This is a genomic window from Prochlorococcus marinus str. GP2 (assembly GCF_000759885.1).
GTDB classification, from domain to species: domain Bacteria; phylum Cyanobacteriota; class Cyanobacteriia; order PCC-6307; family Cyanobiaceae; genus Prochlorococcus_A; species Prochlorococcus_A marinus_J.
The window spans coordinates 57,672-106,241 of record NZ_JNAH01000005.1; the positions used below are offsets into that span (position 1 = coordinate 57,672).

Below are 48,570 nucleotides of genomic sequence, written 5' to 3' on the forward strand. Positions count from 1 at the left end.
AATTTCAGTCTTAAATTAGCAAGAAGTATGAATGGGCAATACCAAAAAAATATTTTAGGCCAGTTAGCGATAGTTCTACATGCTCATCTTCCTTATGTCAGAAAAAATGAAAAAAATTCATTAGAAGAGGACTGGTTATTTCAGGCCATATTGGAATGTTATATACCATTACTTCAATCAATAGAAACTTCTAAAAATGAAAATCCTTTAAATACAAAACTTACCATTAGTTTGTCTCCAACCTTATTATCACTTCTAGATAATAAACAAATTCAAGAAACTTTCCCTAGCTGGATTAAAACAAGGATTGATTTTTTAAATGAACTGCCACATGAAGAAAAAAATTTCTCTGCATTTTTATTGAAAAATCTTAATGAAACAAACATATATTGGGAAAAATGTTCTGGAAATTTAATTGAGAAGTTTAGAGTTTTGAATAACTCTGGAAATTTGGATATTCTTACTTGTGCAGCTACACATGGGTATTTGCCAATTCTCAGGGAGAATCCTGAAACTGTTAAAGGTCAAATTAATACAGCCATAAGGAGTCATGAAAATATTTTTGGAACTAAGCCTTTAGGTATTTGGTTACCTGAATGTGCATATTATGAAAATTTAGATGAAATACTATTTAATTCTGGTATTAGATACGCAATATTAGATGGTCATGGAATTTTAAATTCCACACCAAGGCCTAGGTACGGTGTATACGCACCAATCTGCTCAAAAAAAGGAGTTGCATTCTTCGGAAGAGATAGTGAGTCAACCTTGCCCGTTTGGTCTGCCAAAGATGGATTCCCTGGCGACAAAGTTTATAGGGAATTTCATAAAGATTTAGGCTGGGAACTACCTATTTCTGAGCTCCAAAAGAAAGGTATTTCAACCAAAAGACCCCTGGGTTTAAAGTTTCATAAGATTACTGACAATAAATTGCCATTAGGGGAAAAGGATTTTTACTTAGAAAATGAAGCCAAAAAAAAGGCTTTAGAACATGCTGACGCATATCTTCTTGCGAGATTAAAACAATTAGAAAAAATAACTTTATCCTCTTCCTTTAAGCCTTTATTGGTAGCTCCATTTGATGCGGAGTTATTTGGTCATTGGTGGTATGAAGGACCTTTTTTTATTGAAAATATTTTAAAGAATTCAAGTAAATATTCAATTAAGCTTACAAGCTTAAAAGAATTCTTACTCCAAAAGCCAAGTCTTCAAATTTGTGATCCATCTCCATCAAGTTGGGGTCAAGGAGGTTTCCATAATTACTGGATTAATGATTCAAATGCATGGATCGTTCCAGAAATCACAAAAGCAGGCGCAACTTTTATTGATTTATGCTCTAAAAATTTTAATAATGATTTATCTCCAAGACTTTTAAAGCAGGCAGCAAGAGAATTACTTCTCTCTGAATCCTCTGATTGGAGTTTTATCCTAAGAGCTGGAACGACAACCGAACTAGCAAAAGAGAGAATAGAAAGACACTTGTTTAGATTCTGGAAATTGGTTGATATGATTAAAAAACGTTCTAATATTAATTTAAAATTTCTTGAAGATATTGAGGAAGAAGATAACCTTTTCCCAGATATTAATATTGATGATTGGCGAAAATAAAAATACTAATTTAACTTAAGCATTCCAAGTTTTACTTTTAGAGGTGAATTTATAAACATTTTACTCATCACGTAAATTAGTTTTGGAAGTGGAAGTGTATTAGTAAGAAAACCTACCCATTCATTGGTTGATAATTTAAAGAAATTTGAGAAAAAGCTTCTTAATCTACTCTCATCAAAACTCATCAATCTTCTTAGACCGTATTGGTAAAGTTTATGCCTTTGTGTTAATTCGTAAGGCCATAGGATTTCCCAACCTTTTGAAGCTAACTCTAGTGAACTTAGATGAGGTTCTTTTAAAAAGATTGCTAATTTTTCTGCAAGGAGTGGAGCCCTTCTTAATAAAGATCCAACCATGTATCCTGATGCAGGATGAACCATACTTGCAGCTCCTCCGAAACCAAGTACAAATTGTTTTTTAAATGGGAGGGGTAAATTCATGGGGAAAAGGCAATTCTCTTCATGAAAAATTTCACTTACCTCAATACCCTTACTATTAAGTCTTTTAAAAAGTCTTTTTTTAAGATTTTCCTGGGATAATGCAGGATAACTAGCTAATGAAGTTTCTTCAACAAAAAAAGTCTCATTGCCTAGATCCATTGCATAAAGAAAGGAAGGAGATGATAACTTTTCTTCATTGTTTAAATGATTTGGACGAAAATCCATAAGAACAAATTGTTCTTTATTAACAGGAGGTGATGTAAATTTACCTACAATTCCGTAAGCAGCTTGTTGAGCGATTTCATTTTGAACTGGTCTTTTTACAAAATTACTTTTATGACCACTTGCGTCAATAACTAATCTCGCCTTTATTTTGAGACCTGAAAAACAAATTACCTCAGATAGTTTATTTTTTTCTTTAATGTCTTTTGCTGTTTCATTCAACCATTCAATCCCTTTACATTTTTTTAAAAGCTCATTTTGAAAGGCTTCTTGATTTATTAAACCATAATCATAGTTGTGTTTTGTCGGAGTATCCCCTTTTTTATTTTCCCCATCTCCAAAAAAACTAACTGTTTTACACCATCGGTGAGATAACAAGGACTCTAACCCTAATTCTTCTAATTCAGATGCCCAGATACCATATGTATTCTCCCATTTTTCATTTGGAGATTTTGTAGATATTCCCTTAATATTTAGATCCTGCTTGGCTAATTCTGAAGCTAAACATAATGCGGCAGGACCTGAACCTAAAATTAAAATATCAAGTATTTCCATGTTATTTAGCTAACCATAAGCCTTTTAATTTTCTTCAACTGAGCTAGGTTGGTCTTTTTCCTCTATTTGTTCACGAGGTACCAATACCACTTCAGATAAATGATCACCGTCATCTAATCTTTGTAATTTTACTCCTGTAGCTGCCCTCGATTGCTGAGAGATTTTATCTGCGTTTGTTCTTACTATTACGCCTTTTTCTGTCACAAGTAGTAATTCTTCTCCCTCGCCAAGGACCTTCAAACAAACTAGCTGATCATCTTTAATTCTAAATTTTATTGCTCTCAAACCCATGCCTGCTCTTTTTTGTAATCTAAACTGAGCTACAGGTACTCTCTTTCCCAGTCCGAATGCACTGGCTATCAATACCCATGGACCATCTGAAGAGTTTTCTTCAACATTATCATCAAGATCTTCTGTGAGTTCCTCGATTTTGGCCAATTGATCAACCAAATTAGATGTTAAAACATCCATAGAAACTAGATTGTCTCCTTCTCTTAAGTTCATTGATTTAACTCCTCTTGCTGTTCTACCAAGTGGTCTTAATTCATTGATATCTAGTCTGAAATGAATCGCCATTCCTGTTTTAGATCCAATTAAAACACTATCGTCTTCTTTTGATAATCTTACCCAGGTTAGGGCATCTCCATCCTCAAGATTAATTGCTATTAGTCCATTTGAGCGAATTTTTGAAAAAGCAGAAAGTGCAGTTCTTTTTATAAAACCAGCTTTTGTTAGCATTAATAAATAACGATCGTCAACAAAAGAATCCACAGCAACTAGAGAAGTTATTTTTTCTTCTCTTGGAATTGGGAGAAGTTGAACTGATGGAGTCCCTTTTGCTGTTCTGCTACTCATAGGAACCCTATATGCTGGGAGAGCATAAGCTACTCCTCTATCACTGAAAAGCAAAAGAGTATCATGATCATTACAGCTTATAAATAATTTCACGTCATCATCTTCTTTGGTTTTTGTGCCAGCTTTACCCCTTGAACCACGACTGGTAGATTCAAAATCATTAACAGGCATTCTTTTTAAATAACCTGCTTCAGTTAATAGAACTACGGATCTGTCATTAGCTATAAGATCAATATCATCTAATCCTCCGCCTAAATCTAGTATTTCTGTTTTCCTTGGAGAAGAAAATCTTTCATCAATTTTATTAAGTTCTTCAAGAATAATTTCAAAAATTCTTTCTTTACTATTTAATATTTGCTGATAAAGGTTGATTTTTCGGGTTAACTCATTATGTTCACCTTTGATTTTATCTGCTTCAAGTGCTGTTAATCTTCTTAACTGCATCTGTAGAATTGCATCTGCCTGTATGGAAGATAATTTGTGGTCTTTTTGTAATTTTTCTCGAGCTGATATTGAATCTTTCGCTGATCTTATTAGATTTATAATTTGATCCATAGCATCTAAGGCTAATAAAAGACCCTTTACAATATGATCTCTTTCTTCTGCTTTTTTTAATAAAAATGTTGTTCTTCGTCTTATTGTCTCAACCCTAAAATTTAGAAATACGTCTAACATTTTCCTGAGAGAAAGTGTTGTGGGCTCTCCTTTTACTAAAGCGAGGATATTTGCACTAAAGTTATTTTGTAGAGGTGTTAACTTAAATAAATTATTTAAAACTACTTGTGGGTAGGCATCTCTTTTTAGTTCAATAACAATCCTCATCCCATCTCGATCACTTTCATCTCTAATATCAGAAATACCTTCTAATTTTTTTTCATTAACTAAGTCAGCAATTCTTTCTATCAAAGCCGCTTTATTGGTTTGAAATGGAAGCTCTGTAATTATTACTGCATCTTTCTCTGCTCTACCAATGGATTTAATTTGCTCAATATTTGCTACCCCTCTCATGGTTATTGACCCTCTTCCTGTTTTGAAAGTTTCTTTAATACCGTCTCTGCCTAAGATTTGACCACCTGTGGGGAAATCAGGACCCTTAATTATCTCAAAAAGTTTACTATCTTCAATTGAAGAGTTATTGATTATTGATTTAAGACCATTAATTAATTCCCCTAAGTTATGAGGTGGAATATTAGTTGCCATTCCTACTGCTATTCCAGATGATCCATTTAGAAGTAGTTGAGGGATCCTAGCAGGTAAAACTGTTGGCTCTTGCTGAGAACCGTCAAAGTTATCGGCGAAATCTACAGTTTCAGATTCAATATCCTCTAATAAACTTTCATCCGTAAGAGACTGTAAACGAGATTCTGTATATCTCATTGCTGCTGGAGGGTCGTTATCAACAGAACCAAAGTTTCCATGGCCATCTATGAGTGGCATCCTCATAGAGAAATCCTGAGCCATCCTAACCAAAGCATCATAAACAGCAGTATCGCCATGAGGATGGTATTTACCGAGTACTTCTCCTACGACTCTTGCACATTTTCTGTATGGTCTACCGCTAGTCAAGCCAAGTTCATACATTGCATAAAGAATTCTTCTGTGAACAGGTTTTAATCCATCTCTTGCATCTGGAAGAGCACGACCAACTATAACGCTCATTGCATACTCAAGATATGAACGAGACATCTCATTTCTTAGGTCAGTCTGAATAATTCGGTCGTTATTTTCGCTTAATCCTGAGTTGTCGGAATCTAAAATATCAGACATACAAAAATCCTTTCTTTAATAATAATCGCTGATTGTCATAATGAATAAAAAAAAAGATTTATTTAATTCCCAAATACTTACATTTACACACAAATCAAAATAAAACCTGTTGTTTTTGAATAAACCTTGGCTTATTACCCCTTTAGTTGTTAATTTAATCAGAATAAAAGAAAACTACCGTGAATATTGAACTTGGTTTAAATAAAAAAGTCAGACGGGCTTATGGCATCGATGAAATAGCTTTAGTCCCTGGTAATAGAACACTTGATTACGATTTGACTGATCCTTCTTGGTCAATAGGTGATTTCAAAAGAGAAGTTCCGATCGTCGCTAGTGCCATGGATAGTGTTGTCGATGTCAATACGTCTGTAGAGCTCACAAAATTAGGTGCCCTTGGGGTTATTAATATGGAGGGAGTACAAACACGATATGAAAACCCTGATGAAATATTGAATCAAATAGCATCAGTAGGGAAGAATGATTTTGTTCCATTAATGCAGAAAATATATAGTGAACCGGTCAAGGAGGGATTGATTGTACAAAGAATAAATGAGGTTAAAGAAAGAGGAGGTATAGCAGCTTTTAGTGGGACTCCTCAAGCTGCCATTAAGTTTAAAGAAACACTTAACGATTCCAAAATAGATCTATTTTTTCTTCAAGGAACAGTTGTTTCCACTGAACATCTTGGTATGGAAGGTAAGGAAACCTTAGATATTAAAGATCTCTGTCAATCTATGAATGTCCCAGTTGTAGCAGGTAATTGTGTTACTTACGAAGTTGCAAAACTTCTCATGGATGCTGGAGTTGCAGGATTGATGGTTGGGATAGGACCCGGAGCGGCATGTACATCAAGAGGAGTATTGGGAATTGGAATCCCTCAAGCAACTGCAATTGCTGATTGTAGTGCGGCAAGAAATGATTACTTTAAAGAAAGTGGTCGTTATATCCCTATTATTGGTGATGGAGGAATTGTTACTGGCGGAGATATCTGTAAATGTTTAGCATGTGGGGCAGATGCTGTAATGATTGGATCCCCAATAGCTAAATCCTCCAACGCTCCAGGTAAAGGATTTCACTGGGGGATGGCTACTCCAAGTCCAGTTTTGCCAAGAGGCACAAGAATTGAAGTTGGTTCTACAGGATCCTTAGAAAGAATAATTAAAGGTCCTGCCTTACTTGATGATGGAACACATAACTTATTAGGAGCCATTAGAACCTCAATGAGTACTCTTGGGGCAAAAAATATTAAAGAAATGCAAGAAGTTGAAATAGTTATCGCACCATCGCTTCTTACAGAAGGTAAGGTTTATCAAAAAGCTCAGCAGCTTGGGATGGGTAAGTAGTTCACCTAGAGCAAAATTATAAATCCTTAGTGAATTAAGTATTTATTTGAAAAATTTTCTAATTAGGAGTTATTATGAAATGATGGGGGAAACCCCATACTCCTCACACACTAAATCGCCCGTTTAATCGGGCTTTTTTTAGACATTTTGTTACTTATATTATTTAATCTGTAATGAAATCATCACTTAAAAGAATTGCCTGCTAAATTTTCAAAAAGGAATACTTAAATTATGTCATCAGCTCCAGCCGTAACTGATTCTTCATTTGACAAGGATGTACTGCAAAGTGATCTACCAGTATTGGTTGATTTTTGGGCCCCATGGTGCGGTCCATGTAGGATGGTCGCTCCAGTTGTAGAAGAAATCTCAAAAGACTTTGAAGGAAAAATTAAAGTTTTTAAATTAAACACAGATGAGAATCCAAATGTAGCCAGTCAGTACGGAATTAGAAGTATTCCTACATTAATGATCTTTAAAGGAGGTCAAAAGGTTGATACCGTTGTTGGAGCTGTGCCAAAAGCAACTCTTTCTAGCACTTTAACTAAGCATTTATAAATTTAAAAGCTTTGCATAAAATTGGACTAATAGACTATGGAATGGGTAATATACATTCTGTAACAAAATCTCTAGAAAGTCTTGGAGAAGAAATTATATTAATTAAAAACTTTAATGATTCCAAGCTTTGTAAGGCGCTAATACTTCCTGGGGTTGGAGCATTTGACCCCGCGATGAATAATCTCATAAATACTGACTTGATAACTGATTTGAAAAATTGGATTAAAAGTGGGAAATCCTTTTTTGGGATATGTTTAGGTCTCCAACTCCTTTTTGAATCTAGTGATGAAGGAAAAGTTCAAGGGTTGGGAATTTTAAAAGGAAAAATACAAAAATTACCCAATATAGTTAACCAAAGAATCCCACACATGGGTTGGTGCCAACTTTTACCTACAAAAAAAAATACTTTATTTGGGATTGAAGAATTAAATAATTGGGTTTATTTTGTACATTCCTATCATGCAATCCCAGATGACTTAAATATTATTGCAGCTCAGGTTGATTATGGCTCTGAAAAATTAACTGCAATGATTGAGAATGATAATTTATTGGCCTGTCAATTTCATCCGGAAAAATCTGGAAAAACTGGTGAAAAACTTTTGAGAAGATGGCTGAGTAATATTCAATAACATATGCTTAGGGATGAAGACTAATTTAAGATTAATAGGTGGTAAAAAACTCCAAAGTCCAAATAATTCTTATACCAGACCTACAACTTTGAGAGTGAGAGAGGCCATATTTAATATATTGAACAAAAGAGTTGAAAATAGTAACTGGTTAGATTTATTTAGTGGAACAGGGGCCATATCTTGTGAAGCCTATAATCACGGGGCAAGCAAAATAATCGCAATTGAAAAAAACAAAATTAACTCAAAAATTTGCTTAGAAAATTTACTCTCGTTGGAGAATATAGAGAATAGGAGAAAAGATATAGAAGTTATTTGCAAAGACGTTTTGAAATGGACAAAACCTAATTATGAAAGAAACTTATCATCTAGAAATATGGATTTAAACAAATTAAAATTTGATTTTGTTTATCTAGATCCTCCATACGATGCTGATTCCCATGAATTAGTTTTAAATCAATTATTTAATTGTAATCTTTTAAAAAAAGATTCAACAGTTATTTGTGAACATTCTCCAAATCTATTTATTAAAAAAAGTACTCTGTGGGAAACTATAGATATAAGGAATTATGGGCAGTCAAGATTAACATTTTTAATCAATGTCCAGCATCCCTGAACCTCTTCTGTATTGATTCCATGCACTTACGAATAATCCAAGAAGAGTTATTGGAACTAAACCTAAAACAATTCCACATAGAAGAGGCTCGATCATTTTTTTGCCTTTTTTGAATTTCTTATTCACAATTGTTACATAGAGATTATTTTTTGTGTCAACATCTTCATCAACTGCAGCAGAAAGAGATTTTAAGAGAGAATTCTTAAAAATTGTTTTTGTTGTATTTGGAGTTTTATTGATTTGTTTCTCAATATTTTTCGTTAATCATCATGAAAATAACAAATATATTATTGAAACTCTTGAGCTTAATGGCTCTGCTGAGGAAGGAGATGCTCTTTTTAAGATAAATTGTGTTGGATGTCATGGAATTACAGCAAGAGGTTTAGTGGGCCCAGACTTACACTCAATAACACAACGTTTGAATGATAAAGAGATAATAAAACAGGTTACTGGAGGCCTGACACCTCCTATGCCAAGTTTTGAAATTGATCCTGTAAATATGTCCAATTTATTAAAATATCTGCATAGCCTTGAATGATTTTGGGAAAAAATTTTTCTAATTTAAAAGTAATTTTAGTTGAACCAAATGGCCCTTTAAATGTAGGAAGCGTTGCTAGATTATGCAGTAATTTTGAAGTTGATGAATTAAGAATTGTTTCGCCTAAATGCGACATATTTTCTTTAGAAGCAAAGAAAATGGCTCTTAAAGGTCAAAAATTCCTTAAACATTGTAAGGTTTTTAATGATCTTCAAAAAGCAATTTTTGATTGTGATTTGGTTCTAGCATCTTGTGGAAGGATTGATGTGAATAAAGATTCATTTTTTGTATCTTCTGAAGATATATTTGATTGGACATTATCATTTAAGAAGATAAATAATTTAGCAATTATATTTGGAAGAGAAGATAGAGGTTTAACTAACAGTGAATTGCTTCTAGCAAATAAAACTTTTAATATTCCAACTTCTAAGAATAATCCTTCATTAAATCTTTCTCACGCTGTTTCAATAGTTTTGTATGAATTAAATAAATCTTCTAAAAAGAATTTAAATAATGAATTAAAAGTTTTTAAATTGGCATCATCGAAAGAAGTGCATAATACATTTATAGAGATAGAGGAAATGCTTTTGCAAGTTGGATATCTCTTGAAACATACCTCCAAGGCAAAAATCAGTAAATTTAAGAATTTTATTTTGAGGGCAAATACATCTACGCATGAAATAAATGTTTTAAGAGGAATTGTCCATCAAATAAACTGGTTTTTGAACAGTTCAAAAAAAAATAAGTAAGTATAAATTTGATTAGTTATTATTCACTTCTTGTTTTAATTTGATAGGGATATTTACTAAAAACATTTTCTGAAGTAGCATCTATTGATTATTTGAATATTTAAGAAAACTAAAACTGTGCCTACAACAAAGAAAAGAAGAGTTTTTCCTTTTACAGCAGTAATTGGTCAAGAAGAAATGAAATTGGCTCTCTTGTTAAATGTTATTGATCCAAGAATTGGAGGTGTGATGATAATGGGTGATAGAGGCACTGGAAAGTCTACTACAATCAGAGCCTTAGCTGATTTGTTGCCAGCAATCGATGTTGTTAAAGACGATCCATATAATAGTTCACTAGTCGATCCTGATTTACAAAGTAAAGAAGTTTTGGAAAAAATTACTCAAGGAGAAAATCTAGAGAGTATTCAAAAACAAGTACCTATGGTTGACTTGCCTTTAGGAGCTACTGAAGACAGGCTTTGCGGAACCATTGATATAGAGAAGGCTTTGAGCGAAGGTGTCAAGGCTTTCGAACCAGGTCTATTAGCAAAAGCTAATAGGGGTTTGCTATATGTTGATGAAGTGAATTTACTTGATGATCATTTAGTTGATGTACTTTTAGATTCGGCCGCTTCTGGATGGAATACAGTTGAAAGGGAGGGGGTCTCAGTTCGACATCCTGCGAGGTTTGTCCTAATTGGTTCAGGAAATCCAGAAGAAGGTGAATTAAGGCCTCAACTATTGGACAGGTTTGGAATGAGCGTTGAAGTTAAGACAGTTAGAGATGCTGAATTAAGAGTTCAAGTAGTTGATCAAAGAACTTCTTTTGATGATAATCCTGATGAGTTTTCATTGAGTGTTGAAAAACAACAGGATGAACTTCAACAAAAAGTTATTAAAGCACAAGAAATATTAAATTCTGTTCAAATGGATGATGACTTAAGATTAAATATTTCTGCAATCTGCGGGGAACTAGATGTGGATGGTTTACGTGGAGATATTGTTACAAATAGGTCTGCAAGGGCAATTGCAGCATTTGAGGGCAGAACTGAAGTGCAAGAAGATGACATAGCAAGGGTTATTTCTTGTTCCTTAAGACATAGACTTAGAAAAGATCCCTTAGAACAAGTTGATTCAGGTGAAAGAGTTATTCAAGCTTTTTGTAAAGTATTTGATTTAGATGTAAAAGATAATCTTTCAAAATTTCAATTGTCTGCTGAAGCTTAATAACAGTGAGAATAATTGGGATTGACCCTGGATTAGCTAGAGTTGGTTATGGAATAATAGAGATAGAAAATGAAAGAAAGATATTATTAGATTGCGGCGTTATTGAGACAGGTAAAGATAAAAAAGAAGAAGATAGACTTTATGAGATATTCCAAGATCTAAATGAATTAATAAATCATTGGAACCCAACTGCAGCGGCAGTAGAAAAATTTTTCTTTTACAGGTCAAGCACTACCATTAGTGTGGTGCAGGCTAGAGGCGTGATTATGATGGTATTGGCCTCTAAAAAAATTCATGTTAGTGAGTATTCACCTGCTCAGATAAAATTAACAATTGCTGGGTCTGGAAAGGCATCTAAGAAAGATATTCTTGATGCTGTTATGTATAACTTAGATCTTAAAAATCCTCCAAAACCTGATGATTCAGCAGATGCATTGGCTATAGCACTCACAAAACTAAATGAGGATGGCTTTAACTGAAAATTTAATATGACAATCTTTGAAAATAAGAAATTGGAGAGGGATATGTTTAGAAAACTAAGAGATGGAATTTCTCTTAATCAAAGAGAAAATGTAGAAAAAAATGTAAAATTATATATTGATTCATTTGTTAAGGGATATAAAAATGTTGGTTATATAGGCATATATTGGCCTCTAAAAAATGAAGTTGATATAAGAAGTCTCAAGAAAAAATTTACTTTAGCTTTGCCTAGATGTAAAGATAAAAAAGAGTTGTTATTTTATCCATGGGACGAAAAACCTCTTACCAAAGATTATGAGGGTATACTTAGTCCAAATAACTCTTCCCCATTAAGTCATTTGCAGATAAGCTTGATATTTGTACCATGTCTTTCCGTCGATAAAAATTTAACAAGATTAGGTTATGGAGGAGGTTATTTTGATAAATTAAGGAGAAATAATGATTGGAGAAATGTTCCATGCATTGGAGTATTAACTTCTAATTGTGTAAGTACGATGCCATTAACCAGAGCTGAGTGGGATATTCCTTTATCTGGCTTTATCACAGAAAAAGAAATATTTGTATAATAGAAGATTCATAAAGTGATTAATTAATAGTTTTAAAAAATGGAAAATCAGGAAAAATACAATAAATTATCAAAATTAGTAGAAAAGTTGAAGAAATCAGAAGATCCAAAAAGAAAATATGAATACATTTTGTGGTTAGGCAAAAAAATGAAAGAACCAGATAGTGAAATCCTTGTTGAAGAAAATAAAGTTGAGGGATGCGTTTCAGAAGTTTTTGTTAAGGCAACTATTAAGGCTGGTAAATTATTTTGGGAAGGATATTCTGATGCACTCATAACAAAGGGTTTGTTGGCCTTTCTAATAAGTGGATTAAATGAGTTAACACCAAATGAAGTTGTTGAAATAGATAAGAAATTTATAGAAGATACTGGTTTGAAAGCAAGCTTAACACCTTCACGATCAAATGGTTTTTTAAACATTTTATTGAAAATGCAGTCTCAAGCCAATGAATTTTTGTAGGCCTAATAATATAAAATTAAACTCAAAGTTAAAAGAAATAAAAAATGAGAAAATGCAAAATTGGGATTGTAGGTTTTGGAACTGTAGGTTCAGGGATTTATAAAATATTAAGTTCTGAGGTCGATTCACATCCAATACTAAAAGAAATAGAAATTGCAAAAATAGCAGTTAAAGATCTTAATAAAAAAAGGGATATTGAGCTAGATAATAATTTATTAACTGATGATCCATTTAAATTAGTTAATGACCCCTCTATAGATGTAATTGTTGAAGTAATGGGCGGGGTTGATTTAGCGAAAGATATTATTCTGGAATCATTAAAATTACGTAAATCTGTAGTAACAGCAAATAAAGCAGTTATTGCAAGATATGGAGAAGAAATATATAAAACTGCATCTAAAGAGGGAGTTTATGTATTGTCAGAGGCGGCAGTTTGCGGGGGGATTCCCATAATTGAACCCTTAAAAAGATCATTAAAGAGTAATAGCATAAAAAAAATGGTTGGGATAATAAATGGCACAACAAATTTTATTCTTTCAAAGATGACGAATGAAAAAGCTGATTATAAGGAGACTTTAAAACTGGCCCAAAGCCTTGGGTATGCAGAATTTGATCCAACTGCAGATGTTGAGGGCCATGATGCTGCTGATAAGATTTCAATTCTTAGTGAACTTGCATTTGGAGGGAAAATCAAAAGAGAGGAGATTCATACTGAGGGCATTAGTAAAATTAATCTAAAGGATATCGAATATGCCAATAAATTAGGGTTTGAAATAAAACTTTTAGCATTCTCCGAAAGGGGAGGAATTAATTGTAATGATTCACTCGCTTTGAATATTTGGGTAGGACCTTCTTTGATTCCAAAATCTCATCCATTGGCAACAGTTAAGGGAGTTAATAATGCCTTATTGATAGAGGCTGATCCTCTTGGAGAGATAATGTTATATGGGCCAGGAGCAGGGAGTGGCCCAACTGCTGCATCAGTAGTATCAGATATATTAAATCTGCATGCCGCCTCATTAAAAAATAATAATTCAATCGATCCATTATTATCTTTTTATTTCTGGAGAAACTGTCATATCATCGAATCTCTACAAATAAATAAAAAAAATTACCTTAGAATTATTTGTCTTGATAGTCCAGGTGTTATAGGAAAGATTGGAGATATTTTTGGAAAGAATAATGTATCAATAGAATCAATTGTTCAACTTGATGCAAGTGAGGACAACGCTGAAATTGTCGTTATTACTCATGAGGTCAATAATGGAGATTTTGAGAGATCGAAAGATGAAATAAATTCCCTAAATGAAGTCAAAATTATTGCAAGTCAATTAAGTTGTATTTAAAAAAATAGTTTGCAAATTTCTTTATAGCTTGGTAAACCGAAGAGAGTAAGTGTTTGGTTTAAGCGCCTTAATGATTCATTCAAAACTATTAGATAATAATGAAAATAATAATTTAAATTTTTCTCAAAACCTTTATAAAGGTGCTTGTGTAAAAATTAAAAATAGCAATAAGACTTTTCAAGTAATTGGTTTAAATATAGGTAAAGAAATTTGTTGGGTGAGAGAGTGGCCTTTTGCTTGTAATTCTAAAAAAACATTTGCTTTAGAAATAAGTCAAATAACCTTGCAAACTTTCTGCTCAAATAATTCTTCAGAAAAATTAAGTAATTTTAAAATATGAAAAAAAAAGTTTTTTTATCAATATTTATTATTTTAATTTCTTTTTTACAGAGTTCTTGCGGTTCAAAAAAAATATCTAAAAAAATCACAGTAGCAAGTTCTGGAAAAATTGAATCTTTAGATCCAGCTAGAGCAAATACTCTTAAAGCAATTCAATTAATTAGTTCTCTAGGAGACACATTATATGAATTAAATTCTGATGGAGAATTAATCCCTGAATTGGCTTCAGGGATGCCAATTATTTCAAAGGATAGACTTCAAATAACTATTAATTTAAGAAATAATGTTTTTTTTCACGATGGAACAGCATTTAACTCAAATGCTATAAAGTTTACCTTTGATAGATTCAAAAGAATAGGAACGATGAATTATATTCTAGGAAATAAGATTAAATCAATTGAAACGCCAAGTGAATATACTGTCATAATAAATTTGAATAAACCATCAAGTTCTTTAAATGGGTTACTTACCTCAGTAAATTTAACTCCAATATCTCCTACATTTTATAAAGAATATTCTGATAAGTTTCTAAATGAAAAATTCGTTGGTGCCGGAAAGTATGTGCTGACCAGTTTTTCTAATGAAGTTCAATCAATTGATCCATATTTGAATTATTGGGGTGAAAAGCCCTTAAATAATGGCGTTAATTTTGTGGGATATTCAAATTCATCTTCTCTTTTTGGGGCTTTAAAAAGTAAACAAATTGACGTGCTTTTATCAAATTCAATTGATGATAGTCAGATAAAGAGTTTAAATAATTTAAGCAGAAATAAACAATTTAATGAAGGTAATAGCCCTTTTACTGAATTAAGTTTTATAAGCCTTAAAACTAGTTCTTATCCATTAAATAATCTTAATTTAAGAATGGCTTTGGCAAAAAGTCTTAATAGAAAATTGATTAGTGAGAAAGTAAGTTATGGATTAAGGAAGCCATCCAGATCAATTATTCCTCCGATATTAAAAAAGAATAATCAAGAACTGTGGCCTAAATATGATTATTTAGAAGCGAGAAGGCTATTGCAAAAAGAAAATTTTTGTAATGGAAATATTTTAAAAATACCTCTTACTTATAGATCGAATGTACCAGCTGACAAGCTTATTGCTCTGACATGGCAAGAAGAAATTAAAAGTTATTTGAAAGATTGTATTGACATTGAACTCAATGGGGTTGAATCTACAACAGTTTATAAGAATCTAAGTTTAGGAATTTATACGGCAGTTCTTCTCGATTGGACTGGGGCTTATTCAGATCCAGAGGCCTATCTTACCCCTCTATTAAGTTGTAATGAAATAGTTGATAGCATATGTAAAAATGGGGAGTCAGTTTATAGCGGTAGTTTTTGGGGATCTAATAGAGTGGAAAGTTTATTCCTTGAGAGTGAAAAAATAAGTGGAATTAAAAGATTAGAAAAACTTGTTGAAATTGAAAAAATAGCAGCAAGTTCAATACCTTATATTCCTATTTGGTTATCTTCTCAAAAAGCATGGTCACAAAATAAAATATCAAAACCTATTTTTAATGGTGCAGGAATAATTTCATTGAGTGATCTTGAGTTAATTAATGAGTAGAAATTTAAATAAACTTATAAATTATTCCTTATTAAAAATTTCATTAATACCGATAATGTTATGGGTAATTTCTTCATTAGTTTTTATTTTATTAAGAGTTGCGCCTGGCGATCCTGTAGATGCCATACTTGGATCTGGTGCAGATGAGGTTTCTAGGGAATTTCTAAGAAATAAATTGGGGCTAAATGAACCTTTAATAAATCAATATTTTTCATATATTAAAAATATATTGCACTTAGATTTTGGCCAATCTCTTAGTACCCAAGAGCCAGTCCTAAATATTATTATTAAGTCATTGCCTGCAAGTCTTGAGCTTGGATTCTTTTCAATATTAAGTGCAATATTAATAGGATTCCCATTGGGATTAATTGGCTTAAGAAATAGAGGGAAAAAGACTGATTATATTGCGAGAATATTAGGGATTGCTACATATGCGATCCCTCCATTTTGGGGAGCAATGTTAGCGCAATTATTATTTTCTGTATTTTTTAATATTTCCCCTATTGGAGGAAGATTTCCAATATTTCAGCAACAACCTCAAATTACAGGTTTTCTAGTTCTAGATAGTATTCTTTCAAATAATATTATTGCTTTGAAAGATAGTCTTTATCATCTCGCACTTCCCTCTTTTACCCTTGGCTTTTTATTAAGTGGTATATTCAGCCGTTCATTAAGAGTCAATTTGGATAAGACATTAAAAAGCGATTATGTTAATGCCGCCATATGTAGAGGAATATCTAGGAAAAGAATATTTTTAAATCATGCTTTACCTAATGCTCTATTACCAATCATCACTATTTCTGGATTAACAATAGCTTCATTAGCTGGGGGTGCTCTATTGTTTGAAGTAACTTTTTCATGGCCAGGGATTGCTTTAAGATTACATGAAGCAATTTCTCAAAGGGACTATACCTTGGTTCAAGGCATTGTAATTTTTACCTCTATGCTTATAGTCTCTTTGAATCTCTTTGTTGATATTCTAATTGCCTATTTAGATCCAAGAATAGAGTACTAATTTTTAGAAACTTTTTTTATATTTTCAAGATCTAAAAGATGGAAATCAAGTCCCAAATCTCTTTGGTTTTTAATTACTGTAGGGACCTCTTGGATTTTAATACTTTCTAAAAATTTGACTATAAATTTTGCAGATAAATCTTGTACTAGTATTGGATTTGTACCAATAAAAGATTCTCTTATTTTGAAGACGTCATTATTTTCTTTAAAATTTTTATTTATTCTTATTGGAGAGAAATGACTTGCTCCTTCAATAATTAGAAACCTATTTGATGGGTTATTTAAGGCAGTAAAAACACTAAATTGTTCATTCATCAAAGGGGTAATAAGATCATATGTCCCACCTATAAGGAGAGTTGGTATCTTAATGTCAGCACTATTTTCTTTTTGCCATATTAAACTTCCAAACGCATTAAAAGCTATTATTGCACTTGCTTTATTATCATTATTTTTCTCTGGGAATGGTATATCGCTCAATTGACATTGAAGTAATTTTGATAAATTTGTTATTGCAAAGTCTTTTAATGCCGTATTACATATTTCATAAAGTTGGTCGTTTGGTTTTTTGCCCTCATATAACAGCGCAATTAAAGCACCTAGTGAATGTCCCATTAAAATATAAGAATTATTAAGTAAACCAAATTCCCCATTTTCATGAGCTTTTAAAACAGCATCTAAGTCTTTAATTCTATATAAGAAAAAGTCTACACCCCCTGGAATTGAAGCTCCTCTCTCTAGTACTTCAGTAATTGCTTTTAAATTACTTCCTCTATGTTCTATGAATGCTATTGGCCAACCCCTTCTAGCCAATTCGTTGCCTAGCCATTTGAAATTATTAATTTCGCCTCCAAGTCCCGGCATAAAAATTATCAGTTCTTTATCGTCATTTACTTTATTGCCTTTCCAGAATTCAACTTCAAAAGGAAATTCTCGGTGAGAAGCATAAATTTTTTTATTAATCTTTATAAGATCTTGATTTAAATTTTTTTCAGTATTTTTAAATATCTTTTGGTTTGTACTTTCGAAATTATTTAATTTAGATATAAGGTCTTGTTGAATTGATAATTCTTTTTTCCAAGATGAAATTATTAATATTAAATTATCAATATCTAGTGAAATTTCTTTTGATGGTAATGCCTTAATAATGTCTAAAGTAGAAATTTCTTTTTTTTCATCTAATAAATTTTCTATGGTGTTAAAAATTTCTATCCCATCATTGTCATTTGGAACTCTAATGGTTTTGCTCAATTCTGTAAGAATTTTACGCCCTATCCAACTTCTTAAAACCTCTCTATTTAGTCCTTCTTCCTTGAAAACTGGAAATTTTAAAAATTTTGATAATTCAAAAAATCTTATTAATCCATTTTTTTTTAACCAATCTGTTAATTCTGTTGAATCATCATTGTATTTTTCTATTTTTGATAATTGTTCTATAGTAAAAGGGATTTTCATCTCTTCAAACTTAATATTTATTTTTTCTGCTGCCTTTAAACCATTATTAAAAAATAAACCATAAAAACCAAAAAAAATTATAAAAAAGTTTTTCACTTGTGATTATTCCAAATATTTTTCAAATTAGCAAAAATTGGTGGATTCAATTTCCATATCATTTGAGATTAATAACCAAGATAAGATTTTATGCTGCATTTGGTGCAGGAGGTGTTATTTATTTAACATCACTTATTTTTAATAATATTGGATTATCAGCGACAGATATTGGCTTGGGCTTTACCATATCAGCAATAATTGGAACCATAACAAGACTCTTTACTGGTAATTATCTTAATAAAACAGGGCGAATACAATTTCCAATAGTTATTTCATCAATACTAAGTATTACAGCTAGCTTATGCCTTATTTTTTCAAGAGATACGTTTTTGTACATAATTGGACAATTATTTGTTGGGGCAGCTGCAGGAATATATTGGCCAGCTGCCGAGTTTGGGGTGCCATATTTTTGCCATCAGATCAATACACGCAAAGCTTATGCTCTTGTTAGAAGTTCGGAGGCTTTAGGAATATTTCTAGGGGTATTCTTGGGGGGGATTATGACAAATTTTTTGTATTCCAAATCAATTTTTATTAATGATATTTTTTGTATGCTAATCATCACATATTTAATATCTAGAAATAGTTCTTCTATTAAAAGAAACTTAGAAGATTTCCAAAAAAGATTAGTAGATCCAATTAATCAGGTCCAATCGAAATGGAATAAAAATTCAATAATAATATTATTATCTATATTATTGATAACTACCTCTTTAGCTTTGATTCAGGTAACATTGCCTTTGGATCTTGTTAAAGGTGGAGTATATCGAAATTCATTAAGTAAAGAAATTACTAGTACTATAATTTCTATTCAGTTAATTTTATTGTTGTTTTTACAGTGGCCTGTTGGTTCTTGGATATCAAAGAAAGAAAGATTATTTGGATTGAAATTTAGTTTAATCAATTTCTCTTTAGCTTCATTTTTATTATTTATTTCTAGTTATTTAAATATGCCAGCTTTTTATTTAATTTCCTTTTCATTGATATTAGTAAGTTTAGGGACTGCTTCATTTCTTCCAACATCAACAGATGTTGTTTTCAGAATAGCTCCTTCAAACAAAAAAGGTTTTGCACTTGCTCTCCTATCACAATGTTTCGCTATGGGGTATTTTTTTGGACCATTTATTTCGGGACGTATATTGGATCTATTTGGTTATGCTTCAATAATCTGGCTTTCAATTTCATGTTGTTGCTTTATTGTATTTGCAATTCTATTTAAGAGAATATTTTAATTAACTTTTTCTAATTCAATTATTCTTCTCTCTCTCAGAAATAAAAAAAAAGGTGCAGAAAATGCAAAAGCTATTAGAAAAGTTCCAACATAAACAACCCACATGTTCTTCATATCCAATTTTTTTGATTCGTTTACTATCCATATAAAAATAGCGCTAGCTCCCACAAACAAGTCTCTAGAAATTGACTGCGCTGCAGGGTTTGCATTTGCTAAGGAAATGAAGTTATTAATATCAAAACTATTACCATATTCCTTAGCAAATGCGAAATTCGCCATCATTGGAAGGATAGCTCCTAAAATAGATAGAAAAAGGTAAAGATAAGATAGGATCTGTTTATTATCTTTTAGAATGTTAAATGATTTCACTTGTTAAAAATATTTCTTTTAATAATAGTATTTAAATGCTTATGGCTGTTGAAAATAAAAATTTTGAAGACTATAAATTTAAAAAAGGGAATTTAAATTTTGCTGTAATTGGTCATATTGAATGGATTAATTTCTTAAGAGTCGATAAATTGCCGAAGCCTGGAATAATATCTCATTCAATTAAGTCCATTGAATATCCAGCTGGTGGTGGCTCCATTATCGCGAAAATACTTTCTGATTTAACTTCTAACCAAATTCATTTTTTTACTTCATTAGGTAATGATGATTATGGAGATAAGTGTTTTAAGATTCTCTCAAATATGGGAATTAAGTTACATGTAGCGTGGCGTAACAAACCTACTAGAAGAGGATTTAGTTTAATTGATTCTCAAGGTGAGAGAGCAATAACAGTTATTGGAGAAAGGTTAGCTCCAACTCATAAAGACAAGTTAGAATGGAAAATTTTAAAAAAAATGGATGGAATTTTTATTACTGCATCTGATTCAGAGATTTTTAAAATGGCTAGATCAGCTTCAATATTGTGCGCAACACCAAGGGTGGGATTAAATACAATTAATAAATCAAATGTACTTTTAGATGGATTAATAGGCAGTAATCTTGATCCTGGCGAAGTTTTTTCTTTTTCCGAATTATCGTTGAAACCCAAATATACCTTTAAAACCGAGGGAGAGAAAGGAGGCATAATATTTCCAGGAGGAAGATATGAGGCTCTTAAAAACAATAAAATAAAAATTGATTCTTATGGATGTGGAGATTCATTCGCTGCTGGCATTCTTTATGGAATGGCCTCTAGATGGGATATAGAAAAAAGTTTAGATCTTGCTAAAGTATTGGGCAGGGATGCTAGTCAATTTTTCGGACCATATGCAAATAGCGATGAAAACTAATTGATTTAAGACTTTCATGAGCAATTTAGATTACACAAATAAAAATCTTCTTGTAGAAAACATTATTGTTTTCTTTTTATTTACTGTTTTCTTAGTTTTTAAATCTTTGAAAACTTTATCTAAAATTTTTACCTATGGAATTATAAAAAAAGAAATATTAACTACTAAAAGTAACTTAGGAGTAGATATAAAAATAAAAATTAAGTAAGTAATGAATATATTTTTAGTTTTTGTAATTTTAGGAGTTATTTTTATTATCTACAAGAAAATTATTTATAAAAAACCAAAGAACTTAAAATTAGTCAAATTTAAAAAAAAATTGCAGAGCACACAAACAAACATTGACAGAATTTTTTTAAGAGAGGAAGAAAAAACCTTTTCAAATCCTAATATAAATATTTATATCGGAATTTATGATAATGAGGATAATATAAAAAGAAAATCCAATATACACAGAGCAAGACTTTCAAAATTTAAGAAATCTAAATTAAACGGTGAAATGATATTTCAAGATGAAGAACAAAGAATTTATAAATTTAATAACGGTCAGAAAGTTTACTTATAATTTTAATTTCTAACGGCACTCAAGACTTTCTCGTGTTGAAACACCTGTTGTTGGATTGATACCATCAGCAATTTCACAAAGATTTCTTTGATCTTCACTGTCAAGAATAGCGAAGGAAAAATCTGCACCTTCTATTTGAGCTCCCGCAAAGCTACTGCCTGATGCGATCATATTTATTAAAACGGCATTTCTAAGATCTGTTTTTTGGAAATTAACTCGATCAGAAAGAGTATCGGTCAGGTTGATTCCGTTTAAATTAGAGCCTTTTAAATCAGAAAGAGTTAAGGTTGTTCCATGTAAATCTACGTCACTAAAATCTGCATCTCTGGCAACTGCTCCAGCTATAGAGGACAAATGAAGATCCTCTCCATGGAAATCATATCCTGTAATATCAGATCTTACATAACTTGGAACTTCATCTCCCTCGCCCTTAACAGCTACATTTGCCCCGGCAAAAACTGGTGAGGTTAATACCAAGAAAGAAAAAGTTATACATAATAAATATTTTAAAAAACTAAAAAATTTCATATAAAAAAATTACAATATTTTTATTTTATAACAATTAGATAATTATTTAAATTGATCTATAAATTTGGAAATCCTTTTTAAGATTATTTAACACTATAAATTTTAAATCTAGGTTCTAGATTAGTTATACAATCTAGGAGTTTTTTATTATCTTTGCTATTCGTAACCTTGAATTCAGATTCAACTGTACCTTCTTTATCTCTTATAGCTTGATTTAAAACTATGGATCCGTTTTCGTCAGATACTGATCTATGAAAAGTTCCTCTAGGTATTCTTAAAATGTAACCGCAAGATTCTAATCTAACTTTATAAAAAGGATAATCCCAGCCAAAATTTACAAGAAAAAATGTTCTTCCCCCAGAGATAGCCAGTAGATTATCTTCTTGATTGTGATGTATGTAAAATTGCCAATTATTAAATTCTTCATCATTTGGAGGACTAACTGCAGGACCACTGTGAATAACTAGATCTCTATAGTTTGATTCATTAACACTAATATCAAAAAATCTTACATCTTTTGTATCGCGAAATTTTTCATAACTTATCAATTCAAACATTTTCGATTTGTTTGATTTGATAACAGGAATTTCTAAACTTGAGTTCAATTTTCTTTAAAGATTAAACAAATGAAAACAGATATATATATCTAAGAACGTATCAATTAACACTAAAAAAGAAACATATTATTATTTATGTTTTTTTAAAAAAAGATTAAAAATTTAGTGTTTATTTGATTACGAGAGGTTTGATTTCCCAGTTTAAAGTATTTTCTAAATTATTTTTTCCTATAAAGTTTCCTGTAATTACTGAGGTTAAATTAGATTTGGAAGAGGATACCAATGTTAAATATCTATCATCTATTAATCCTTTTCCGCTTGGATCAAAACCTCTCCAGCCAGCACCTGGGATATATAATTCAGCCCAAGCGTGTAAATCCAACTCAGAGGGTAACGGATCTTCAAAATGATAACCACTTACAAATCTACTTGGAATACCAATAGACCTACAAGCTTCAACCATCAGCATTGCTAAATCTCTGCATGAACCTATACGTTCTCTAAGTGTTCTGCTGGCCGGCCATGCTGGACCAGTATGTCTTTTGGTATATTTAACTCGATCTTGAATAATCTCTATAAGTTGGTAGGTAAATGATAATGCGTTATTAATGCTTCCTGCTAAGGCTTCTTGGGCAAGTTCTACGGCAGAGGGATCGTGTTGTCCATTTGGCATCCATCCCTCTAATGCTCCCTGTAAATCTCTGTTAATAATGCTTCTACAAAAAGGTAATGTTAAATCTCTATTTTTAACTCCATCAATAATATTTGGATGTTTTATAGTTTCAACTTCGCTGATTGATTCAATAATTAAATTATCTGTTAATCCATTGAATCTGATTCTATTAATCTCTTCTCCGCTAGCAGCAAGTAATGGATAAATAATTTCTGGTTCTGGGGTTATTTTTAATTCAAAATTCTTCAGTTTTTGGAAGCCATTTGACCTTGGCTTTATACATAATCTATGCTCGCCTAGTTGAACAGGGTCTTCGTATTTATATTCAAGTTTGTGAAGGTATTTAATTCTCATTAATAAGCTTATTAATTAATAAAATATTTTTCTTGAATGAGATCATTCAATTTATTTAAATCCATTTGCAATGAATCGATTGCCTCATGTAAACCATCATTGATTATATCTTCAATTCTGATATAACTCCACTTTGCTTTAAGCAAACCTCTCATGCATTCTAATTCTGAAGGATTTTCATTAGATGGAGAGTTATCTATCGTTTTAAGTGTATTACTTATCCCATCAAGACAGTATCTTACTGATCTCGGAAAAATTGGATCAAGTAAAAGAAATCTCGCAACTGAATTAGGTTTTATAGAATTTTGCACTGCTTTCCTAAACATTTGATAAGCTCCAGCTGAGCGTAAAAGTGCAATCCATTGCAGCTCATCAAGAACTCCTCCAAGCTCATCTAAGCTGGGTAGAAGTAAATAGTATTTAACATCTAAAATTCTTGATGTTTTGTCAGCTCTTTCGATCAATCTTCCAAGAATGCTAAATCTCCAGGCGAGGTCTTTGCTTAGCGTCGCATCTGTAATTCCGTAAAAAAGCTGACATTCCCTCCTTATTTCACTTAATTGTTCTTGTCTTGGTTTATTCCATATTGACTCTCCTTCTTGCATATTCCAATATAAAATATTTATCTGTTCCCACATTTCTGTGGTCATGACATCTCTGATTTGTCGTGCATTTTCTCTTGCCATTTGAATACAAGAAATTATACTGTTTGGGTTTAAACGATCTCTTATTAAAAAATTAATAACGTCATCAGGTTTTTTCTCTGGGAATCTTTTATCAAAATATTCTCTATCACTTGAAGCATCAATTAAGGGTAGCCAAGGTTCTGCACTACCTGGCGGACAATCTAATGACATTGCTTCACTAACTTCCACGAAACGAGATATATTCTCTGCACGTTCTAAATAACGATTGATCCAATAGAGGGATTCTGCTACACGACTCAAAAGCATATTATTTACCTACGACCCATGTATCTTTGCATCCTCCCCCTTGAGAAGAATTGACGACTAATGATCCTTTTTTTAATGCTACCCTCGTAAGCCCACCAGGGCTAACCCATGAATCTTTTCCTCTCAAGATATATGGTCTTAAATCAACATGACATGGATATAATTCTCCATCACATAACGATGGCACAGTAGATAATTCTAATGTTGGTTGTGCAATGAAATTTCTAGGATTTTTTTTTATTTTATAAGCGAATTCTTCTATTTCAGCTGTTGTTGAGTGAGGGCCAATTAACATTCCATATCCACCAGCTTCTGCGACAGACTTAACAACAAGTTTTGATAAATTTTCAAGAACATATTCTCGATCCTTTTGGTAATGACAAATATACGTTTCTACATTTTTAATAATAATTTCTTCATCAAGATAATATTTAATCATTTTTGGAACAAAAGAATAAATCATTTTGTCATCTGCAATTCCAGTCCCAGGTGCATTTGCTAAAGCAACATGACCTGCTTTAAAAACATCAAGTAATCCTCTAACACCAAGGCAGGAATCTTTTCTGAAATTAAGAGGATCTAAGAAATCATCATCAATCCTTCTGTAAATGACATCTACTCTTTTTAATCCAGAGGTGGTTTTTAAATATACATAATCATCATTACAAACTAAGTCATGACCCTGAACTAGTTGGATTCCCATTTCTTGAGCTAAATAACTATGTTCAAAATAAGCACTATTAAAAATTCCAGGAGTAAGTAGAACTATTTTGGGTGTATCTGTCCAAACTGCAAGCTCTTGAAGCGTTTTTAAAAGATATGATGGATATTCATCAATTGGTTTTACTATTCTTCCTGAGAAAAGATTAGGAAAAATATTTTTCATAACTAATCTATTTTCTAAAAAATAAGCAACCCCAGAAGGACATCTTAAATTATCTTCTAAAACATGCCAATCTCCTTTTCTATCCCTTATTAAATCAAGTCCTGAAATTTGACACCATTTATTTAGTGGAGGTTTAAAACCTATCATCTGAGGTCTCCAACCTTCTGAACTCTCTATTAATTCTCTTGGAATTATTCCATCATTAATTATTTTTTGAGAATTGTAAATATCATCTAGAAATAAATCAATTGCCTCAAGCCTTTGTTTTAGGCCGTTTTCTAACGTTACCCAATCATCTTTACTAATTATTCTAGGAAGTGGATCAAAAGGTAATATTCTCTCAGTACCTTTTAAACCAGTATCGTTTAATCTAAAAGTTGCACCATGTCTTAGTAATAATTTTTTTGCGGCAGAGTGATTCCTGTTTAATTCTTCAAGTCCCATATTATCTAAAGATGAAAGAAGTGGAATCAATATTTCTCTTGCAGAGTTAACATTATCCTTAAAGTATTCATCAAAACTATTTTTAGGCTGATAACTTGAAAACATATTTTTCATCATTTAGTAACTTTTACTTTAGCTTTTTATCTTTATTCGTATTTATGGCTACCAAAAATAATATCTCTTGACTTTATCTATATCATTATTTTGATCATTGAAGTATATTTTTTAAAAATCTGAAAAAATGGGTTCTAGCAATTGGCAATTTGTTTTTTTTAGATATTTCGCAAGCTTTCTTTTTATCCTCTCTCACAGTTTGCTGGTTCTTGATCATCTACCAGTAGGGGCGGCACTTCATGGGCTTGGAGAAGTTTTTATTGCGCCTTGGGCTTTTAGGGAAAGAGCATGGGATCTTGTTGTTATTGCAGTTTTATTTTTCTTCTTCGATATCTGGGGACTTATAAACACTCCTTGGAATTAACTGATATTATTTATTTACTAATTCTGCGATAATCATAATAAAGATGAACTCTTATTTTAATCAAATTTATAAAATAATTTTTCTTTTATTACTTTCGAATAATTCCAATTTATATGCACATAATTTCTTTAATGGTGGTTGCAAAGAACATTGTGGGGAAAAAGTTAAAGTAATAAATAATAAAAACAAATTAAAAAATATTGATGACCAAATAAATATTGATAGTAAAAATTCTTGTTTAAATAAATCACTATGTAGAGGTTGATCTTTTAGATTTTTAAATTGTTTTATGAAATTTTTGCTTTGATAATTATCATATAAGTAATATTTGCTTGATAATTTTTATTAGGAGGATTAATTTGATTTTTAATTGAAAAAATAAAAGTATATATTAACGGTAGAAGTAATGATGACGCAGCAACTAAAGCAATTATCTGGTTCAATCTAATAAAAGGTTTTTTTACAAGATCCTCTCCACACAAGCCACAAATCAAAGTACCTTTTGAGGATTGTTTTTGGAATTGATATTTTGGATTGCAATATGGGCAATAATATTGAACCATTTTTAAATTTTATTCTTTTAAACATTATCTATAAAACTGGAAGAAAGTCATCTTATAAAAAAAAGAGGGCTTATTTAAACCCTCTTTTATCTCTTACTTATATTTTTCCTGAAGTTAAAAACGCACCTAAATCATGGCTCCTTGTTGGTAACTTCTATTAAGCTAATGCTCACCAAAATTAACTAATTGTCTTTAACTGGGGCAAAAACACTAGAATTAAGCTTGTTTCTTAAAGGGCACCTAAACGATGCAGAAGAAGGAAGCTTAGACATTAATAAAAAATAATTGGAGCAGTTAATTAAATTAGTTCGGTTCATTCCGAAATTTCAGGCAGGCTATCGATCATTTTGAAAGACCTCCTAGAACTCAACAATATAAAATTAGGAAAATATCTCTCTAAAGACAATCCGTTTTTATACGCATTGCTTTTTAATTAAAAATGTCCGAGAGTAGTAATCAATCGTGTTAATTTTTTTGAGATATTTTTAGTAAGTTTTGCTTATTTCTTTTGATATTTAATTCGTCTATCTTAATTTTAAATAATTTAGGAAATCTTTTATGAATTATTCGAAAGAAGTTAGTAAAACTGATAAATCTAATCCTATAGACGAATATTTTCAATGTCTTTCATATTGCGATATTCACCCAAAAGGGATAGATAACGAATGTGAGGTTATTTGTATGGAAAGACATTTAAAAGCTAATTATTGGTAATTTTACAAATTTCTACTTTTTACTTAAATCCTTTAGAAAAAAGGTTAGTACGAACTTTAAATTTCCATACATTTACCACGCCTTTTGCATTAACTGCTGCAAGTGCGCAATCATCAGGTCTCCAAGATATTGCCCCTACTAAATCTCCGGCGAATGCAGCACCAACTGGATCTCCATTACCATCATTTTTTAGGAAACTTGCTACAACAGAACCATCCCTAGATCCTGAGGCTACAAGCATACCTTTATTTGAAAAGGCTAAACTCGAAATAGGTTCTGTATGGTGACATAGCTCTCCTGGCATAGTCCCTTCTGGACCATTTCCTATAAAACTCCATACCGTAATTCTTTCACTGCCACTAGTTGCTAGTAATTTTCCGCTGTCATCAAAAGAAAGATGACTTGGTTTACTAGGATATCCCGTCATCTCTGCATCCATTCCCGTTGATCTTCTCCAAAAATGAACTGAATTGTCTTGACTCCCACAGGCAACTATATCTCCATCAGGACTTAATTCCATTGATACCAATGATCCTTGCCACTCGAGTTTTTGATTCGTTTTATTATTAACTACGTCAAAGAATGTTACTCTTCCGTAGCAAGCAGTAGCTAGTTCATTTTTATTTGACCACGTTATTGCACTTACTGTGCTTGGATGGTCTTCTGAGATCCATTTCTCTTCACCAACTTCATTAAAAACATATACCTTTTTTGAGGAAGCTATGGCTAGAAATAAACCGTCATTAGACCACTTGAGGTGTTCTACCCAACCCTTTCCAAGATCAAGAGTTTTAATTACTTTACCTTCGTGACAATTACAAATTTGAACATTCCCATCTTGACCTGATGTTGCAAAAATTTCACCCTCTGGATGAATTGCCATTGCTAGTAGACCGCCAGAGTGTGTATTTTCTTTTTTCCAAATAATTTTTCCAGTATCTCCTTCAAATGCAAAAATACCTCCTGCCACGTCGCCAACAATAAATTGTTTCCCTTTAAGAGCCCAGCCACATGCAATGGCGTAATCGTTAACTTCAGCTGTCCATCCTTCATGGAACATGCCTCTTGGACTAAATGGTTCTATATCAGGCATTTATCAAAGCCTTCTTGCATCTCTTTCTCATTTAGATTCCTACCGATAAAAACAAGTTGATTTCTACGAGGTTCGTTGCCCCATTCTTTGTCAGGTTGTGCAGTAAATAACATGTGTACTCCTTGGAAAACTATTCGCCTTGGGTTCCCTGAGTAACTTATGAAACCTTTAGTTCTGAATATGTCTACTCCTTTTTCTGAGAGAAGCCTTCCCATCCAAGTATTTAGTTTTTCTGGATCAACATCTCCAAAACGCTCTATAGCAATTGAGCCAACTTCATCATCATGTTCATGCTCTGCTTGCCAAAACCTTTCAGTATTAAATGGAATCTCTTTATTATCCTCACTTTTAATGACTTTCATATTGAATTCTTCAGCAGTGTGCTGTGTAAACAAACCTATTTTGGTTGGTTTTTCTATTTTCAGGATGAAGGATTTATTCCCTTTATCATCTAATTTGAGATTTATATGTTCTCCATATGGGATAGTATTTCTAGGTTCTAAAGTATTAGCTTTTTCTGCATAAAGTCTTACGGAGGATTCAGCACCATCTTTAAGTTCCTTCTCACTCTCACCTTGGTTAAGGAGAGCTACTAGAGACATTTCTGGATCTGGTCCGTCTTCTAGCATTAATTCATATTTACCTGCATCAAGATCGTAAACACCTGTCCATTCAAAAGGATATTCTGGTTCAAGGAATGTTGGCCTGCGTTTAAGGATCTGATCAAGATCAAATGCACTTAGATTTAAGACTGTTTCAATTGGTACTTTGGCATTCTCGGCTCGAATAATTCGAGTCATTCGGTTCATATCTCTCAACCTCGATTCAAGAGTATTTAGTGCATCATCAGAGACTAAATCAGTTTTGTTAAGGACAAGAACATCTGCAAATGCAACTTGTTCTGAACTTTCATCACTCCTTCCTAGTTGCTGATCGATATGTGCAGCATCAACTAAAGTCACAATTCCATCAAGAGTAAATTCAGAACTAATCTCTTCATCCATGAAAAATGTCTGTGCAACTGGGCCTGGATCTGCTAATCCTGTCGTTTCTACTAAAACATAGTCAAACTTATCTCTTCTTTTCATAAGGTTGCCAAGGACTCTTATTAAATCACCGCGAACAGTACAACAAATGCACCCATTTGACATCTCAAATACTTCTTCATCGGCATTAATTACGAGACCTTGATCTATACCTACTTCACCGTATTCATTCTCAATTACGGCTATTCTTTTCCCGTGCTCTTCACTCAATATTCTATTAAGCAAAGTAGTTTTCCCTGAACCTAAAAATCCAGTGAGAATAGTAACGGGAACTTTATCTTTGATGCTCATTTACTAATTTTTACTAAATAAACGATAGTTTAATAATAGTAATAATAAGAAATGAAAACCGTTTTTATTAGAAAAATTTAATCTGAAAGTTTGTTCCATTCAGACTCAAGATTGGAGCCAGATTCTTTATCACAGCTTCCACCTAATGAATCAACAATTGTACAAGTGTTGTGAACGGCTACTGAAACCGTATTACCATCCATCATCAATCCATCAACGAATATTTGATTAGAAGCTAAAGGAACTGAACTTTGTCTACTTAAGTTCCTTAACAACTTAGATGCTGGAATTTGTTCAGGAAATATTGCCTGAACATTCTCTTCATTTAACATTTTTAAAGTAGAACTTATGTTGTCTGGCCTTAAGCTTGAGGAGTCTCCAAGAAAGTCAAGTAAACTAATGGTTTCAAAACCAAATGCATCCCCGTAGTATTCCATTGCTTTGTGTTTAGAGACAATTACTCTGTTTCCCTCAGGAATAGAGCTTACTTGTTCGACGATCCAACTATCTAAGCCTTCTAAGAGAGAATCAGCTTTTTCGAATCTTTTATTAATTAGTTTTCTGTCACCTCTATTAAAAACTGAAATATCTTTCTTTAAACTTTTGCTTATAAGATCTCCCATTTTTATGATGTTATGTGGATCATGCCAAACATGAGGATCTAGTCCTCCATGGTCATGATGATGATGATGCCCCTCTCCTTCGTCTGGTACTTGCGCTATTGGTTCTACATCACTATTTGAAACGTCTTTAAAAAAGTGTTGAGTTGCTTCAAACTCAAAAGGCATGTGTTCAGTAAAAAATATATATTGACCATCTTCTTTGATATCCACGTTAAAAACAGTACTTTCTTTTCTTTGATCAAAGTTAAGAACAAAAGCTTTATTACTGGCTATCAAAGTACCATCATTTTTTCTGCTTATTGAGTCTTTAGATCCTAATAGTTCTTTAGCTAAATCTTCAGACCCTTCTATGTCATTAGATTTGAGAATCACCATCTTCATTGCAGGATCTGCATATTCTCCATCGACTTTTTCAAATGACCATTTGTAAGAACCCTTAGAAAGTTGGAATTTGCCTGCCCATTCGAAAGCACCCTCAGCGTGATCATCATGTCCACCATGATCTGAGTGATCGTCGTGACCACCATGATCAGAGTGGTCATCTACCTTAGCTGAATGTTCAGCATGATCGTCATGTCCACCATGGTCTGAGTGATCATCATTACCTCCATGATCAGAATGATCATCTACGTCTATTGCGCTAACACCTACTACAACAGTATTCTTTTTATTTTCCCAATTTCTCATACTTGGAGTCATTTCTTTACCAAGAGTAAATACTTTGTCTGCGCTATTTAGTAATTGAGCTTGCCTTGGATTGATCTTTAAGTCATGAACATCTTGTTTTCTATCTACTAAGCATGTAACTTCGTCAGATGGTAATGCAATTGATTTAACTAAATCACAAACTAGTGGTTCTACTGCTACGTATGATTTTCCTTTAGCCATAACATCCTGCCCAAAACCAGAAAATATAATCGTTCCAGCGATTAGGGAATTTTTAATAATTGACTTGCTCGAACCTGTTCTATTTGTTAAAAGTCTTTTAAAAATTGACATGAAAAATTATAAAATACTTAAAAATGATAATCATTTTCATTATACCTGACAAGCAAAGGTATCAAATGTTATGAAAATAATACGCAATTTGTATTATTGGTAAGCTTGTAAAGTGACTTTTTAAAAGATCAATATAATGGCTACTTTAGTCGCTGAAAATTTAACCTTTGCATACACAAAAAAAAGTAAGCCAGCTTTGAATAAGGTATCGGTTGAGATTAAACCTGGAACTCTAACAGCGTTAGTTGGCCCAAACGGCGCTGGTAAATCAACTCTTTTGAGAATATTGCAAGGACAAAATACTCCAGATAAAGGCGAAATAAAAATTGATGGTGAAAATTTATATAGATCTAGAGCTCTTGTGGCACTTATGCCTCAAAGAAGTTCTATGAATTGGAAGTTCCCCATTACAGTTGAAAAATTGGTATCTCTTGGTCAAATAAAGTATTCAAAATCAAGAAGTAATAACCCCTTTCAAATTAAGACTCTTCTAGCATATCCTAATTCTTGGATTAATAAATGTTGTGAATTAGAGGCAACAATGCAAAGAGTAGGCATTGCAAATTTGGCTAATAGAAGACTCGATTCTCTTTCAGGAGGACAGCAGCAAAGAGCTCTATTAGCAAAAACTCTTATGTCCCCTGCAAAAATATTTCTTTTAGATGAACCTTGTGCAGCTTTGGACCCACCTGCAAAGGAAGATTTTCTAAAAATTGTTCGTCAACTTGCGGATGCGGGACTTTCTTTGCTCGTAAGTAGCCATGATTGGGGCGAGTCTTTAAATAAATATGATCAAGTAATCGTACTTGATAAAAGTGTTTTGGCAGTTGGTAGTCCTGACCAAATAAAAGATAAATTAGAGGCTATAAACATTAGCTCTATAAACGAAAATAATTTCTGTGATTAGAAAATGTTCCTTTTTAATTCTGAGCTTGATAACAGTTTTGGCAAAGCCCAAAATATTCGAGGGTATGAAACAACAATTGGAATTTCTTTGGATTTGTTTTGGGTGTATGAATATCTTTTACCGGGCATCCTTCCATTTTTGATGTCTCACCACATTGAACACAGGTCAAATGATGAATATCTCTATCTACGGGAGTGTACAGAACCTCTCCTGTTGGGAGATGTCTAGAACGTATTAAGCCATGCTTTATCAGAACTTGAAGATTCCTGTAAACAGTCGTCAGTCCCATAGCCTTTCCGCTTTCTATCAATTGTCTATGCAACTCTTGACCAGTCAATTCATCATCACATTTATTAAGTTCTTCAAGAAGTTGTTCTTGTCTTTTGGTAATGTCAAACTTAGTTACCATTGTTTCCGAAATCATTTTTTGTCCCGCATTTTTGATCATACCGAATCTTTCGAGTAATGTCTTTTATTAATAACAACTGGTGGCTGGTTCCATTAATAATAACAATATTCTCCGGGATCTTATGCCCAGCTATGGGAACTGTATTAATTACTCATAAGAGATTATTACAAGTTAATTTAATCTCTCATTGTGTGTTGCCTGGACTTGCTCTCGCAATAGCGCTCGGAATTCATCCTTCAATTGGTGGCGTTATAAGTGGTCTTCTGGGCTCAGTAATTGCGGAAAGTTTAACTAATAGAAAAAGTGAAAATTATGAAGCAATAATGAACACAATATTAGCCGGAATGCTTGGGTTTGGAGTCCTTATAATTCCTCTACTCGGAATAAGGATTGATTTGGAGGCAGTATTATTTGGCGATTTATTGACAGCAAATTTTGAAGATTTACTTAGAACAATAATTGCTTTTTTAGTATTTATACTTTTAATGACTTTTGGATATGAAAAGGTTGTTTATGTGGGATTGGATCCAGAAGGTGCATCCGCGAGTGGTATAAATGTTTCATTATTAAATCTTGCTTTAAGTTTTACAACGGCATTAGTAATTGTTAGTTCAATGTCAGCAGTGGGAGTAATTCTTGTTATTGCTCTTCTTTCTACACCAACTCTGTTAGGGCTAAATAAGGCTCATAGTTTAAGAATTGCAATGATGAGGTCTTCATTTTTTGGATTATGCATCTCACTTCTGGGCTTTATTCTCTCTATAGTCTTTAATTTGTCGCCTGGACCTGCAATTAGTGTTATTTGTGTCGCATCTCTTTTGATCCCAAAACTTCGCAAATAATTAAATCTTAAATGTCCAATTAGAGTTTAATGCTTGAGCTTCTGGATTATTTTTTAAAGCTACTTCCATAGCCTCTTTTTTATTATTAGCTATAACAACTTCATCAAATTCCTTTCCATTTTTTTTGAGACTTACTTTGAAACGCATAAAAAATTTTTAATTAATCAAAAGTTAACCACTAAGCGACTAGATTTAAATACTTTTAAAAGTTAATTGATGAAATAGAAACTTTAGTTATTTTGAAGTTTTTCTAGTACAGATTCTTTCTCAATTTTAGCTACATCGTGTAATCCATTAGCATCAAACCAAGGAGCGTTTTCCCAATTAAATCCTTCCCCAAACGTATTGTCGGGGGCAGCTACGTACCAGTGGCATGATGAATCGGGAACATCTACAGCACATTTTGACCAGTCAGCTTCCCACTGTGGAACTTGTACCCACATCACAGACGCTAATAAAAAAGACAAAATAAAAGTCATAATTATCGGTTAGCAAAATTTTGAAAGATTTTTCTCACATTCTTTCTTTCTTTTCTTCCAATAATTCTCAAGTACTTGATATTTATGCTTATTTTTGAATTGACTTAAATGAATATTATTTTGATTAAGAACTGAAGTATTTTTGATTTTCATGACTCAAGCTGTCTATCTAGAACATATTTAAGACACTTTATAGATTTTTTGAAGTGAATTTATACTTAATTTCTGCCTTACTTTTGTGTAGGTAAGAATTTTTCAGGATTATTTTCAATATAAGTAAGCGAATATTTGACAACACCCACTATTACTGAAAAAAGAGCAATTGCTGAAATAATAAAAATGATTTTTTTGTAAATGCTTTTCATAAATTTTTTATTTTTTTGATTATTTTTTTCATCAACGCCCAATTTTTTGAATGATTTAAATAATTAGTAATTTATACTGTAGCCTTTTAAATTACCTACGGAGTAGATTAAATACATCAGAAACTCCTCACACACTTTTTTCTGATAACTTTAAAAGTACTCGACCGCAAAGTTTGAGTACTTTTTGTATTTTTTGCCATGTGACAGTTAAGATAGAGGTCTATTAGGCATTACAAAATTGGAATTAAGGTGTGATATTGTACATGTGTGTAGGAGGATTGATTTACTTCAGTGGAAACAAGGAAACACTTGATGTAAGTCAATTTTTAAAGATCTCTCTCTGAGGGATCTTTTTTTTTGGATTATTAGAAATACCTATTTAATCTTAAATATAAATTCATATAAGCTTTCTTCAAAATTATGATAGACATCATTCCAAATTAGTAATTTGATTCGTTAGATTATGGATTGTTAAATTCCTCTGTTAATGAAAATACTTTTTTTAGCAATTTTAATTTGTTCAAGCTTATTATTTCCTTCTTCATCATATGCCTCACATGTAGAACTAAAACCTTGTGTAGAGATTGCTCATTGTGTACGAGAAGAATGGGAGGTTAACAATATTGAGAAACCTTTTGAAGAGATTAAAACATTTATCGAAAACACTCCAAGAACCGAGATTGTAGAAATTGATGGTGATTATCTTCATGCTGAGGCAACTAGTAAATGGATGAAGTATGTAGACGACTTAGAAGTATCCTTTCTACCTGAATCAAACCTCTTATCAATAAGATCAGAATCAAGAGTTGGAGAAAGTGATTTAGGAGTGAATCAAAAAAGAGTTGATTTACTAAAATCAAAAATGTTTTAAGACAAAAAGTAAAAAAATAATTTGTTTTTATTGTTTTTTGTATAACTTTTCCATTTTTAAAAAAAATTAGCAGATAAAAAAGTGATAATTATCATCATGCCTTGATAAAGGCAAATTTATTAGATTTTCTCTAAAAAGATGATCATAAATTTTATGTATTTATTGTTATCTAGTTTTGTTTTTTTCTGGTTTTATATAAACATAAAAAAAAATGGACTTAAATGGATAATCAAAGGTCTTTTTCAAATTGGAATATTGGTATTATTCATTGGAGGGTTTTTCAAAATATTTTTAACCTTACCCCCTAATTTTTTTATAAAATTATTTTTTCTTATTATTTATACATGGTGCACTGTTGGAATAAATGTAAATTTCATGATCCCTTTGATTGGGTTGATTGACCAAAAAATAGTGAAAAAATAAAACTAAAATATGCCTTAATTTTTAGTACAAAAATAAATCTATTTCCTTAATCTGAAATATTAATCTTTATAAGATTTATTTTTTTCCTTTTGAAAGTCTTTTTCTTGTATATCTAGTCTTTAGTGCCAGTTCTGTCATTATATATATACCAAATAAAAGAATGACTATTCCAATGAAGTATTTCATTATTTTTTTTGTAATTAATATGTTTGAAATTTATTCATGATGCCAACTAATTTTAATATCTATTTCTTGAGATAAATTTCTTGTGACTGGACATTCTTTGGAAGCTTTTTTCAAAAAATCAATAGTTTCATTAGAAGTGCTCTCTGGTATAAAAATATCTATTATTAGTTCTTTTATCTTCCTCTCGCTATTTTGTGTCATTACTTTTTCAATATTTAAATATATACCTTTCAAATCAAATCCTTTCGATTTAGCTTTAATTGCCATAATTGTTAGTAGGCAAGTACCTAGAGATGTTGCTAATAAATCAGTTGGGGAAAAACTTTCACCTTTACCGCAGTGATCTAAAGGTGCATCAGTTCTAATAATACTTCCAGACTGTAGATGAATAGCCTCACAGTTTAAATTTCCTAAATATGAACATTTAACTTTAGTCATTTTAAAAAATTAAATTATGAAAATATTATTAATAAAAATTTATGGAACATAACAAGATTATTGATGAGAGATTTTTTTGCATATTAGTGGAGTATTAAGGAAATTCATCATTCAAGTTTTGAAATCAGTTTTTATATCCATATTCCTCTAAGCAATACTCAATTAATTCAATTGATTTTTTAAGAGTTCTTTTATTTTTATTTTCTAGATCGAAGCATTCATTTAAAACACGTATAGATTCATTTAAATATGATTCTTCTTTATTTTTTAAATCTTTAACTTGATTTATATAAATTAATTTTTTAATCCCAATAAGGGAAAATATGATTATTAATATTGTAAAAATTGCTATTTTTAATTTATTCATACAATTAGTTATTACAAATATTTTAATTTATTTAATATCTAAAAACTTTACACAGCTTATAGAACTAAGTAATTACATATGTAGCAGCTGTTATTGCTATAGCAGTAATAGAAATGAAGATGTATGGAACAACCTTTAAAGGTATATATAGATTATTTTTAGACATAAGTAGAGCATTTATAAAATTCTTACATTCCATACAAACTTTATTAGTCTTCAAATATACAAATTAATTTTCTTTGCAAAAATTCAATTCTTTTAAAAGATTAAAAATTTATATTCATTGAATTTTCATTAAATAAAGTATTTCTAAATCCTGTCTTGAGTCCGATATTTTTCTTTTTAAGAAGATTAATTCTTCTTGGCTCATTTTTGATTCTTTTATCATCAATTCTGCTTGTTCAATAGCATGTTCTATATTCCTAATTTTAATTTCTCTTATTGAGGGATTATCTTTACATGCTTTTTTAGTATTCGCATCTAACATATTTACTAAAAAAAATCACCTTGAATTTAATCTAAATTAAAACTTCATTATACTACTACCGCAAATTTTATTAAAATAAATTACTATTAAAGTAAGGACTTTAACCTTAGCTAACCCTCTCTTCAATTGATCGAGTGGGTTTTTTTTATGGTGTAATATACTCCTAGCATTTAATACTAATTTGGAAGATTCAAAACTTAATCCTGAGGAAAATAATTCAATCGAATCGTCCCCCAATTTGAATGAAGACAATAAAGATCATAATGAGGGGACTAAAAAAGAAGAAAATGTTAAAGCATTTACAGAATTTTTAGAGAAAGCAAGTAGTCAAGATTCTTCAGAAGAAAAAGTAAAACTTGATTCTGAGCAACAAAAACCGAAAATTGACAAATCACTTTTTAAAAGATTTCTTAATAATGGATTTGATGGAATTACAACTAATCCAAACTATAAAATGTTGGCATTATTAATAATCCTTTTAATTAATTTGTCTCTATTTTTTGTAATTGGAAATATGGGTAAAGCGTTTTTAAGAAATGCAGGAATTATGGGTTAGAAATTATTTATTTCTTTTTGGATCATCATCGTTACAATTTTGATTCTGCAAATGAAACTGTGATATTTTCTTGTCAAAATATTTAAATAAAATTTGGATAATAAAGAGCCAGAAAATCCAGTCGTTTATCTTTCTAATTTAGTCAAGAAATTAGATGTAAAAAACAGAAATGGTTTAGTAGCCTTAGCAATAGTAAACCTTTTAGTAATTATTTTATTTAAATTTTATTTGAAAGGATCTGGATTATTATCTTGAATTTGTCTGCTGGTATTATTATTCAGCATTCTCAAATTGTTTTGCTAATCTAAAGGCCTTCTTAATTATTAGAAAGCCACCATATGCTCCTGCCAGTAAAGGTAATACTATTAAAGGATTAGGGGAATAATCTGAATAATTTTTCACACCCTCAACATATTCATAACCTGAACATTTAAGAAAGATAAAGCTATAAAATGTGATACTCCAACCAATGATTGATAAAAAGCCACCTTTTTTATCTCCTTCGTAGAATCTGTCTAGACCTAAGCCCCAACCTAATATTAAGAATATTCCTCTAACAACTGAATTTTTTTCTTGATTTCTGAGCATAATAAAAAAATGTTCATTATGAACATAATCTATTTGTATTCAAGATGTGAGATGTTTTTATTAATTAATCTTTAAAATAAATTTTTAATGGATTTATTATATAAATTACTAAAAATATTAGTCAGTCTTTTAATTAATCATTAAAGATTTTATTTGAATTCAACAAGGAAATTGAAGGCCTTATATAAATAAAAATAGACCCATACATATCCTGCATAATTCTCATCTCTTCGTCTAAATATACAATTGAAATCTGGCAATTTGGCGATTCTTTATTCCAAGGTAATTTATTCCAAACCTCTTTAACCGGATACCACCTATCCATAAGTAATTCACTAAATAATGGAATCTTATTAAGTCCATCAACTTTGGAAACTTTTGTTTTTTGTAAGTTCATATCAAGCAAATTGTTTCTTAAAACCAAATCACTTGCTAAAGTTATTACTCTTCCACCAAAAGTAGGCAATAATTTGAACCAACCTAAGATAGGAATTGTTGTGAGCCCAAATATTGTAGTGTCAAAAGTAGATATAAATTCTTTTTTGTCAAAATCAATCTTTTGAGCAATTCTCCCAATTGTTGATATTCCAAAGGACCCTACTTGCAATTGATGTAATTTAAAAAAAAGATTACTTTTGAACTCATCATTTAATGCCTTTTCAATAGCCAGGAAGAAGGGAGAACTTCGAAATAATTCAACATTAGAAAAAATCAATTCCCACTCTCCAGACAATAATTTTTCTGATATTTCAAAACTAAAGTCTTTAAGATCATCAATCAATTCATCCATTTCATTAGCTTTTTCCTCATACATAGGAGAAATTAATTTATTTAATCTTTGCCCTCTATCTGTAACAGCAGCTATTTTATATATATTTGACTTTATCTCTCCAATCTCTTTCATAACTCCAATACAAGAAATACTAACTAATCTTAGGAATTTAATTTGAAGTTGATGGCAATTTTAATAATGCTGGTAATAAAATCAATTAATATTCTCCCCACCTTTTACCAATATCAAACCCCCATTCAGTGGTTAATCTAATTACTTCATCATGATTCTTGCATTTTGAAAGGGATAACTTTTTACTAGGATTATTATTTATTAGCTCAGCAATTTGATTAAGTTGCTCTATTTTTTTGAGAAAATTACTTAGATCTTTATCTGACATTTATCTAGGAAGTAAATTTTTGATCATAAGTAAATATGTAATAAAGAACCCAGGCAACACCAATAATAAGAATTGCAATCATTATATTTACTGACCAAACTACTTCTATCATGTAATTTTTTATATATTTTTAATATATCCAAAATTTTAATTAAATTAACCGTTAATAATTTAAATCTAAAACAATACACTACTACTACTAAGTATATAAAATAGTCTTAAATAGTTTAAAAAATTATGGGAGAAGCTAAGAGAAGGGAAGATTTAGGCTTGCCACCTAGAGAAAAGAAAAAGGAAAAACAAACATCAAAAAATCAACTAAACAAAATTTTAAATAAATATCCTTATTTACCTTTCATTTTAGGTTTTTCATTACTAGCAATATTAATTATCGATTTAGTTAATTACTACAAATAGATATATAAAAAGGGAATACTTTTAGCAGACGAGAAGATTATCTTCGCAATTGCGAAATTATTTTTCCATAATAAAAATAAAACTCATGAAACCGATTAACTCCGTATTTGCCTTAATTTTTGGGGTACTAACTTTGTTTTCAATATCTAATGCAAATGCAGGTGGCTGCAGTTCTCATACTGAGAAGAAGGCAGAAATTGAATGCTTGTCTGATGATAAAAAATGTATAGAAGCGAAAGAAAAAGAATCACTATACAAAGTTGAGGCCTAAATGTTCGATAATCTTGGAACTGCTCTAGTACAGGCATTAGGCTTCTTTGCTGTTTTTGGTTTTTTTGTATATCAAACTTTATTCGCAGATAGTAAACCCAAAAATTCAAAATCAAATCCTAAAAAAACAAAGATTTCCGACACAAAAGAATTAATCAAAAAAGAACCTAAAAAAGGCTTATTTAACAGAAAATCTAAACCTGTTGAAGAGAACTTACCAATCCAAAAAAAGGGATTGTTTGGGAGAAAAAAAGAAGTTATTGAAGAAGAGATTAAACCAAAGAAAAAAGGTTGGTTTAAATAAGTAAAGGTACTTAAGCTCAATTTTGATATCCTTTATACAAAAAATTTTTTTAGTAACTTTATAATTTATAGAAGTTAATATTAAAAATGAATCATAGAGAAATCACAAAAAAATATAGTGAATTACTCAACAAGGCTGATTTTGCTACTGGCCGTAAAGAAGTTGTAGGTCTTTTAAAAAAAGCTGCCAAATTGAAATCTCAGATTGAAATCAATTGTTAGATTTAAAAATTAGTTTAATTCTAAATGTAAAAAATTTTTTTAAATAAGTTTTTACATGAGATAATCTGCATAGATTATTTTTCTTATGAATAAAAAAGGTTATACAACCGAAAGCGGTGGTAGACAAAATGGTTTCGCAATTGAACCAGAAATTAACCCTATATCAGAAGGCGAATCAAAGAAATCCATATTTTTATTTATTGGAATATTATTACCTTTTCTAATAGGCGGTTTTTATTATTTAAGGACTCTGAATATATTCTAATTTTTTATAAGCCATTTTTAGCAATATACTCTTCTGAACTAACTATATCTTGCATTAAGCTCTCTGATGATGGATTAAATCCATTTTGCTCTAAAAAAGATTTAACCTTTGCAAATTTTTGCTGAATCTTTTTTGTATATGGAGTTGTCATCAAATAATCATCTTTTTCTGTTGAATAGTTCATTTGATTAACGAATTACTTTTACTCTTAAATTTTGCAAAATATACGATTGCTAGTGGAGTTATAAATATTACATAAATAATTTAATAGTAATAAATACTTACAAGTATTTATAAGTTGTTTTTGTGATATTGCAATTGATTGTTTAAAGAGTACTTATAGTAACTAGTTCCATTAAATCTCTGGACTGAAGATATTTTTGAAATACTTCAGAATAAAATGCTTTTTTAGCAGCAAATTTTGATTCGAATTCTATTACTAACCCAAGCTGTCCTCCATCCCATTCATTTGAGGTTGATTCTTGTATTAAATCTCTTTTTACTATTACACCTCCCACAGATTTAATCCAAGGTAATACTGTCCTTATATATTCCAGGAATAAATCAGCATTTGGAATTGAAATTTTCTTTAGCCAATAGCTTTTTGTCATCAAATCAACATATTCTGGGTAGAATATAGCATACGGAGGTAAGTATTTATCCTTAGATATATACTCAGCGATTATTAAATGGAATCCGAAGATGATTTATTAAATTTACTTCTTAAATCACCCAATTCAGATAAGATTCAATCTATTGCCGAACAACTTGAATTTGATCATAATTTTTCCTTTAGCAAAGATAGAAATGCTTTAGAGGGTGTTTGGGAGCTTAGGTGGAGTAGTTCTAATAGTCCTTTTTTAAAATATTCTCCTTTTATTGATAACCTTCAAATTCTTGATCCCATAAATTTAAATGGTCTTAATTTACTTAAACCTAGAGGAATAAAATCAATTATTGGTACTGGTATTTTAATAAGACTCAATTACATCAATGAAAAAAAAATTGGGGTCAAATTTACACATGCTGGTGTTATAGGTCCTAAATTTGGAAGAAAAAATATAAAGGCTATGAAAGAAATAAATAATGAACAATTAGGGTGGTTAGAGATAACTTATTTAAGTAATAAACTTAGAATCTGTAGAGGTGATAAAGGAACTTTATTTGTTCTAAGAAAAAAAAATTCACCGATTTTATTCAAGAATTTCAAGGAATTTATTAAAATCTATTAAAAATATAAATTAATTCTTTATCCAAATAGACTTTAATACGAAATAAATCGGAAAATATTTAAATGATTCTTTAGGTATTTCATAACTTAAGAATTTTAGTGCTTCTTCTAACCAGTAACCAATATCAAATCCTAAAAGAATTTTTTCTACAACAAACCAAAATTCTTTATCAAATATAATTCTGAAGTTTAAGTAAATATATTCCCAATGAAAGGTATTCCAATATTGGGTTAAAAATGAGGATAAAATAAGCCAAAGAGATATAAATAGAAAACTTTTAAGAAATTTATAAAATTTTTTCATATACCAGCAACTGTCTTATTTAATTTCAAATATCCCTTATTATTATTTCGATCAAATTTTATTTCCATGAAATATATTCAAAAAAATATAAAGATATTGAGAAAATAGTAAATTTTCGTGGAATTAATAATCTATTCCTCTTTTTTTAGCTTCTGTGCCTCTAGATTTTTATTTTTGAGAAAAAATCCTAAAAACAGAAAAGCAAAATATATTAGTAAACTTATGCCAAAAATTAAAACTATTTTTGAAATATCCATAAATGTTTTTTTATAAATTACAGCATTTTTTGCAAAGTTTTATCTATAGTAATGATTTTTCATTTATCACGATAACGAGCTTCAATTATTAAGCTAATAATATTATTTAAATCATATGCAAGTAGTTTTTGCCTGGAGCCTTTGTCTCTCAGTAGGTGTTGTTTTAATATCAATTATTCCATTAACTATTGGGAGGATTAAAGCAGGTTATTCTGTTGAAAATATGTCTGCTCCAAGGGCTTTATTCGATGAATTACCTTCATTTGGGAAAAGAGCAGTTTGGTGTCATCAGAATTGTTGGGAAAGTATTTCCCTACATGCACCAGCATGTCTTCTTTGTTTGATTACTTTAACTGACTCAAATATTTCAATAATTGCAGCATTGATTCATCCTATTTTTCGTGTTTTATATATTGGTGCTTATGTATTTAATATCCCAACAGCTAGAGGTTTAATGTGGGCCTCAGGAATTCTTACAACACTTTTACTTTACAAAGAGGGCTTAACACAATTGATATAAACTATTTAAACAATAAGTTTTTTAAGTCTTTTAACTGATATTCATTAATTAATCTAACTTTGTTTGATTTTGCTAGTTGTTGCGCTGACTTTGTAAACCCAGATTTTGAAACTAATATTGCATGAGTACCTTTCCAAAATAATTTACCAGCTGAAATTTCCTGCACTGCTTTATTTCCAATAGCTTTTTCATGATTTTTGCATTGTATACATATTCTCAAATCATTTATTGATGCAATTAAGTCAACCCCTTGATCTCCAGTATTAGGGGTTTCTTTAACTTCCCAGCCATTCTGTTTGAGAATTTGCATACAATAATTTTCAAATCTAATACCTTTTTTATAGCTTTCGTTAATTGTTTTTGAGTAATCATTTTCTATTAGGTTTAGGCATGATTTCTCTATTTGACTTGCTATGAATACAAACCAATCTTCAGTCTCGAGCTTCCTAGTAGATCCAACTATCTCATCATCAATAGTAGGATTTTCATTACAATAAGATCGCCACTTTTCGAAAAATAATTCTATACTTCCAAATTTTTTTAAAATTACTTTTTCCCAGAAGTATGGTATCCCCTCTTTAAATCGCTTAGATCCATTAAATATATTTTTCACAATGGCTTTTTCATCAAGAGGTGGATTGCCAATCCATTTTTTATAATCCTCGTTACCGTAAGCATCTATTTCCCTTAATCTAATCCTTTCCTCTAACAAATTGTATTTGTTTTCTTCTATTAAATTATTAATTGTTTGAATAAAGAAATTGGAATTTAAGGCATTATTTAATTTAAACTTTTTCTTCTTAATTTGATAATCCCTTAAAATTATAAAAATTAAAAAAATGATAAAAATAATTAAAATAAAAAAAAATTTCATTAAAGATTTTTATTTCCGTTCTAAAAAGTTTTTGTTTTTCTAATAACAAAATTATTTTTTGTTATTACTGAAGATTCATTTACTTCAAATCCATTAATTGCTGAAATTTCTCCTTTTATACCTTCTAATGTTAATTGCTCGATAATACCTTTTATTACTTCATCCTCGACTAATTTCCTATCAATTCTTTCAGGTGTAATATCTGTAAGCCATTTTGAGGTCTTTTTTTTTACAACCTCTGTAGGGTTAGTTATTTTTAAGTAGATAGCCATTTTTTAAGTCATTCAGTTGAATTATAAGCATTAAATCTTCTTAATTTTTCTTATTGTCATTACTTTCCCACTCAAGATATTGAAAAACAAAAATTGCAAAAATAGAGAAAAATAATATAAATAACCCTAACCATCCTATGAATTTGTGCTCTGTAAAAAGATTTGTAAGCATCGATTTTTCTTGATATCTTGATTCCATTTCATACTGGTAAGAATCAATAACTTGAAATATATTCATAATTTAAAAAGCTTTTGAATTAACGGCTAATAATTTCAACCATTCAATTTAATAAATGCTTCCGATAGAAAATCAGGCCTTTTTCTAATTATAGAAAAATTCAACTTATTTATTAAGACTAAATTGACTTCAGCAATCGTTAAGATTTCTTTTCTCTTGTTAAGAAATTTTGAAATTACATTAATCCTAGGGCTTTTTTCAATATTGAATTCGCTCTCTATTGTTATTTTTTCACCAAGAAATAAAGGGGTTTTATATTTTATTGAAGTATTGATTAAAGGTAAATCTAAGCCTTTTTTAGTTAGTTCAAAATAACTTATACCTACTTCTAAAAGTGCATTTATTCGGCTTTCTTCAAGCCAATTAAAATATGTACCGTGCCACATTACACCTGCATGGTCAGCATGTTGAGGTAAAACAATTTTTTCTATTTTCCAAATTGGTTTCGAGTTCATTTTTTATTTAAAAAATATTTTTATTCAATGTAAATAAATTATTTTGATATTTTAGGTTAATATTATTTATTAATAAAAGAATCTCCCAAACTATATTTATAAATTTATGTTTAATCGTAATAATAGAAGTAGAAAAATGAAGAAGATTTTTCAATGGGAAGAATATTTAAATTGGAAAAATATGTCAAAAGAACAGAAATTAAATTTCAAGAGGGCGTGCTTATTCCCTTTTCTCGTCTATTTAGTTTATGTTTTTCTCAATCAGTACTCCTTAGCAATTCTTTTATTACTAGGTTTTTATTTTTTAATTAGATTTAAAAATAGGAATAAGTTGGGAAGATAAATATTATTAACTTTGATTTATTTAGATTTGTTTTAAAAAAATCAGATTTTTCTAAATAACTTTATTGGTATATGACAATAGTATTAGATAAATTTTTTTTATGAAAAGAATTATTTTGCTTTTATCTGTATTAGTTTTTTTAATATTTTCTAATACGAGTAATTTATTAGCAAAAGAAATTGGAAATAACATTAAAGATAATATTTCTAATGACATTGAAGAAATTAAGCCTGATAAAAATAAAAAAACTAATATTTCTAATTCTTCGGTAGAAGATATATTTGGAGATGAACAAACATTTCCATTCGTTGCAGGTTTAGGAAAAAATGCAGCCCATTGATTTCAAAGTTCTAGATAATTTAGAAAAAGATTTTTTTTATAATTATGAAAGGTCTTAGGGTCTTAGAGCTTTCTGCAGCACTTAATGTTGATAGCTCCGATTTATTAGCTGTTTGTACAATTCTAAAAATAAAAGCCACATCTAGATTGAGTATGCTTTCATTTGAAGAATGTAAAAAGATAACTGATTACTATGAAGATAAAATTTAGATTTTTTATATAAATTATTCTATTATTTAATCTCTTTAATCATTGAGACTAAAGTTGAATGTATTTCTTCTTCAGATATTTCATTTTTAAAGTTGATAATTGCTGACTGGCCATCGTAATTGATTTTTATATAACTATTATTAATTTCTTCCATATAAGCATTCTCAAAGCTTGATATCTTTCCATAGTGAATAAGGTATTTGTGAACTGAATCTATGTGATCATTGTTCATATGATCACAAACTCTTTTACTTGTCTCTTTACTAATTATTTTCATTTAAAGAATAGATTTGTTTCACGCTAATGTATTTTTTTCATTATTCAAAGTTTTAATCATTTTATTTATTAAATTTTTAACTTCATTTTTATCAACAGCTCTAACCAAGTTGTTTCTCAAATTTGATGCTCCTTTAAAGTCTTTGCATGTCCATGAGATATGTTTCCTGGCAATTAGCAAGCCGTGATCTCCTTTTTCTTTTATTAATTCATCAAGATGCTCAATAATTAAATATAGTTTTTCTTCAGTATTTGGTTCTTTAAAATTTTTATTTTCTCTTATGGCATAATCAATTTCTCCAATTTTCCATGGTGATCCTAAAATCCCTCTTCCAATCATTACACCATCAGCATTTGTTTTTTTTAAACAATGTAGAGCGTCATCTGGATTTTTGATATCTCCGTTAGCAATTACTGGTATTTCTAATAAGCTTTTAAGTCTCCCGATCATTTCCCAATCTGACTTGCCTGAAAAACCCTGTTTTCTAGTTCTTCCATGAAGAGTGATCATCGTTGCTCCCGCATCTTGAAGTTTAAACAAGAAATCCTCTATATTTTCTTCTTTACTATCCCATCCGAGCCGTGTTTTTACTGTTACTGGAACCCTAACAGCTTTTACAACATTTTTTACTAATTCTATAGCAAGTTTTCGGTCTTTAATTAATGCACTGCCTCCACCTTTCTTTGCAATTTTTTTTACAGGGCATCCCATATTTATATCAATTAAGAAAGCTCCAGAGTCCTCAGCTTGTTTCGCGGCTTCAGAAACAGCATATGGCCTATTATCAAATATTTGTACTCCAATTGGACCCTCTTCTAAATCTATTTGATTGATTTTTTGTGTTCCATAACCTTTCTTAAGACTTGTTGCATTTATCATTTCTGTAAAAAGTAAAGAGTTTGGAGCCCATTTACGTACAAGTCGCCTAAAAATGTTATCTGTAACTCCAGCTAATGGTGATAGCATGACCTTACTAGTAATTATCCTGTTAACTCCCCTTCCTTTTAGCTTTATATTTGAAGACATATAATTTAAAATTTATATTAATCTTTCTTTATTATAAATTTAGATATGGAGCTGATTTTATGTTTTCTATTTAATTCTTAATTTATAATAAGTGCTTTTACTTAAATAGGCCTAATTGATTACTTTTTTTGCTAGTTTGTATTGAGTTTTAATTTTAAAAAGGAAATTTTTCTTGTTTATATTAGTATCTATTTTTCTTCCAATAATTATTTTTATTGCACCAATAAATGTAAAAGCTATACAAGGTAATTTGGATTTATCGAGTGCTCAAACTTCTGTAGGCAAAAGATTTGCTAAAGTTTTTTGTGATGCTAAGAGAGAAGGATTAGATTCAGATTTTGCTAGTGAATATGCTTTGAATAATACATATTTAAAATTTGTAGCATTTCCAGACGATGACGAATATTTGGAAAATTTATGGAGTTTCACACATAACAATATATTAGATAATTGTGGTGAATTTGTAGATATAAATGATCTAAAAGACCTAGAGATTTTTTTTAAAGAAGAGGGTTTAATTGCATCAAATAGAGAACTCTATTTACCAACTTTTGAGAATAATTAGATTAAATTTTTAGCATGTACTAAAATATAGATAGAATATGAAATTTTATGAAACTATTAGGTTTAAATTCACCTGAAATATTCATAATTTTAGTAATTTTCCTTTCAATTTTAGGTCCAAAAAGAATTGAAAAAGGTTTTTTATTATTCAATAAACTACTAAAATTCCTTTTAACTATAGATGAAGATCAAAGCATAGCAAGTTCAAAAGTAAAATCAGAGGAGCCCGAAGAAAGTGAAGTTAAACAGGAAATAGTAGAGGCAGAAGTAAAATCAGAGGAGCCCGAAGAAAGTGAAGTTAAGCAGGAAATAGTAGAGGCAGAAGTAAAATCAGAGGAGCCCGAAGAAAGTGAAGTTAAGCAGGAAATAGTAGAGGCAGAAGTAAAATCAGAGGAACCCGAAAAAAGTGAAGTTAAA

At 30.7% G+C, this 48,570-nt stretch carries 70 protein-coding genes and 1 pseudogene; 38 read left to right on the top strand and 33 right to left on the bottom strand.

What is annotated here, in order from left to right; all coding sequences use genetic code 11:
* Positions 1-27: 27 nt before the first annotated feature.
* Positions 28-1,608, top strand: a complete 1,581-nt coding sequence (locus EU91_RS03450) for a glycoside hydrolase family 57 protein (protein WP_032524612.1) — start codon at positions 28-30, stop codon at positions 1,606-1,608.
* Positions 1,609-1,613: 5 nt separating this feature from the next.
* On the opposite strand, the gene crtL is transcribed toward EU91_RS03450, so the two are convergent.
* Both crtL and gyrA read right to left on the bottom strand, forming a co-directional pair.
* Positions 1,614-2,825, bottom strand: a complete 1,212-nt coding sequence (gene crtL / locus EU91_RS03445; RefSeq protein ID WP_032524613.1) for a lycopene beta cyclase — start codon at positions 2,823-2,825, stop codon at positions 1,614-1,616.
* A gap of 24 nt (positions 2,826-2,849) precedes the next feature.
* Entirely contained in the window at positions 2,850-5,447 is a 2,598-nt protein-coding gene (gene gyrA, locus EU91_RS03440) for a DNA gyrase subunit A (RefSeq protein WP_032524614.1), read from the bottom strand.
* 179 nt (positions 5,448-5,626) lie between these two features.
* On the opposite strand from gyrA, the gene EU91_RS0108690 reads away from it, so the two are divergent.
* From EU91_RS0108690 to rsmD, 4 genes are all read left to right on the top strand, one after another.
* Entirely contained in the window at positions 5,627-6,790 is a 1,164-nt protein-coding gene (locus EU91_RS0108690; protein ID WP_032524616.1) for a GuaB3 family IMP dehydrogenase-related protein, read from the top strand.
* A gap of 231 nt (positions 6,791-7,021) precedes the next feature.
* Positions 7,022-7,345 (top strand): thioredoxin, encoded by a 324-nt coding sequence (gene trxA / locus EU91_RS03435; RefSeq protein ID WP_011376622.1) that lies wholly within the window; start codon positions 7,022-7,024, stop codon positions 7,343-7,345.
* Positions 7,346-7,356: 11 nt separating this feature from the next.
* Positions 7,357-7,974, top strand: coding sequence for an imidazole glycerol phosphate synthase subunit HisH (gene hisH, locus EU91_RS03430; RefSeq protein ID WP_032524617.1), 618 nt, complete (start codon positions 7,357-7,359; stop codon positions 7,972-7,974).
* A 13-nt stretch (positions 7,975-7,987) separates the two neighbouring features.
* Positions 7,988-8,587: a 16S rRNA (guanine(966)-N(2))-methyltransferase RsmD gene (gene rsmD, locus EU91_RS03425; protein ID WP_032524618.1), complete on the top strand. Its 600-nt coding sequence runs from the start codon at positions 7,988-7,990 to the stop codon at positions 8,585-8,587.
* Here rsmD and petG read toward each other — a convergent pair.
* Positions 8,564-8,683 carry a cytochrome b6-f complex subunit V gene (gene petG / locus EU91_RS03420; RefSeq protein WP_011376619.1) on the bottom strand — a complete coding sequence of 40 codons (120 nt, stop codon included), beginning with the start codon at positions 8,681-8,683 and terminating at the stop codon, positions 8,564-8,566. The two genes, rsmD and petG, sit on opposite strands and share 24 nt — an antisense overlap.
* 55 nt (positions 8,684-8,738) lie before the next feature.
* Here petG and EU91_RS03415 point away from each other — a divergent pair, with 55 nt between their 5' ends.
* From EU91_RS03415 to EU91_RS03370, 10 genes are all read left to right on the top strand, one after another.
* A complete protein-coding gene (locus EU91_RS03415; protein WP_032524619.1) occupies positions 8,739-9,125 on the top strand; it encodes a c-type cytochrome in 387 nt (128 codons plus the stop codon).
* On the top strand, positions 9,122-9,874 hold the full coding sequence (locus tag EU91_RS03410) for an RNA methyltransferase (protein WP_032524620.1): 753 nt from the start codon (positions 9,122-9,124) through the stop codon (positions 9,872-9,874). The genes EU91_RS03415 and EU91_RS03410 overlap by 4 nt, the downstream gene beginning before the upstream one ends.
* 117 nt (positions 9,875-9,991) lie before the next feature.
* Entirely contained in the window at positions 9,992-11,080 is a 1,089-nt protein-coding gene (bchI, locus tag EU91_RS03405) for a magnesium chelatase ATPase subunit I (RefSeq protein WP_032524621.1), read from the top strand.
* A 5-nt stretch (positions 11,081-11,085) separates the two neighbouring features.
* Positions 11,086-11,559 carry a crossover junction endodeoxyribonuclease RuvC gene (gene ruvC / locus EU91_RS03400; RefSeq protein WP_032524622.1) on the top strand — a complete coding sequence of 158 codons (474 nt, stop codon included), beginning with the start codon at positions 11,086-11,088 and terminating at the stop codon, positions 11,557-11,559.
* Positions 11,560-11,568: 9 nt separating this feature from the next.
* Positions 11,569-12,126: a 5-formyltetrahydrofolate cyclo-ligase gene (locus tag EU91_RS03395; RefSeq protein ID WP_032524623.1), complete on the top strand. Its 558-nt coding sequence runs from the start codon at positions 11,569-11,571 to the stop codon at positions 12,124-12,126.
* A gap of 39 nt (positions 12,127-12,165) precedes the next feature.
* Positions 12,166-12,585 carry a SufE family protein gene (locus tag EU91_RS03390; RefSeq protein WP_032524624.1) on the top strand — a complete coding sequence of 140 codons (420 nt, stop codon included), beginning with the start codon at positions 12,166-12,168 and terminating at the stop codon, positions 12,583-12,585.
* Positions 12,586-12,629: 44 nt separating this feature from the next.
* A complete protein-coding gene (locus EU91_RS03385) occupies positions 12,630-13,931 on the top strand; it encodes a homoserine dehydrogenase (RefSeq protein WP_032524625.1) in 1,302 nt (433 codons plus the stop codon).
* A 70-nt stretch (positions 13,932-14,001) separates the two neighbouring features.
* Positions 14,002-14,271: a hypothetical protein gene (locus EU91_RS03380; protein ID WP_193741616.1), complete on the top strand. Its 270-nt coding sequence runs from the start codon at positions 14,002-14,004 to the stop codon at positions 14,269-14,271.
* Positions 14,268-15,839: an ABC transporter substrate-binding protein gene (locus EU91_RS03375; protein WP_032524627.1), complete on the top strand. Its 1,572-nt coding sequence runs from the start codon at positions 14,268-14,270 to the stop codon at positions 15,837-15,839. The genes EU91_RS03380 and EU91_RS03375 overlap by 4 nt, the downstream gene beginning before the upstream one ends.
* The gene (locus EU91_RS03370) at positions 15,832-16,854 is read left to right on the top strand and encodes an ABC transporter permease (RefSeq protein WP_032524628.1); all 1,023 of its coding nucleotides are present in this window, start codon (positions 15,832-15,834) and stop codon (positions 16,852-16,854) included. Before EU91_RS03375 ends, EU91_RS03370 begins: the two co-directional genes overlap by 8 nt.
* On the opposite strand, the gene EU91_RS03365 is transcribed toward EU91_RS03370, so the two are convergent.
* Positions 16,851-18,401: an alpha/beta hydrolase gene (locus tag EU91_RS03365; protein WP_032524629.1), complete on the bottom strand. Its 1,551-nt coding sequence runs from the start codon at positions 18,399-18,401 to the stop codon at positions 16,851-16,853. The two genes, EU91_RS03370 and EU91_RS03365, sit on opposite strands and share 4 nt — an antisense overlap.
* Before the next feature lie 2 nt (positions 18,402-18,403).
* Here EU91_RS03365 and EU91_RS03360 point away from each other — a divergent pair, with 2 nt between their 5' ends.
* Positions 18,404-19,633, top strand: a complete 1,230-nt coding sequence (locus EU91_RS03360; RefSeq protein WP_032524630.1) for an MFS transporter — start codon at positions 18,404-18,406, stop codon at positions 19,631-19,633.
* On the opposite strand, the gene EU91_RS0108695 is transcribed toward EU91_RS03360, so the two are convergent.
* On the bottom strand, positions 19,630-20,001 hold the full coding sequence (locus EU91_RS0108695) for a DUF2834 domain-containing protein (protein ID WP_032524631.1): 372 nt from the start codon (positions 19,999-20,001) through the stop codon (positions 19,630-19,632). The two genes, EU91_RS03360 and EU91_RS0108695, sit on opposite strands and share 4 nt — an antisense overlap.
* A 41-nt stretch (positions 20,002-20,042) precedes the next feature.
* Here EU91_RS0108695 and EU91_RS03355 point away from each other — a divergent pair, with 41 nt between their 5' ends.
* From EU91_RS03355 to EU91_RS03345, 3 genes are read left to right on the top strand one after another with little or no spacing between them, the layout of a single operon-like run.
* Positions 20,043-20,909 carry a carbohydrate kinase family protein gene (locus EU91_RS03355; protein WP_032524675.1) on the top strand — a complete coding sequence of 289 codons (867 nt, stop codon included), beginning with the start codon at positions 20,043-20,045 and terminating at the stop codon, positions 20,907-20,909.
* A 16-nt stretch (positions 20,910-20,925) separates the two neighbouring features.
* Positions 20,926-21,117, top strand: coding sequence for a hypothetical protein (locus EU91_RS03350; protein ID WP_032524632.1), 192 nt, complete (start codon positions 20,926-20,928; stop codon positions 21,115-21,117).
* 3 nt (positions 21,118-21,120) lie between these two features.
* On the top strand, positions 21,121-21,474 hold the full coding sequence (locus tag EU91_RS03345; protein ID WP_032524633.1) for a hypothetical protein: 354 nt from the start codon (positions 21,121-21,123) through the stop codon (positions 21,472-21,474).
* Positions 21,475-21,483: 9 nt separating this feature from the next.
* Here the strand turns inward: EU91_RS03345 and EU91_RS03340 are convergent, their stop codons facing one another.
* The 5 genes from EU91_RS03340 to EU91_RS03320 form a co-directional block, all read right to left on the bottom strand.
* On the bottom strand, positions 21,484-22,002 hold the full coding sequence (locus EU91_RS03340; RefSeq protein WP_032524634.1) for a pentapeptide repeat-containing protein: 519 nt from the start codon (positions 22,000-22,002) through the stop codon (positions 21,484-21,486).
* An 83-nt stretch (positions 22,003-22,085) separates the two neighbouring features.
* On the bottom strand, positions 22,086-22,559 hold the full coding sequence (locus EU91_RS03335; RefSeq protein ID WP_032524676.1) for a hypothetical protein: 474 nt from the start codon (positions 22,557-22,559) through the stop codon (positions 22,086-22,088).
* 169 nt (positions 22,560-22,728) lie between these two features.
* Positions 22,729-23,586 carry a transglutaminase family protein gene (locus EU91_RS03330; protein WP_032524635.1) on the bottom strand — a complete coding sequence of 286 codons (858 nt, stop codon included), beginning with the start codon at positions 23,584-23,586 and terminating at the stop codon, positions 22,729-22,731.
* Between the two features lie 11 nt (positions 23,587-23,597).
* Positions 23,598-24,539 (bottom strand): alpha-E domain-containing protein, encoded by a 942-nt coding sequence (locus EU91_RS03325; protein ID WP_032524636.1) that lies wholly within the window; start codon positions 24,537-24,539, stop codon positions 23,598-23,600.
* A gap of 1 nt (position 24,540) precedes the next feature.
* Positions 24,541-25,983 carry a circularly permuted type 2 ATP-grasp protein gene (locus EU91_RS03320; RefSeq protein ID WP_032524637.1) on the bottom strand — a complete coding sequence of 481 codons (1,443 nt, stop codon included), beginning with the start codon at positions 25,981-25,983 and terminating at the stop codon, positions 24,541-24,543.
* A gap of 127 nt (positions 25,984-26,110) precedes the next feature.
* Between EU91_RS03320 and EU91_RS03315 the strand changes: the two genes are divergently transcribed.
* Both EU91_RS03315 and EU91_RS03310 read left to right on the top strand, forming a co-directional pair.
* The gene (locus EU91_RS03315) at positions 26,111-26,347 is read left to right on the top strand and encodes a hypothetical protein (RefSeq protein ID WP_025894642.1); all 237 of its coding nucleotides are present in this window, start codon (positions 26,111-26,113) and stop codon (positions 26,345-26,347) included.
* A gap of 43 nt (positions 26,348-26,390) precedes the next feature.
* Positions 26,391-26,612, top strand: coding sequence for a hypothetical protein (locus EU91_RS03310; protein WP_193741617.1), 222 nt, complete (start codon positions 26,391-26,393; stop codon positions 26,610-26,612).
* Between the two features lie 22 nt (positions 26,613-26,634).
* Here EU91_RS03310 and EU91_RS0108700 read toward each other — a convergent pair whose 3' ends face one another.
* Positions 26,635-26,910, bottom strand: coding sequence for a hypothetical protein (locus EU91_RS0108700; RefSeq protein WP_032524639.1), 276 nt, complete (start codon positions 26,908-26,910; stop codon positions 26,635-26,637).
* A gap of 558 nt (positions 26,911-27,468) precedes the next feature.
* On the opposite strand from EU91_RS0108700, the gene EU91_RS09405 reads away from it, so the two are divergent.
* Entirely contained in the window at positions 27,469-27,624 is a 156-nt protein-coding gene (locus tag EU91_RS09405) for a hypothetical protein (RefSeq protein WP_193741618.1), read from the top strand.
* 19 nt (positions 27,625-27,643) lie between these two features.
* Here EU91_RS09405 and EU91_RS03305 read toward each other — a convergent pair whose 3' ends face one another.
* The 3 genes from EU91_RS03305 to EU91_RS03295 form a co-directional block, all read right to left on the bottom strand.
* Complete coding sequence (locus tag EU91_RS03305; RefSeq protein ID WP_032524641.1) at positions 27,644-28,717, bottom strand: WD40 repeat domain-containing protein; 1,074 nt, start codon at positions 28,715-28,717, stop codon at positions 27,644-27,646.
* Positions 28,705-30,054 (bottom strand): CobW family GTP-binding protein, encoded by a 1,350-nt coding sequence (locus EU91_RS03300; protein ID WP_032524642.1) that lies wholly within the window; start codon positions 30,052-30,054, stop codon positions 28,705-28,707. Before EU91_RS03300 ends, EU91_RS03305 begins: the two co-directional genes overlap by 13 nt.
* Before the next feature lie 77 nt (positions 30,055-30,131).
* On the bottom strand, positions 30,132-31,676 hold the full coding sequence (locus EU91_RS03295; RefSeq protein ID WP_032524643.1) for a metal ABC transporter solute-binding protein, Zn/Mn family: 1,545 nt from the start codon (positions 31,674-31,676) through the stop codon (positions 30,132-30,134).
* Positions 31,677-31,812: 136 nt separating this feature from the next.
* Between EU91_RS03295 and EU91_RS03290 the strand changes: the two genes are divergently transcribed.
* The gene (locus tag EU91_RS03290; protein WP_032524644.1) at positions 31,813-32,583 is read left to right on the top strand and encodes an ABC transporter ATP-binding protein; all 771 of its coding nucleotides are present in this window, start codon (positions 31,813-31,815) and stop codon (positions 32,581-32,583) included.
* 13 nt (positions 32,584-32,596) lie between these two features.
* Here EU91_RS03290 and EU91_RS03285 read toward each other — a convergent pair whose 3' ends face one another.
* On the bottom strand, positions 32,597-33,031 hold the full coding sequence (locus EU91_RS03285; protein ID WP_032524645.1) for a Fur family transcriptional regulator: 435 nt from the start codon (positions 33,029-33,031) through the stop codon (positions 32,597-32,599).
* Between the two features lie 17 nt (positions 33,032-33,048).
* Between EU91_RS03285 and EU91_RS03280 the strand changes: the two genes are divergently transcribed.
* The gene (locus tag EU91_RS03280; protein WP_032524646.1) at positions 33,049-33,834 is read left to right on the top strand and encodes a metal ABC transporter permease; all 786 of its coding nucleotides are present in this window, start codon (positions 33,049-33,051) and stop codon (positions 33,832-33,834) included.
* Here the strand turns inward: EU91_RS03280 and EU91_RS09410 are convergent, their stop codons facing one another.
* The 3 genes from EU91_RS09410 to EU91_RS09415 form a co-directional block, all read right to left on the bottom strand.
* The gene (locus tag EU91_RS09410; protein WP_193741619.1) at positions 33,835-33,981 is read right to left on the bottom strand and encodes a hypothetical protein; all 147 of its coding nucleotides are present in this window, start codon (positions 33,979-33,981) and stop codon (positions 33,835-33,837) included.
* An 83-nt stretch (positions 33,982-34,064) separates the two neighbouring features.
* Complete coding sequence (locus EU91_RS03275; protein WP_032524647.1) at positions 34,065-34,313, bottom strand: hypothetical protein; 249 nt, start codon at positions 34,311-34,313, stop codon at positions 34,065-34,067.
* A 9-nt stretch (positions 34,314-34,322) separates the two neighbouring features.
* Positions 34,323-34,466, bottom strand: coding sequence for a hypothetical protein (locus tag EU91_RS09415; RefSeq protein ID WP_193741620.1), 144 nt, complete (start codon positions 34,464-34,466; stop codon positions 34,323-34,325).
* Between the two features lie 699 nt (positions 34,467-35,165).
* On the opposite strand from EU91_RS09415, the gene EU91_RS03270 reads away from it, so the two are divergent.
* Entirely contained in the window at positions 35,166-35,549 is a 384-nt protein-coding gene (locus EU91_RS03270) for a DUF1499 domain-containing protein (RefSeq protein WP_032524648.1), read from the top strand.
* Positions 35,550-36,188: 639 nt separating this feature from the next.
* On the opposite strand, the gene EU91_RS03260 is transcribed toward EU91_RS03270, so the two are convergent.
* From EU91_RS03260 to EU91_RS03250, 4 genes are all read right to left on the bottom strand, one after another.
* Positions 36,189-36,596 carry an OsmC family protein gene (locus tag EU91_RS03260; protein WP_032524650.1) on the bottom strand — a complete coding sequence of 136 codons (408 nt, stop codon included), beginning with the start codon at positions 36,594-36,596 and terminating at the stop codon, positions 36,189-36,191.
* Positions 36,597-36,720: 124 nt separating this feature from the next.
* Complete coding sequence (locus tag EU91_RS03255) at positions 36,721-36,963, bottom strand: hypothetical protein (RefSeq protein ID WP_032524651.1); 243 nt, start codon at positions 36,961-36,963, stop codon at positions 36,721-36,723.
* A gap of 64 nt (positions 36,964-37,027) precedes the next feature.
* The gene (locus EU91_RS09645) at positions 37,028-37,162 is read right to left on the bottom strand and encodes a hypothetical protein (protein WP_275040660.1); all 135 of its coding nucleotides are present in this window, start codon (positions 37,160-37,162) and stop codon (positions 37,028-37,030) included.
* An 81-nt stretch (positions 37,163-37,243) separates the two neighbouring features.
* Positions 37,244-37,450, bottom strand: coding sequence for a hypothetical protein (locus EU91_RS03250; RefSeq protein ID WP_032524652.1), 207 nt, complete (start codon positions 37,448-37,450; stop codon positions 37,244-37,246).
* A gap of 181 nt (positions 37,451-37,631) precedes the next feature.
* Between EU91_RS03250 and EU91_RS03245 the strand changes: the two genes are divergently transcribed.
* Both EU91_RS03245 and EU91_RS09420 read left to right on the top strand, forming a co-directional pair.
* Entirely contained in the window at positions 37,632-38,006 is a 375-nt protein-coding gene (locus EU91_RS03245) for a hypothetical protein (RefSeq protein ID WP_032524653.1), read from the top strand.
* 93 nt (positions 38,007-38,099) lie between these two features.
* Complete coding sequence (locus EU91_RS09420; RefSeq protein WP_193741621.1) at positions 38,100-38,261, top strand: hypothetical protein; 162 nt, start codon at positions 38,100-38,102, stop codon at positions 38,259-38,261.
* 18 nt (positions 38,262-38,279) lie between these two features.
* Here EU91_RS09420 and EU91_RS03240 read toward each other — a convergent pair whose 3' ends face one another.
* The 3 genes from EU91_RS03240 to EU91_RS03230 form a co-directional block, all read right to left on the bottom strand.
* A complete protein-coding gene (locus EU91_RS03240) occupies positions 38,280-38,594 on the bottom strand; it encodes a hypothetical protein (protein ID WP_032524654.1) in 315 nt (104 codons plus the stop codon).
* 133 nt (positions 38,595-38,727) lie between these two features.
* A complete protein-coding gene (locus tag EU91_RS03235; protein ID WP_032524655.1) occupies positions 38,728-39,498 on the bottom strand; it encodes a PAP/fibrillin family protein in 771 nt (256 codons plus the stop codon).
* A gap of 85 nt (positions 39,499-39,583) precedes the next feature.
* Positions 39,584-39,766: a Nif11 family protein gene (locus EU91_RS03230; protein WP_032524656.1), complete on the bottom strand. Its 183-nt coding sequence runs from the start codon at positions 39,764-39,766 to the stop codon at positions 39,584-39,586.
* Positions 39,767-40,003: 237 nt separating this feature from the next.
* Between EU91_RS03230 and EU91_RS03225 the strand changes: the two genes are divergently transcribed.
* The 5 genes from EU91_RS03225 to EU91_RS03215 all read left to right on the top strand — a co-directional run bounded on the left by EU91_RS03225 (position 40,004) and on the right by EU91_RS03215 (position 41,243).
* Positions 40,004-40,183, top strand: coding sequence for a hypothetical protein (locus tag EU91_RS03225; RefSeq protein WP_025923300.1), 180 nt, complete (start codon positions 40,004-40,006; stop codon positions 40,181-40,183).
* 85 nt (positions 40,184-40,268) lie between these two features.
* Positions 40,269-40,454 (top strand): hypothetical protein, encoded by a 186-nt coding sequence (locus tag EU91_RS0108705; RefSeq protein ID WP_241433938.1) that lies wholly within the window; start codon positions 40,269-40,271, stop codon positions 40,452-40,454.
* Positions 40,455-40,757 (top strand): hypothetical protein, encoded by a 303-nt coding sequence (locus EU91_RS03220; RefSeq protein WP_032524658.1) that lies wholly within the window; start codon positions 40,455-40,457, stop codon positions 40,755-40,757.
* A gap of 86 nt (positions 40,758-40,843) precedes the next feature.
* Positions 40,844-40,978: a hypothetical protein gene (locus EU91_RS09650; protein WP_275040661.1), complete on the top strand. Its 135-nt coding sequence runs from the start codon at positions 40,844-40,846 to the stop codon at positions 40,976-40,978.
* Between the two features lie 85 nt (positions 40,979-41,063).
* Positions 41,064-41,243, top strand: a complete 180-nt coding sequence (locus EU91_RS03215) for a hypothetical protein (protein WP_011818547.1) — start codon at positions 41,064-41,066, stop codon at positions 41,241-41,243.
* A gap of 4 nt (positions 41,244-41,247) precedes the next feature.
* On the opposite strand, the gene EU91_RS03210 is transcribed toward EU91_RS03215, so the two are convergent.
* Positions 41,248-41,427 carry a hypothetical protein gene (locus EU91_RS03210; protein ID WP_032524659.1) on the bottom strand — a complete coding sequence of 60 codons (180 nt, stop codon included), beginning with the start codon at positions 41,425-41,427 and terminating at the stop codon, positions 41,248-41,250.
* Positions 41,428-41,569: 142 nt separating this feature from the next.
* A complete protein-coding gene (locus tag EU91_RS03205) occupies positions 41,570-41,854 on the bottom strand; it encodes a DUF1330 domain-containing protein (protein ID WP_011376579.1) in 285 nt (94 codons plus the stop codon).
* A gap of 78 nt (positions 41,855-41,932) precedes the next feature.
* Between EU91_RS03205 and EU91_RS03200 the strand changes: the two genes are divergently transcribed.
* Both EU91_RS03200 and EU91_RS03190 read left to right on the top strand, forming a co-directional pair.
* Complete coding sequence (locus tag EU91_RS03200; protein WP_032524660.1) at positions 41,933-42,475, top strand: PAP/fibrillin family protein; 543 nt, start codon at positions 41,933-41,935, stop codon at positions 42,473-42,475.
* A gap of 675 nt (positions 42,476-43,150) precedes the next feature.
* A complete protein-coding gene (locus tag EU91_RS03190) occupies positions 43,151-43,555 on the top strand; it encodes an MAPEG family protein (protein ID WP_032524663.1) in 405 nt (134 codons plus the stop codon).
* Position 43,556: 1 nt separating this feature from the next.
* Here the strand turns inward: EU91_RS03190 and EU91_RS03185 are convergent, their stop codons facing one another.
* The 4 genes from EU91_RS03185 to EU91_RS03170 all read right to left on the bottom strand — a co-directional run bounded on the left by EU91_RS03185 (position 43,557) and on the right by EU91_RS03170 (position 45,394).
* Positions 43,557-44,267, bottom strand: a complete 711-nt coding sequence (locus EU91_RS03185; protein ID WP_413355504.1) for a restriction endonuclease — start codon at positions 44,265-44,267, stop codon at positions 43,557-43,559.
* A gap of 182 nt (positions 44,268-44,449) precedes the next feature.
* Positions 44,450-44,701 carry a hypothetical protein gene (locus tag EU91_RS03180; RefSeq protein ID WP_011818540.1) on the bottom strand — a complete coding sequence of 84 codons (252 nt, stop codon included), beginning with the start codon at positions 44,699-44,701 and terminating at the stop codon, positions 44,450-44,452.
* 40 nt (positions 44,702-44,741) lie between these two features.
* The gene (locus EU91_RS03175; protein WP_032524665.1) at positions 44,742-44,939 is read right to left on the bottom strand and encodes a hypothetical protein; all 198 of its coding nucleotides are present in this window, start codon (positions 44,937-44,939) and stop codon (positions 44,742-44,744) included.
* Between the two features lie 35 nt (positions 44,940-44,974).
* Positions 44,975-45,394, bottom strand: a complete 420-nt coding sequence (locus EU91_RS03170; protein ID WP_032524666.1) for an acyl-CoA thioesterase — start codon at positions 45,392-45,394, stop codon at positions 44,975-44,977.
* A gap of 443 nt (positions 45,395-45,837) precedes the next feature.
* Here EU91_RS03170 and EU91_RS03160 point away from each other — a divergent pair, with 443 nt between their 5' ends.
* Positions 45,838-46,077: a hypothetical protein gene (locus EU91_RS03160; protein ID WP_032524668.1), complete on the top strand. Its 240-nt coding sequence runs from the start codon at positions 45,838-45,840 to the stop codon at positions 46,075-46,077.
* 44 nt (positions 46,078-46,121) lie between these two features.
* Positions 46,122-46,286: a translation initiation factor IF-2 N-terminal domain-containing protein gene (locus EU91_RS09425; RefSeq protein ID WP_193741622.1), complete on the top strand. Its 165-nt coding sequence runs from the start codon at positions 46,122-46,124 to the stop codon at positions 46,284-46,286.
* Positions 46,287-46,308: 22 nt separating this feature from the next.
* Here EU91_RS09425 and EU91_RS03155 read toward each other — a convergent pair whose 3' ends face one another.
* Together EU91_RS03155 and dusB are read right to left on the bottom strand one after the other, a co-directional pair.
* Entirely contained in the window at positions 46,309-46,563 is a 255-nt protein-coding gene (locus tag EU91_RS03155; RefSeq protein ID WP_032524669.1) for a DUF2470 domain-containing protein, read from the bottom strand.
* An 18-nt stretch (positions 46,564-46,581) separates the two neighbouring features.
* On the bottom strand, positions 46,582-47,589 hold the full coding sequence (gene dusB / locus EU91_RS03150; protein WP_032524670.1) for a tRNA dihydrouridine synthase DusB: 1,008 nt from the start codon (positions 47,587-47,589) through the stop codon (positions 46,582-46,584).
* A 172-nt stretch (positions 47,590-47,761) separates the two neighbouring features.
* Here dusB and EU91_RS03145 point away from each other — a divergent pair, with 172 nt between their 5' ends.
* Together EU91_RS03145 and EU91_RS0108710 are read left to right on the top strand one after the other, a co-directional pair.
* The gene (locus EU91_RS03145) at positions 47,762-48,154 is read left to right on the top strand and encodes a hypothetical protein (RefSeq protein ID WP_032524671.1); all 393 of its coding nucleotides are present in this window, start codon (positions 47,762-47,764) and stop codon (positions 48,152-48,154) included.
* 47 nt (positions 48,155-48,201) lie between these two features.
* Positions 48,202-48,570, top strand: a pseudogene (locus EU91_RS0108710) (cell surface protein); the annotation flags it as partial.

Bases quoted from the DNA above. Each gene is read 5' to 3' on its own strand.
- EU91_RS03450 (WP_032524612.1), top strand. From the start codon at position 28: ATGAATGGGCAATACCAAAAAAATATTTTAGGCCAGTTAGCGATAGTT.
- crtL (WP_032524613.1), bottom strand. From the start codon at position 2,825: ATGGAAATACTTGATATTTTAATTTTAGGTTCAGGTCCTGCCGCATTA.
- gyrA (WP_032524614.1), bottom strand. From the start codon at position 5,447: ATGTCTGATATTTTAGATTCCGACAACTCAGGATTAAGCGAAAATAAC.
- trxA (WP_011376622.1), top strand. From the start codon at position 7,022: ATGTCATCAGCTCCAGCCGTAACTGATTCTTCATTTGACAAGGATGTA.
- rsmD (WP_032524618.1), top strand. From the start codon at position 7,988: ATGAAGACTAATTTAAGATTAATAGGTGGTAAAAAACTCCAAAGTCCA.
- petG (WP_011376619.1), bottom strand. From the start codon at position 8,683: ATGATCGAGCCTCTTCTATGTGGAATTGTTTTAGGTTTAGTTCCAATA.
- EU91_RS03410 (WP_032524620.1), top strand. From the start codon at position 9,122: ATGATTTTGGGAAAAAATTTTTCTAATTTAAAAGTAATTTTAGTTGAA.
- EU91_RS03395 (WP_032524623.1), top strand. From the start codon at position 11,569: ATGACAATCTTTGAAAATAAGAAATTGGAGAGGGATATGTTTAGAAAA.
- EU91_RS03390 (WP_032524624.1), top strand. From the start codon at position 12,166: ATGGAAAATCAGGAAAAATACAATAAATTATCAAAATTAGTAGAAAAG.
- EU91_RS03385 (WP_032524625.1), top strand. From the start codon at position 12,630: ATGAGAAAATGCAAAATTGGGATTGTAGGTTTTGGAACTGTAGGTTCA.
- EU91_RS03380 (WP_193741616.1), top strand. From the start codon at position 14,002: ATGATTCATTCAAAACTATTAGATAATAATGAAAATAATAATTTAAAT.
- EU91_RS03375 (WP_032524627.1), top strand. From the start codon at position 14,268: ATGAAAAAAAAAGTTTTTTTATCAATATTTATTATTTTAATTTCTTTT.
- EU91_RS03370 (WP_032524628.1), top strand. From the start codon at position 15,832: ATGAGTAGAAATTTAAATAAACTTATAAATTATTCCTTATTAAAAATT.
- EU91_RS03355 (WP_032524675.1), top strand. From the start codon at position 20,043: ATGGCTGTTGAAAATAAAAATTTTGAAGACTATAAATTTAAAAAAGGG.
- EU91_RS03350 (WP_032524632.1), top strand. From the start codon at position 20,926: ATGAGCAATTTAGATTACACAAATAAAAATCTTCTTGTAGAAAACATT.
- EU91_RS03345 (WP_032524633.1), top strand. From the start codon at position 21,121: ATGAATATATTTTTAGTTTTTGTAATTTTAGGAGTTATTTTTATTATC.
- EU91_RS03340 (WP_032524634.1), bottom strand. From the start codon at position 22,002: ATGAAATTTTTTAGTTTTTTAAAATATTTATTATGTATAACTTTTTCT.
- EU91_RS03335 (WP_032524676.1), bottom strand. From the start codon at position 22,559: ATGTTTGAATTGATAAGTTATGAAAAATTTCGCGATACAAAAGATGTA.
- EU91_RS03330 (WP_032524635.1), bottom strand. From the start codon at position 23,586: ATGAGAATTAAATACCTTCACAAACTTGAATATAAATACGAAGACCCT.
- EU91_RS03325 (WP_032524636.1), bottom strand. From the start codon at position 24,539: ATGCTTTTGAGTCGTGTAGCAGAATCCCTCTATTGGATCAATCGTTAT.
- EU91_RS03320 (WP_032524637.1), bottom strand. From the start codon at position 25,983: ATGAAAAATATGTTTTCAAGTTATCAGCCTAAAAATAGTTTTGATGAA.
- EU91_RS03315 (WP_025894642.1), top strand. From the start codon at position 26,111: ATGGGTTCTAGCAATTGGCAATTTGTTTTTTTTAGATATTTCGCAAGC.
- EU91_RS03310 (WP_193741617.1), top strand. From the start codon at position 26,391: ATGAACTCTTATTTTAATCAAATTTATAAAATAATTTTTCTTTTATTA.
- EU91_RS0108700 (WP_032524639.1), bottom strand. From the start codon at position 26,910: ATGGTTCAATATTATTGCCCATATTGCAATCCAAAATATCAATTCCAA.
- EU91_RS09405 (WP_193741618.1), top strand. From the start codon at position 27,469: ATGAATTATTCGAAAGAAGTTAGTAAAACTGATAAATCTAATCCTATA.
- EU91_RS03305 (WP_032524641.1), bottom strand. From the start codon at position 28,717: ATGCCTGATATAGAACCATTTAGTCCAAGAGGCATGTTCCATGAAGGA.
- EU91_RS03300 (WP_032524642.1), bottom strand. From the start codon at position 30,054: ATGAGCATCAAAGATAAAGTTCCCGTTACTATTCTCACTGGATTTTTA.
- EU91_RS03295 (WP_032524643.1), bottom strand. From the start codon at position 31,676: ATGTCAATTTTTAAAAGACTTTTAACAAATAGAACAGGTTCGAGCAAG.
- EU91_RS03290 (WP_032524644.1), top strand. From the start codon at position 31,813: ATGGCTACTTTAGTCGCTGAAAATTTAACCTTTGCATACACAAAAAAA.
- EU91_RS03285 (WP_032524645.1), bottom strand. From the start codon at position 33,031: ATGATCAAAAATGCGGGACAAAAAATGATTTCGGAAACAATGGTAACT.
- EU91_RS03280 (WP_032524646.1), top strand. From the start codon at position 33,049: ATGTCTTTTATTAATAACAACTGGTGGCTGGTTCCATTAATAATAACA.
- EU91_RS09410 (WP_193741619.1), bottom strand. From the start codon at position 33,981: ATGCGTTTCAAAGTAAGTCTCAAAAAAAATGGAAAGGAATTTGATGAA.
- EU91_RS03275 (WP_032524647.1), bottom strand. From the start codon at position 34,313: ATGACTTTTATTTTGTCTTTTTTATTAGCGTCTGTGATGTGGGTACAA.
- EU91_RS09415 (WP_193741620.1), bottom strand. From the start codon at position 34,466: ATGAAAATCAAAAATACTTCAGTTCTTAATCAAAATAATATTCATTTA.
- EU91_RS03270 (WP_032524648.1), top strand. From the start codon at position 35,166: ATGAAAATACTTTTTTTAGCAATTTTAATTTGTTCAAGCTTATTATTT.
- EU91_RS03260 (WP_032524650.1), bottom strand. From the start codon at position 36,596: ATGACTAAAGTTAAATGTTCATATTTAGGAAATTTAAACTGTGAGGCT.
- EU91_RS03255 (WP_032524651.1), bottom strand. From the start codon at position 36,963: ATGAATAAATTAAAAATAGCAATTTTTACAATATTAATAATCATATTT.
- EU91_RS09645 (WP_275040660.1), bottom strand. From the start codon at position 37,162: ATGGAATGTAAGAATTTTATAAATGCTCTACTTATGTCTAAAAATAAT.
- EU91_RS03250 (WP_032524652.1), bottom strand. From the start codon at position 37,450: ATGTTAGATGCGAATACTAAAAAAGCATGTAAAGATAATCCCTCAATA.
- EU91_RS03240 (WP_032524654.1), bottom strand. From the start codon at position 38,594: ATGCTCAGAAATCAAGAAAAAAATTCAGTTGTTAGAGGAATATTCTTA.
- EU91_RS03235 (WP_032524655.1), bottom strand. From the start codon at position 39,498: ATGAAAGAGATTGGAGAGATAAAGTCAAATATATATAAAATAGCTGCT.
- EU91_RS03230 (WP_032524656.1), bottom strand. From the start codon at position 39,766: ATGTCAGATAAAGATCTAAGTAATTTTCTCAAAAAAATAGAGCAACTT.
- EU91_RS03225 (WP_025923300.1), top strand. From the start codon at position 40,004: ATGGGAGAAGCTAAGAGAAGGGAAGATTTAGGCTTGCCACCTAGAGAA.
- EU91_RS0108705 (WP_241433938.1), top strand. From the start codon at position 40,269: ATGAAACCGATTAACTCCGTATTTGCCTTAATTTTTGGGGTACTAACT.
- EU91_RS03220 (WP_032524658.1), top strand. From the start codon at position 40,455: ATGTTCGATAATCTTGGAACTGCTCTAGTACAGGCATTAGGCTTCTTT.
- EU91_RS09650 (WP_275040661.1), top strand. From the start codon at position 40,844: ATGAATCATAGAGAAATCACAAAAAAATATAGTGAATTACTCAACAAG.
- EU91_RS03215 (WP_011818547.1), top strand. From the start codon at position 41,064: ATGAATAAAAAAGGTTATACAACCGAAAGCGGTGGTAGACAAAATGGT.
- EU91_RS03210 (WP_032524659.1), bottom strand. From the start codon at position 41,427: ATGAACTATTCAACAGAAAAAGATGATTATTTGATGACAACTCCATAT.
- EU91_RS03205 (WP_011376579.1), bottom strand. From the start codon at position 41,854: ATGACAAAAAGCTATTGGCTAAAGAAAATTTCAATTCCAAATGCTGAT.
- EU91_RS03200 (WP_032524660.1), top strand. From the start codon at position 41,933: ATGGAATCCGAAGATGATTTATTAAATTTACTTCTTAAATCACCCAAT.
- EU91_RS03190 (WP_032524663.1), top strand. From the start codon at position 43,151: ATGCAAGTAGTTTTTGCCTGGAGCCTTTGTCTCTCAGTAGGTGTTGTT.
- EU91_RS03180 (WP_011818540.1), bottom strand. From the start codon at position 44,701: ATGGCTATCTACTTAAAAATAACTAACCCTACAGAGGTTGTAAAAAAA.
- EU91_RS03175 (WP_032524665.1), bottom strand. From the start codon at position 44,939: ATGAATATATTTCAAGTTATTGATTCTTACCAGTATGAAATGGAATCA.
- EU91_RS03170 (WP_032524666.1), bottom strand. From the start codon at position 45,394: ATGAACTCGAAACCAATTTGGAAAATAGAAAAAATTGTTTTACCTCAA.
- EU91_RS03160 (WP_032524668.1), top strand. From the start codon at position 45,838: ATGAAAAGAATTATTTTGCTTTTATCTGTATTAGTTTTTTTAATATTT.
- EU91_RS09425 (WP_193741622.1), top strand. From the start codon at position 46,122: ATGAAAGGTCTTAGGGTCTTAGAGCTTTCTGCAGCACTTAATGTTGAT.
- EU91_RS03155 (WP_032524669.1), bottom strand. From the start codon at position 46,563: ATGAAAATAATTAGTAAAGAGACAAGTAAAAGAGTTTGTGATCATATG.
- dusB (WP_032524670.1), bottom strand. From the start codon at position 47,589: ATGTCTTCAAATATAAAGCTAAAAGGAAGGGGAGTTAACAGGATAATT.